Consider the following 43,358-nt stretch of genomic DNA (forward strand, 5'->3'; position numbering starts at 1 on the left):
AATCGGTTGCCGAGCCACCGGGTCAAGGCACGCTTTCCCGCCTTGACGCGGTGTCTCGGCAACCGAACAATTCAAGATCGGGTTCGGAAGGGGCTGCTTTTCATCCCGCGTAGCGAAAACCTCAGGCCCGGCGGCGCAGCGCCCGAACGTCCAGCACAGCCGCCACCAGCGAGGCCAGCGCACCGAGCATCCCCAGGTACCGGCCGATCCCGGCGTACAGCCCGATGCCGCCCTCGTCGAGCAGCTCGCGCGTGTCCTCGTCGAACTGCCAGCCCATCGCGAACCAGCCGAGGACCATCAACAACAGCGCGACCCCGGCGAAGATCAGCCACAGGTGCGGCAGCCCGGCGACGCGCACCTTGCGGAACTGTCCGAACACGACCACCGCGACACCGGCGAGGAGCAGCAGCAACGGCCCGCACCAGGCGAGGAAGCCGGTGGTCCAGGCGTCCCGCGCGACGTCGGAGGACGGCAGTTCCCGCAGGGCCTCGTCGACGACCTGGTTCGTCGCGGACAGGTTCGTCCACGGCAGGAACAGGGCGAGCGTGGCCACCACGCCCGCCCCGAACGCCGTCCACTCGCGCCAGCTGACGCGGGCGAGCGAGAACCGCTCGGGCTCTGCGGACACCTTCGACGGCATCCTCAGGCGCCCACCCGCTCGATGATCAGCTCGCGGACGCGCTTGGCGTCGGCCTGGCCCTTGGTCGCCTTCATGACCGCGCCGACGATCGCGCCCGCCGCCTGCACCTTGCCGCCACGGATCTTGTCCGCGATGTCCGGCTGCGCGGCCAGCGCCTCGTCCACCGCGGCGAGCAGCGCCGAGTCGTCCGAGACGACCTTCAGGCCCCGCTTCTCCACGACCTCGTCCGGCTCGCCCTCACCAGCCAGCACGCCCTTGACGACCTCACGCGCGAGCTTGTTGGTCAGCTCGCCGGCGTCGACCAGCGCCGCCACACGAGCGACCTGCGCCGGGGTGATCGGCAGCGCGGCAATCTCGGTCTCGCGGGCGTTGGCCTCCTGCGCCAGGAAGTTCACCCACCAGCTGCGGGCGTCGTTCGGCTTCGCGCCCTCGGCGACGGTCGCCTCGACCAGCTCGACCGCGCCCGAGTTGAACAGGTCGCGCAGCTCCTCGGCGGACAGGTTCCACTCGGTCTGGATCCGCTTGCGGCGCGCGGCCGGCATCTCCGGCAGCGTCCCGCGCAGCTGTTCGACCCACTCGCGCGACGGCGCGATCGGGACCAGGTCGGGCTCCGGGAAGTACCGGTAGTCCTCGGCGGTCTCCTTGGTGCGGCCCGGCGAGGTGGTGCCGTCGGACTCCTGGAAGTGCCGGGTCTCCTGGGTGACCGTGCCACCCGCGACCAGCACCGCGGCCTGACGCGTCATCTCGTACCGCACGGCGCGCTCGACGCTGCGGAAGGAGTTGACGTTCTTGGTCTCGGTGCGGGTGCCGAACTCGGTGGCGCCCTTCGGCATCAGCGACACGTTCGCGTCGCAGCGCAGCGAGCCCTGGTCCATCCGCACGTCGGAGACGTCCAGCGCCAGCAGCAGGTCCCGCAGCGCGGTCACGTACGCGCGGGCGACCTCGGGGGCCCGCTCGCCCATGCCGACGATCGGCTTGGTGACGATCTCGATGAGCGGCACGCCGGCGCGGTTGTAGTCCAGCAGCGAGTGCTCCGCGCCGTGAATGCGGCCGGTGGCGCCACCGACGTGCAGCGACTTGCCGGTGTCCTCCTCCATGTGCGCGCGCTCGATCTCCACGCGCACGACCTCGCCGTCGTCCAGCGTCACGTCCAGGTAGCCGTTGAACGCGATCGGCTCGTCGTACTGCGAGGTCTGGAAGTTCTTCGGCATGTCCGGGTAGAAGTAGTTCTTCCGGGCGAACCGGCACCACTCGGCGATCTCGCAGTTCAGCGCGAGGCCGATGCGGATCGCGCCCTCGACGCCCTTGCCGTTGAGCACCGGCAGCGCGCCGGGCAGGCCGAGGCAGGTCGGGCACACGTTGGTGTTGGGCTCGCCGCCGAACTCGTTGGCGCAGCCGCAGAACATCTTCGTCTTGGTGTTCAGCTCGACGTGGACCTCGAGCCCGAGCACCGGGTCGAACCGCTCGACGACCTCGGCGTAGTCCATCACTTCGGCAACGGCGGTCACGCCGAGACTCCCTTCAGCTCCGGAACCCGGTCGATGATCGACCCGCGCGCGACCTCGTAGGCGGCGCCGACCCGGTAGAGCCGGTCGTCGGCCAGCGCCGGGGCCATGATCTGCAGGCCGACCGGCAGCCCGTCCTCATCGGACAGTCCACTGGGCACGCTCATGGCGGCGTTGCCCGCCAGGTTGGCCGGGATCGTGCACAGGTCGGCGAGGTACATGGCCATCGGGTCGTCGACCCGCTCGCCGATCTTGAACGCGGTGGTCGGGGTGGTCGGCGAGACCAGCACATCCACCTTCTCGAACGCGGCCGCGAAGTCGCGGGAGATGAGCGTCCGCACCTTCTGCGCCGAGCCGTAGTAGGCGTCGTAGTAGCCGGAGGACAGCGCGTACGTGCCGAGCATGATGCGGCGCTTGACCTCGGCGCCGAAACCGGCCTCGCGGGTGGCCGACATGACCTCTTCGGCGCTGTGCGAACCGTCGTCGGCGACCCGCAGGCCGTAGCGCATGGCGTCGAACCGGGCCAGGTTCGACGACGCCTCGCTCGGCGCGATCAGGTAGTACGCCGGCAGCGCGTAGACGAAGTTCGGGCAGGACACCTCGACGACCTCGGCGCCGAGCGCCGTGAGCTGCTCGACCGCGCCCTCGAACGAGCGCTGCACGCCGGCCTGGTAGCCCTCGCCGCTGAACTCCTTGACCACGCCGACCTTGACGCCCTTGAGGTCACCGCGCAGGCCCTCGCGGGCGGCGGCGACGACCGGCGGCACCGGCGCGTTGATCGAGGTCGAGTCGAGCGGGTCCCACCCGCCGATGACCTCGTGCAGCAGCGCGGCGTCCAGCACGGTGCGGGCGCACGGCCCGGCCTGGTCGAGCGAGGACGAGAACGCCACCAGCCCGTAGCGGGACACCCCGCCGTAGGTCGGCTTCACGCCGACCGTGCCGGTGACCGCGCCCGGCTGGCGGATCGAGCCGCCGGTGTCGGTGCCGATCGCCAGCGGCGCCTCGAAGGCGGCCAGCGACGCGGCGGAGCCACCGCCGGAGCCGCCCGGGATGCGGGCGTGGTCCCACGGGTTGTGCGTCGGGCCGAACGCGGAGTTCTCGGTGGAGGAGCCCATCGCGAACTCGTCCATGTTGGTCTTGCCCAGGATCGGCACGCCCGCCTCGCGCAGCTTGCGCGTGACCGTCGAGTCGTACGGCGGGATCCAGTTCTCCAGGCTCTTCGAGCCGCAGGTGGTGGGCAGGCCCTGGGTGGTCAGCACGTCCTTGAGGGCGAGCGGGACACCGGCGATCGGCGAGGCCGGGGCCTGGCCGTCGGCCAGCGCGGCGTCGACCTCACGGGCCGCCGCGAGCGCGCCCTCGGCGTCGACGTTGAGGAACGCGTGGACGTGGTCGTCGACCTCGCCGATGCGGTCCAGGTGCGCCTGCGTGACCTCCGCGGCCGACACCTCGCGCGCATGGATCTTCTCGGCCAGCTCGGCGGCCGACAGCCGTGTTAGGTCGGTCACTGTTCCTCCCCCAGGATCCGCGGCACCCGGAAGCGGCCCTCTTCGGCGGCCGGCGCACCGGCCAGCGCCTGCTGCTGAGTGAGCCCGGGCCGGACCACGTCCTCGCGGAAGACGTTCGTGAGCGGCACGGCGTGCGAGGTCGGCGGCACGTCGTCGGCGGCGACCTCGCTGACCTTGGCGACCGCGTCCAGGATCTGGTCGAGCTGACCTGCGAAAACGTTCAGCTCGTCGTCGGTGACCGCGAGCCTGGCGAGCTTGGCCAGGTGCGCGACCTCGTCGCGGGAAATGTTGGGCACGCGGGTGACTCCCGGGGTGTGCGGATCGGTGTTTCGGTGAGTCACAAGTCTATGGCGGCGGGCCTTGCGACCTCGACCGGGTTGTGCACGGCGGGCTCGCGATCCGGTCTCGGTAGGCAGACGATGGCTCCCCGTGACGGCCTTCGTCTGTCACAATCAGCGGCCGGTTGCGCTCCCCGGCGAGGCGGGAGCGCCGGACCCGAGAGGGGTTCACGTTGTCCTTCCTGATCCGGGTGCAGCTCCCGGACACGCCAGGAACCCTCGGAGCGGTCGCGACGGCTCTCGGCATGATCGGGGCGGACATCCTCTCGGTGGACGTGGTCGAGCGCGGCGGCGGCGTCGCGATCGACGACATGGTCGTGGAACTGCCCTCCGGCAGGCTGCCGGACGCCGTGATCACCGCGGCGGAGAGCGTGGAGGGCGTCGAGGTCGACGCGGTGCGGCCGTACGCCGGCGTGCTGGACACCCATCGCGAACTGGAACTGGTCGAGGAGATCGCCGCGCAGCCGGCGTCCGGGCTGTCGGTGCTGGTCGAGGGCGTGCCGCGGATCATCCGGGCGGGCTGGGCGATCGTGGTGTCGGTCAGCGAGCCGGGCGTGGACCGGCTGGCCTCCTCCAGCGCGGCGCCCGAGGCGCCGATCACCGATCTGCCGTGGCTGCCGCTGGAGCGCGCCACGATCCTGGACTCCGAGGACTCCTGGGTGCCGGAAACCTGGCAGGAGCTGGGCACCGAGCTGGCCGCGACGCCGCTGGGCAAGCCGGACAAGGCGCTGCTCGTCGGCCGCCCCGGCGGCCCGATGTTCCGGGCCGCCGAGGTCGCGCGCCTCGCGCACCTGGCCGGGATCGTCGCCGTCGTGCTCGACGGCTGATCACGGCACCTTCGACGGCCACCAGATCCGCCGCCCGACGTCCAGCGTCAGGGCCGGCACCAGCAGCGACCGCACGATCAGGGTGTCGAGCAGGACGCCGAACGCGACGATGAACGCGATCTGGGCCAGGAACAGGATCGGGATGACCGCCAGCGCCGCAAAGGTGGCGGCGAGCACCACCCCGGCCGAGGTGATCACGCCGCCGGTGAGCGTGAGCCCGCGCAACGTGCCCTCGTGCGTGTTCGTGCGGAGGGCCTCCTCGCGCACCCGGGTCATCAGGAAGATGTTGTAGTCGATCCCGAGCGCCACCAGGAAGACGAACCCGAACAGCGGCACCGCCGGGTCCGCGCCGGGGAAGTCCAGCAGGTGGTTGAACACCACCGCGGACACGCCCATGGTGGCGGCGAAGGACAGCACGACGGTCGCGATCAGCAGCAGTGGCGCGAGCAGGGCCCGCAGCAGCAGCGCGAGCACCGCGAAGATCACCACGAGGACGATCGGGATGATCACCGCCCGGTCCCGCTCGGAGGTCTCCTGCGTGTCCAGCTGGGTGGCGGTGGTGCCGCCGACGACGGCGTCCGCGCCGGGCACCGCGTGCACGGCCTCCCGGATGCGGCCGACGGTGTCGAGCGCGGCTTCCGAGTCGGCGGCGTCGGTGAGGATCGCGACGACCTGGACGCGGCCGTCGACCACGTTGGGAACCGCGGCGACCTGCGCCACCCCGTCCACCCGCGCGGCCTGCGCGACGGCCTCGCCCTGGCCCGCGTTGGCGATGATCGTGGTCGGCGAGCCGGACCCGCCGGGGAAGTGCTTGACCAGCACCTCCTGGCCGGCGACCGAGTCGACCGGGGTGAGGAACAGGTCGGACTGCGCGACGCCGCCCGCCTTGAGCTGTGGGACGAACGCGGCGCCCGCCAGCAGCAGGACGGTGGTGCCGATCCAGATCGCCCGCGGTTTGGCCGCGACGGCCTTGGCGATCCGGCCCCAGATGCCGCGCGACTCCGGGTGCGGCGAGCCGAGCTTGGGCCGGACGGGCCAGAACGCGGCCCGGCCGAGCAGGGCGAGCGCGGCGGGCAGGAACGTGACGGAGGCTGCGAACGCGGCGGCGATGCCGATCGCGGCGACCGGGCCGAGGCCGCGGTTGGACTGCAGGTCGGAGAACAGCAGGCAGAGCACGCCGAGCACGACGGTCCCGGCCGAGGCGGCGATCGGCGGCAAGGTGGCGCGCCAGGCCAGTTTGACGGCTTCGTAGCGGCTCTCGGTGTCGCGGAGTTGTTCGCGGAACCGGGAGACCAGGAGGAGCGCGTAGTCGGTGGCCGCGCCGAAGACGAGGATGAACAGGATGCCCTGGCTCTGCCCGTTGAGGGTGAGGACGTCGTGGTCGGCGAGCAGGTAGACGACCAGGCTGGCCAGCCCGAGCGCGAAGACGGCGGAGAGCAGCACGACGACGGGCAGCAGCGGGCTGCGGTAGACCACGACGAGGATGAGCGCCACGACGATCCCGGCGACCAGCAGGAGCAGGCCGTCGATGCCGCCGAATGCGGTGACGAGGTCGGCGATCTGCGCGGCCGGTCCGGCGACGAGGACGGTCAGCCCCGGCGGCGCCTGGCGGAGTTCGGCGCGGATCTGCTCGACGACCTCGCCGGGTTCGCCGCCGACCAGGACGGAGACGGTGAGTTCGAGGGCCTGGCCGTCCTGGGACGGCTGCGGGCTCGCGACCTGCGTGACGCCGGGGACGGCCTGGATGCGGGCCGCCGCCTCGGCGAGGAAGGCGTTGTCCTGGGGCGTGACGCCGCTGGTGCGCTCGGCGACGACGATCGCCGGGAGGGTCTGGTCGGTGCTGAAGGTGCGCTGCTCGTTCAGCGCGCGGGTGGATTCGGCGGACGCCGGGAGGAAGGCGGAGTTGTCGTTGGTGGCGACGTCGCTCAGCTTGCCCGCGTAGGGGCCGCCGAAGCCCCCGAGCGCCAGCCAGGCGACGACGAGCAGGGCGGGGACGAGCCAGCGTGCGGTCCTCATGGGCTAATACAGTCCTAGGGATCGGAGAGTTGTTCAGCAGGCTGAACATTACCGGGAGGTGCGGTTGCCCGCAGAGGAAGGCCCGGCAAATCGGACATCGCTCGAGGGTGCGGAAGGGATGGCCTCCTGGCCCACCGGGCGGTTGCTGTCCGCGGCGGCGCGACTGGTCGAGCAGCGGTGGACGGCGCGGCTGGAGACGCTCGGGCTGTCGCACGCCGGGCTGATCGCGTTGCACACGCTGCGCGGCGGGCCGTTGTCGCAGCGCGCGCTGGCCCGCCGGTGCCAGGTGACGGACCAGACGATGAGCCGCACCCTGGACCGGCTGTCCAGATCCGGGTACGTCACGCGCGTGCCCGATCCGCTCGACGGCCGCCGCTCCCTGGCGCGGCTCACCCCCGCGGGCGAAGAGGTGCTGGCCACTTCGGAGCAGATCGCGCGGGAGGACTCGTCGGTGATCGGCGCCCTCGGCGACGACGCGGCCTTCCGGCGGCAGCTGATCGAACTGATCGGGCACCTGACCGGCTCATGACAAGTGTCATAGTCGCGCGCTAGTGTGCTGGGATGGAGCTGGGTTTCCTGGGGCTGGGCACGATGGGCACGCCGATGGCGCTGAACCTCGTCCGCGCGGGCGCGCCGCTCGTGGTGTGGAACCGGACCGCCGCGAAGGCCGAGGTGCTGCGCGCGGCGGGGGCGGCGGTCGCCGGGAGCGCGGCGGAGGTGTGCCGGCGGGCGGACGTGGTGTTCCTGATGCTCGCCGACGGCGCGGCGGTGGATGCCGTGCTGGGCCGCGGCGGGAGCGGGTTCGCGGCGAACGTCGGCGGGCGGATCGTCGTGCACATGGGGACGACGTCGCCGGAGTACTCGCGTGGGCTGGCGGCCGATGTCGCCGCGGCAGGTGGCCGGTACGTCGAGGCGCCGGTGTCGGGGTCGCGGAAGCCGGCCGAGGCGGGGCAGCTGGTGGCGATGCTGGCGGGCGAGCCGGGGGCGGTGGCCGAGGTGGGGCCGTTGCTGGCGCCGGTGTGCCGTCAGGTGGTGGAGTGCGGGCCGGTGCCGGGCGCGTTGCTGATGAAGCTCGCGGTGAACCTGTACCTGATCACGATGGTGACGGGCCTGGCCGAGGCGACGCACTTCGCGGAGCGGCAGGGCCTGGACTTGGCGAGGTTCGTGGAGGTGCTGAACGCGGGCCCGATGGCGAGCGACGTGTCCCGGGTGAAGGTGGCGAAGCTGGTGGCCCGGGATTTCGGGGTGCAGGCGGCGATCGCGGACGTGCTGAAGAACAACCAGCTGGTCGCGGAGGCGGCTCGCGGGGCGGAGCTGGCGTCGCCGCTGCTGGACGTGTGCCACGAGCTGTACGGGGAGACGCTGCGGCTGGGCCACGGCGCGGAGGACATGGCGGCGGTGGTGCACGCGATCGAGGACCGGACGGCCGCGATCGAGCAGCGGACCGCCGCGATTGCTGCTGGTGAGGCCCCGGCCCCAGCGGCGGCTCCCGAGCCCGCCGGCTGAGCCGAGCCGGGGGTGGAGGCGATGCGGCGGGGCTGAGTTCACCCGCCGGTGAAGGTGAACCGGCGCGTCACAGGAGCAGCCGGAAGGCGCGCAACCACAGGCCCGGCAGCGGTTCCCAACCCCGACCGCGACTGAAACCCACCGCCGCAGAGCCAGGCAGCGCCTCACCCCCGCCAGCACCACAACCCTGGTGCGAACGCCCCCGGCGTCAGTGCCCCCTCACAGGAGCAGCCGGAAAGCCGCAACCACAGGCCCGGCAATGGTCCCCAACCCCGACCGCGACTGAAACCCACCCGCTGCAGAGTCAGGCAGCGCGCCTCACCCTCGCCAGCACCACGACCCTGGTGCGAACGCCCCCGGCGTCACTGCCCCCTACAGGAGCAGCCGGAAAGCCCGCAACCACAGGCCCGGCAACGGCTCCCAATCCCGTTCCGGCAGGCGGATGAAACCGAGCCGGGTGTAGAGGCGGTGCGCTGTCTTCATGGTGTCCAGGCTGGACATCACCACGGCGCGGGCGCCGAGGGCACGCGCCCGGTCGAGCACTGCTCGCGTGAGGGCCTCGCCGACGCCGCGGCCCCGGGCGGCGGGTGCGGTGGCCAGCATGCGGAACTCCAGCTCACCGTCGCGGGCGATTTCGGCGTAGTGCGTTCCCGGGTGGACGATCGTGACCGAGCCGAGCAGGCCGTCGTCGTCCGTGGCGACCAGGAGTTCGGCGTGTTCGGCGCGGTGGGCGGCGTCGGCCAGTTCGCGGACGTAGTCGTCGTCGGCGGTGATCAGGCCGTCCGCGAGGTAGGCGGAGGCGGTCAACTCGCCGATGGCCGCGTACTCCTCGGGGCGGGCCGGTCGGACGGACACCTCGCTCATCGGCCACCTCCGGCTGAGATCACCACGGGCACAACGGCCGGCCCCGCAACGGGTTCCACCGGCCACACCACGGGCGCGCTCACCCGCGCCATCCCAGGAGCGCGCCCTGGCCGCACCGCTCGGCCGGACACTCCGCTCGCCAGCCGCACCACGCACGCCCCGGTCAGCCCCGCCACCGCAGCGGAGCCCTCCGGCCACGGCGCGCGAGCCGGCACCTCACCCATCAGCCGCACCGCGGTCGCCCTGGTCGGCGCCGCCCCGGGGGCGCGCCCTGGCCGCACCGCTCGGCCGGACACTCCGCTCGCCCGCCACACCACGCACGCGCCGGTCGGCCCCGCCACCACAGCGGCACCCTCCCGCCGCCGCGCGCGAACGGACACCTCACTCACCGGTCGGCTCCTCCGTCAGCCCCGCCACCACAGCGGACCCACCCCTCCGGCCGCGGCGCGCGAGCCGACACCTCACTCACCAGCCGGCTCCTCCGTCGGCAGTGCCACCTCGGCGGCGGCCTCGGGGCCGCGGTCCAGCAGCACCTGGAAACCGCCCTCGTCGAGGATCGGGACCTTCAGCTGCACCGCCTTGTCGTACTTGGAGCCCGGCGCGTCGCCGACCACGACGAACGCCGTCTTCTTCGACACCGAGCCCGCGGCCTTGCCGCCGCGCGACATGATCGCCTCCTTGGCCTCGTCGCGCGAGAACGTGTTCAGCGAACCGGTCACCACGATCGACAGGCCTTCCAGCGTGCGCGGCACCGACTCGTCGCGCTCCTCCGCCATCCGGACCCCGGCGCGGCGCCACTTCTCCACCACCTCGCGGTGCCAGTCGACGGCGAACCACTCCCGCAACGCCCCGGCGATCGTCGGGCCGACACCGTCCACATCGGCCATCGCGGCCTCGTCGGCGTTCTCGATCGCCTCCAGCGAGCCGAACTCCCGGGCCAGCGCCTGCGCCGCGGTCGGGCCGACGTGCCGGATCGACAACGCCACCAGCACCCGCCACAGTGGACGGTCCTTCGCGCTGTCCAGGTTGGCCAGCAGCTTGCGCCCGTTCGCGGACAGCTCCCCCGCCTTGGTGCGGAACAGCTCGACCCGCCCCAGCTTCTCCTCGTCCAGGTCGAAGATGTCGCCCTCGTCGACGACCACCCCGGACTCCAGCAGCGCCGTCGCGGCCTCGTAGCCGAGCATCTCGATGTCGAACGCGCCACGCCCGGCCAGGTGGAACAACCGCTCCCGCAGCTGCGCGGGACACGACCGCGCGTTGGGGCAGCGGATGTCGACGTCGCCCTCCTTCTGGTGCGCCAGCTTCGTGCCGCACTCCGGGCAGAACGTGGGCATGATGAACTCGCGCTCGTCGCCGGTGCGCACGTCGACCACCGGGCCGAGCACCTCGGGGATCACGTCGCCCGCCTTGCGGATCACCACGCGGTCGCCGATCAGCACGCCCTTGCGCTTGACCTCCTGCGCGTTGTGCAGCGTCGCCATCGCCACCGTCGACCCGGCCACCTTCACCGGCTCCATCACCGCGAACGGCGTGACCCGCCCGGTGCGGCCCACGTTGACCTGGATGTCCAGCAGCCGGGTGGTCGCCTCCTCCGGCGGGTACTTGTAGGCGATGGCCCAGCGCGGCGCGCGGGACGTGCTGCCCAGCCGCCGCTGCAGCGACACCTGGTCGACCTTCACCACGATGCCGTCGATCTCGTGCTCGGCGTCGTGCCGGTGCTCGCCCCAGTACCGGATGTGGTCCAGCAGCTCGGACGCCTTCTCGACGACCTTCGTGTGGCTGGACACCGGCAGCCCCCACGCCGCCAGCGCCTCGTAGGCCTCCGACTGCCGGGCAGGCTCGAAACCCTCGCGCTTGCCGAGCCCGTGGCAGATCAGCCGCAGCTTGCGGCTGCGCGTGACCTTCGGGTCCTTCTGCCGCAACGACCCGGCCGCGGTGTTGCGCGGGTTCGCGAACGGCGGCTTGCCAGCCTCGACCAGCCGGGCGTTGAGCTCCGCGAAGTCCTCGACCCGGAAGAACACCTCGCCGCGCACCTCGACCAGGTCGGGCACCGGGTACTCGTCGGTGCCGGTCAGCGTCTCCGGCACCTGCTCGAGCGTGCGGACGTTGAGCGTGACGTCCTCACCCGTCCGACCGTCGCCGCGGGTGAGCCCGCGGACCAGCCGCCCCTTCTCGTACAGCAGGTTGATGGCCAGCCCGTCGATCTTGAGCTCGCACAGGTACTGGGTGGACCCGCCGACCTCGCGCTCCACCCGGTCGACCCACGCCCGCAACTCCTCCTCGTCGAAGACGTTGTCCAGGCTCATCATGCGTTCGAGGTGGTCGACCGCGACGAAGTCGGTGGAGAACGTGCCGCCGACGTTCTGGGTCGGCGAATCCGGCGTCGCCAGGCCCGGGTACTCCGACTCCAGCCGCTCCAGCTCCTTGAGCAGCGCGTCGAACTCGCCGTCGCTGATGACCGGCGAGTCCAGCACGTAGTACCGGAACTGGTGCCCGCGCACCTCTTCCGCGAGCGCGCCGTGGCGATCGCGGACCTCGGCGGGGACCTCGGTGACGTCCTGTGCGGCTGGAGTCTCACTCACAGTCCGTCAGCTTAGTCAGCACCACCGACAGTTTCCGGGCGTTCCTCGTCCAGACCACGGACCAGGTCACGCAGTTCGAGGAGCGTGATGGCGCCGGCGGGCTCGGCCTCGGCCGTCTCCACCCTGCGTAACCGTTCCGCCGCGAGGCGTTCGCCGAGCGTTGCGTCCAGCGGCAGGAACGTCATCGCCGACCGCGCGGCCGGGTCGAGTTCACCCAGCAGCGGGTGGTGGACCGCGACGTCGACCACCCCCTCGGCCTCGTCCACCTGCGCGGCGACCCGGACGTCGGCCAGCGCGACCGACCGCGTCCCGAGGTTCACCGTCACGCCCGTCGGATCGGGCACCGGCGGCACCGAGTCGTGGTACTCCCAGATCGCGTCCTCGGGCGGCGCGGCGGCCTTCCACGCGTCGGTGAACGGCCGCAGCGCCGGGTCCTCCTGGCCGCTCACCACGAGCGCGTAGATGGCCCGCTGCCCTCGTTCGAGTGACACGTGCAGGTCCGGGTGCAGCTCGGCGACGGCAGCGGCCAGCTCGCCCTCGACGCGCTGCGGCTCGCGGTCGCCCAGCGCCGCGCTGATCTCCGGCAGCATCTCCGGCCAGCGGCGCCAGAAGCGCTCCGCGGCGGCCACCGGGTCGTCCGGCACCGCCTGCTCCGGCCACGCCGTGCGCGGGTCGGGCAGCTCGTCCTCTGGACGCCGTCGTCGAAACCATCGCATCGGGTAGGTCCTACCAGCCTTCCGGCGGCTCCACGAACGCTTTGCCCAGATCCGTGGTCAGCTTCAGGGCGCGGCGCACCCAGTCCGCGGTCGCCCCGGCGAAGCCGCACGTCGGCGTCGGCACCGCGCGCTCGGCCAGCGTCGAGCGGTTGAACCCGAGCCGGTCGGCCAGCGCCAGCGCGGGCTGCGCCAGCTCCCGCAACGCGGGTCGCCGGGCCGGTTCCAGCGCAGGCACCAGGCCGAGGAACAGCACGGTCCCGCTGTCCCAGGCCTCCCCCAGCTCGTCGAGCAGGGTCGAGGGCGCTCCGCCGAGCAGCGTCGCGTCGATCGCCAGCGCACCCGCGCCCGCGGCGTGCAGGAGGCCGACCGGCGGCCGCGCGGCGCAGCAGTGCACGACGACCGGCTGCCCGGTCAGCTCGCCGGCCCGCTCGATCACGCGGCTCAGCAGTTCCCGCGCCTCCGGTTCAGGGACCGCAGGGACGGTGCCGTAGCCCGACGGGGTCGGCAGCGAACCGGCGAGCACGGCGGGCAGGGTCGGCTCGTCGAACTGGACCACGACCTCCGCGCCGGTGCGCGCCTTGAGCTCGCCGACGTGCGCGGCGAGCCCCTCCAGCGCCGATTCGGTGAACTCGCGCACCGCGCCGCGGTCGGTGAGCACGCGGTGCCCGCGCGGCAGCTCGATGCCGGCGGCCAGCGCCCACGGCCCGGCCAGCTGCGTCTTGATCACGGGCGCGGCACCCGCCTCGGTGACCGCGTCGAGGTCCCAGCGCAGCAGGTCCACCGCGCGCCGGTGGTCGTGCCCCGGGCGCGCCGCGACCCGGTAACCGCTGGGCACGACCTCGATCGCGAGGTCCACCAGCATCGCGGCGGTCCGGCCGATCAGGTCCGCCCCGACGCCGCGGGCAGGCAGCTCCGGCAGGTGCGGGAAGTCGGGCAGCTCGCCGAAGACGACGGCGGCCGCCTCCGCCGGGTCGGCGCCGGGCATCGATCCCACCGCGGTGGCCGCACCGGGTGGCCAGACGTGTTCGCTCACACCCCGATTCTCCAAGGCCGCCCGGCCGGTCGCGCCCCCGGCCCCGCGGGCGGCCCGGAAAATGGCGCCGGGAGGAATAGCGGAAAGGTGTCGATGTCGGAAAATCCGGTCAACCGGACATTTCTCCGCAATTCCCCGGTCGTCTCCCGTTCTTGATTTCCGCTGGCTAACCTTGACGGGCATGACGAGCGGTTCGCGGCACGCGGGCGGTGGCACCCTGTTCACCGAGCCCTTCCTGGTGGTCAGCCACCGTGCCGGGGCGGCAGGGCCCGGCGTGCGGGACCAGCACGGGCGACCGCTGGGAACCGTCGCGGAAACCGATCACGGCGCGTTCCGGAAAACGTTGTGGGCGCTCACCGGATCCGCCCGCTTCCGCCCGAACTGTTTCGCCGTCCGCGACTCCGGCGGAAGTGTCGTGCTGAAAGTGCGGGCACACGACTCGCGCTTTCTGGTGACGCGCGCGGACGGCACGCCGATCGGCGGGATCGCGCCCGACGGGCCGGACCGGTTCACGCTGTCGGCCCACGGCCGCCCGGCCGGGGTGCTGGAGCACCGGCGGCCGCGTGAGTTCAGCATCACCGACGCCGCCGGCCGGGAAGTGGCGCGCTCGGCGGAGGGGGACGGCCGCGACTACGTCGTGGAGGTGTTCGCGCAGCTCACGGATCCGCTGGCGAGCCTGGTGATCGCCGCGGCGCTGACCCTGGACACCGCGCTGCGCCCGGGGTGACGTGGGTCTCAACCACGGCAGGTGGACTTTCCACCCGGGAAGTTCCAAAGTGAAATTTCCCGGTCGGAAAGGACGATGAGGTCTCGTGGAAGCAACTCCGGAAGGCAGCGCCGAGTGGAGCGAGCCCGGCCTGTACACCGTGGCACCGGGCGTGCACCGGATCCCGTTGCCGCTGCCCAACGACGGGCTGCGGGCCGTCAACGTCTACGCCCTCACCGAGGGTTCCGAGCTGGTGCTCATCGATTCCGGCTGGGCGCTGGACGAGGCGCGCGAGCAACTCGCCGCCGCGCTCAAGGGGCTGGGCGCCGAACTCGGTGACGTGAGCCAGTTCCTGGTCACCCACGTGCACCGCGACCACTACACGCAGGCGGTCGCGCTGCGGCGGGAGTTCGGCGGGCGGATCGCGCTGGGCTCGCTGGAGGAGCCGTCGTTGCGCATGACGGCGGACCCGGACGTGGTGCCGCTCATCGGGCAGATCCGGTCGCTGCGCATGTGCGGCGCGGATCCGGTGGCCGACGAACTGGTGCGGGTGTTCGAGATCCACGGCCGCAACACGGAGGCGTCGATCTGGGAGCAGCCCGACGAGTGGCTCACGCCGGGCCGCCGCGTCGTGCTTCCCGGCAGGCAGCTCGACGTCGTGCACACGCCGGGGCACACGGCCGGGCACGTCGTGTTCGACGACGGCGCGGCGGGGCTGATGTTCACCGGCGACCACGTGCTACCGCACATCACGCCGTCGATCGGTTTCCAGCCCGCGGTGGCGGAGATGCCGTTGCGCGACTTCCTGGACTCGCTGCGCCTGGTGCGGGGCATGCCGGACCGGCGGATGCTGCCCGCGCACGGCCCGGTGTCCGACAGCGTGCACGCCAGGGTCGACGAACTGCTGGACCACCACGCCCAGCGGCTCGACGTCATCGCGACGACCATTGTGGACGGTGCCGCGACCGCGTACGAGTCGGCGCTGCGGCTGGGCTGGACGCGGCGGCAGCGCAAGCTGGACGAGCTGGACGTGTTCAACCGGATGCTGGCCGTCCTGGAGACCGCCGCGCACCTCGACCTGCTGGTCCACCAGGGCAAGCTGGCCCTGCTCGTCGAGGACGGGGTGCGCCGCTACTCGGTGGCCTGAGCGGGTCGCAGGGGCGCCCGGGCGCGACTTCGCGTAGGGTGGGTGGCAGCGGGCGGGTTCGGTCGCCGTCGACGCCGGTTGCGAGGAGCACCGGAACGGTGAACCTGCCGCGATGCTGACGCTCGCCCCCCGCTGCCATCGACTCCGCCGGTCACGGGCTGTTTCCCGGGCCGGACGTCCTCACCACCTGGCTGCCGCGCCAGACGGCGCCGGCCACCCCTTTTCAGGAGCTCACCTTGATGCAGACCACCCGTCAGACCCGTACCCCGGACGCGGCCGCGCCCGTCCTGTTCAGCCACCCCCTGGCCGAGGAACCCACCCGGACCGCGGGCGAGGTCGACGTGACCCCCGCGCGGCACGTCCGCTTCGCGGCGCCGTCGTCCACCCCGGCCCGCCGCCGCTGACCGGCGCCACGGCGCCCACTTCGTCCGGAACCGGCAGCGACTACGCCGCCCTGTCGCGCGAGATCCGCGCCGCGGGCGCCCGGACCGCCTTCGCCTCCTCGGCGACAACTGGTGGCAGTTGCTGAGATCTTCCGGACGCGCCGCCCCGACGACACGCTGGGGACGCTGCGCGGCGGCCTGATCGGCATGCACGAGGAACCTGCACGCCTCCGGCATTCGTTCGGTGTGGCGGGGTGAGACCAGGGCCCGGCGCCTCGAAGGCGCGCTGCTGGTCGCCCACACCGTGGGGTACCTCGCCGCTGTGTTCCTCGTCCTGTCGCCCGGCATCGCCGTGTTGTTCGTCGTGGTGCACCAGGCGCTGTGGGGTGTCTACATGGGATGCTCGTTCGCCCCGAACCACAAGGGCATGCCGACGATGACCGGCGAGTCGCCGGACTTCCTGCGCAAGCAGGTGCTGACGTCGCGCAACGTCCGCGGCGGCTGGTTCACCGACTTCCTGCTCGGCGGGCTGAACTACCAGATCGAGCACCACCTGTTCCCCAGCATGCCCCGGCCGCACCTGCGGCACGCGCAGCCCATCGTGCGGCGGTTCTGCGCCGCGCACGGGATCTCCTACAGCGAGACCGGTCTGGTGCGGTCCTACCGCGAAGTGTTGCGGCACCTGCACGAAACGGGCGCGCCGCTGCGGGCCGGGACCGTGTAGTGTCGGTGGTGCCGGGACTTCCCGGCACCACACCGGCCGCTCTTCCGGCCGGGGACGGGAGCGCCGACATGACGTCGGGTTCACCCACATCCACCACCACCCCCCAGCAATCCGGGCCGGGTCTGCGCATGACGCTCAAGCCGGAGGCGCCTGCCACCGGGCAGGTCGACGGCGCGTGGTGGCCCAGGTCCCGCGACCTGTCCGCCGAGTTGCCCGCGCTGCTCGCCGCGCTGACGGCCCGGCTCGGCGCCGTCGAGCGGTCGACCTACCACTTGGACGGCTGGAACCCCGCAGGCCCCAAGCTCGCCACCGGCGGGCGCACGGTGCGGCTGGACGGGTTCCGGTCGCAGCGCCCCGGCACCGTCACCCTCGTCGGCCCGGGCATGCGCCGCCTGACGCTGCTGGTCGTGCCGCCGGAGACCACCGACGCCGCCGCCGCGAAGGCGATGCGCGACGCGTCCCTTCCCGGCGGCGACGACAGCGTGGACAGCCTGATCGGCGACGAGTTCAGGAGAACTGCTCCCGCAGCTCGCGCTTGAGGATCTTGCCCGAGGCGTTGCGCGGGAGGTCCGGGACGAACCGGATCGCCTTCGGCACCTTGAACGCGGACAGCCGTTCCCGGACGTGGGCGATCAGTTCCTCCGGCGCGACGTCCTCTTTGGACACCACGACCGCGGTGATCGCTTCGATCCACTTCTCGTCGGGGACGCCGATCACCGCGGCTTCGGCCACCGCCGGGTGCGTGTAGAGCGCGTCCTCGACCTCGCGGGACGCCACCAGCACACCGCCGGTGTTGATCACGTCCTTGATGCGGTCGACGACGTAGATGTAGCCCTCCTCGTCGATCCGCACCAGGTCGCCGGAGTGGAACCAGCCGCCGTGGAAGGCTTCCGCCGTCTCCTCGGGCTTGTCCCAGTACCCCTCGCAAAGCTGCGGGCTCCGGTAGACGCATTCCCCGGACTCGCCCGGCGCCACGTCGTTGCCCTCGGCGTCGACCACGCGCAGTTCGACGAACAGCACCGGGCGGCCGGCCGAGTCGGGGCGCTCGGCGTGATCCTCGGGGCGCAGGATCGTCGCCAGCGGGCCGATCTCGGACTGCCCGAAGCAGTTGTAGAAACCCAGCTCCGGCATGGCTTCCCGGAGGCGGTCGAGCACCGGCCCCGGCATGATCGACGCGCCGTAGTACGCCTTGCGCAGCGCACTCAGGTCCCGGGAGCCGAAGTCGGGGTGGTTGGCCAGCGCGACCCACAGCGTCGGCGCGGCGAAGAACGCGCCGTGCCGGTCCTCGGCCAGGCGGCGCAGGATGTCCGTCGGATCCGGCGTTTCCAGGAGCGTGTTCGTCGCGCCGACGGCCAGCCACGGGACGAGGAACACGTGCATCTGCGCCGAGTGGTAGAGCGGCATGACGTGCAGCGGGTCGTCGTCCGCGGTGAGGTCGAGGCCGGTGATGCACGAGAGGTACTCGTGCACCAGCGCGCGGTGGGTCATCATCGCACCCTTGGGCCGGGACGTCGTGCCGGACGTGTACAGCAGCTGCACGAGGTCGCCGTCGGCCACGTCGACGTCCAGCGCGGGCGCCTCGCCGGACAGCGCGACCAGCGCACCCTCGGCGTCGCGCAGCGGCACCACCTGCTCCAGCGGCGGCAGGTTGCCCGCCAGCGCGGGGTCGGCGAGCGCGACGCGGCTGCCGGACTGCTCGACCAGGTAGGCCAGCTCGTCGCCGGTCAGGTTGTAGTTGACGGGCACGTGCACGAGCCCGGCGCGGGCGCACGCGAGGAAGCCGATCAGGTAGGCGTCGGAGTTCTTGCCGTACGCGGCGACCCGGTCGCCCTTGGCCAGCCCGAGGCCGAGCAGGTGCGCGGCGGCGCGGGTGACGGCGGCGTCGAGTTCGGCGTAGGTCCAGGTACGGTCGGCGAACTTCAGCGCGACGCGAGCGGGCCAGCGCGCCGCGCTGCGCCGGAGGATGTCCGCGACGGTGCTGGAGCGGAGCGTGGTCAAGGGGACTCCTCCTTCGGCGCCGGTGCCATACTCGACTGTCGTGAGTGAGATCCACATTAGACGTGCCCGGCGCTCCGATGTCGAGGAGATCGTGGCGATGCTGGCCGACGACGACCTCGGCGCGCGGCGGGAGGCGCCCGGCGACCCGGCCTACCTGCGGGCGTTCGAGGCGATCGACGCCGACCCCGGCCAGCTGCTGGCGGTCGCGGAGCGGGACGGCGACGTGGTGGGCACGCTGCAGCTGACGTTCATCCCGGGCCTGTCCCGCCGCGGCGCGACGCGGGCGCTGGTCGAGGGCGTGCGGGTGCGGTCCGACCAGCGCGGCGGTGGGCTCGGGGCCAGGCTGATGGAGTGGGCGGTCGAGGAGTCCCGGCGGCGGGGCTGCGCGCTGGTGCAGTTCACCTCCGACGCCTCCCGCACCCGCGCGCACCGCTTCTACGAGCGGCTCGGCTTCGAGGCCACCCACCTCGGGTTCAAGCTGATGCTGTAGGCGGTTCCCAGTTCCGCACCAGGTCGAGCAGGCCCGGGAACCGCGCGTCGAGGTCGGCGACGCGCACCTCGCTGCGGCGCTCCAGCCCGTACTGCCGCTGGGTCGTCACCCCGGCCTCGCGGAGCAGCTTGAAGTGGTGCGTCAGCGTCGACTTCGGGCGGTCGATCCCGAACCAGCCGCACGAGCGCGGCACGCCCGGCGACTCCAGCAGCAGCTTCCGCACCATCCCAAGCCGCAGCGGGTCGCTGAGCGCGGACAGCACCACCTCCAGGCGCAGGTCCTCCCGGGCCGGCTGCGGCAACGTCTCCTCCGTCACAGTTCGAATAATATCGTACTAGCGTCTAGTTCGACTATCTTCCAACTAGTACGACAAAACTCGAACTAGGAGGAGATCGTGAAACGCACCGCCTGGCTCGCCGCCTGGCCGGTCCTCGCCGTGTTCGTCCTGTCCAACGCGCCGACCCCGCTCTACGTGCTGTGGCAGCGCGAACTCGGCTTCTCCGCAGGCGTCCTGACGGTCGTCTTCGCCTGCTACATCGCGGGCCTGCTCGCCGCGCTCCTGATCGCGGGTGTGGTCTCGGACCGGATCGGGCGCAAACCGGTCCTGCTGCCCGCGCTCGCGCTGGGCATCGTGGCGTGCGTCCTCTTCGCGACGGCCGGTTCGGTGCTCGTGCTGGCGGTCGCGCGGTTCCTCACCGGGGTCGCGGTGGGCGCCGCCGTCTCCGCGGGCATGGCCGTGGTGCACGACGTCGCCCCGGGACAGGGCAAGACCGCGGCGCTGGCGTCGTCGACCGCGATGGTCCTCGGCGCGGGTCTCGGGCCACTGCTGGCCGGTGTCGCGTCGGAAACGCTGCCGGGGCCGACCGTGACGATCTTCCTCGCCGAGATCGTCCTGCTCGTCTCCGCCGCGGTCGTCGTCGCCCGGCTGCCGCTGCCCCGCCCGGTGAGCACGACCCGCACCTGGATCCGGATCCCGCAGGTCCACCCCGGCGGGCGGAGCGCGGTCCTGCGCGGCATCGCCGTGTTCGCGCCGGGCATCACGGCCACGTCGTTCGTGCTCTCGCTGGGCCCGTCCGTCCTCACCGAGCTGCTGGGCACCACCAACCGGATCGTCGCCGGCGCACTCGCGTTCGTCATGTTCCTCGGCGCGACGGGCGTCCAGTTCGCGGTGCGAGGCCTGCCGGTGCGGGCGATCCTGCTCGCCGGCGCCGCCTCCACCACGGCAGGCATGGTCGCGCTGGTCGTCTCACTGCAGACGTCGTCGCCTGCCCTGCTCGCGGTCGCCGCGGTGCTCGCCGGGGCCGGTCAGGGCATGGGCCAGTTCGGCGGCCTCACCCTGATCAACGCGAGCGTCCCGGCGAACCGGCTCGCCGAGGCGACCGCGGCGCAGAACGTCGGCGGCTACGTGCCCGCGGCGGTCCTGCCGCTCGCCGCCGGGTTCCTCAGCGACGCCACCGGTCTCGCCACCGGCGCGACCGCGTTCGGCGCCGTCGTGACCGCCGCCGCGGTGGCGGGCGGCCTCCTCGCGGGACGAGGCCGCCCTGCCCGTCAGGTCGCCGCCTCCACCGGGCTGCGGAACTGCGCCGAGTACAGCCGGTTGTAGGCGCCGCCCGCGGCGAGCAGCTCCTCGTGCGTGCCCTGCTCCACGATCCGCCCCGACTCCATCACCAGGATGAGGTCGGCGTCGCGGATCGTGGACAGGCGGTGCGCGATCACGAACGACGTGCGGTCCGTGCGCAGCGCCGCCATCGCCTGCTGCAGCAGCGCCTCGGTGCGGGTGTCGACCGAACTGGTGGCCTCGTCGAGGATCAGCAGCGACGGGTCGGCGAGGAACGCCCGCGCGATCGTCACCAGCTGCTTCTCCCCCGCGCTGAGGTTGGTGCCCTCGTCGTCGATCACCGTGTCGTAGCCGTCGGGCAGGCTGCGCACGAACCGGTCGACGAACGTGGCCCGCGCGGCCGCCTCCACCTGCTCCGGTGTCGCCGACGGGTTGCCGTAGGCGATGTTGTCCCGGATGGTGCCGTTGAACAGCCAGGTGTCCTGCAGCACCATGCCGGTCTGACCGCGCAGGTCGTCGCGGGTCATCGCGGTGATGTCCACGCCGTCGAGCGTGATCCGCCCGGCGTCCAGCTCGTAGAACCGCATGATCAGGTTCACCAGCGTGGTCTTGCCGGCCCCGGTCGGCCCGACGATCGCCACCGTCTGGCCCGGCTCGGCGACCAGCGACAGGTCCTCGATGAGCGGCCGTTCCGGGTCGTAGGAGAAGAACACGTGCTCGAACTCCACCCGGCCCCGGCGCCGCTCCGGCACCGCCGGGGACGCGGTGTCCGGCTCCTGCTCGGCCGCGTCGAGCAGCTCGAAGACCCGCTCGGCGGAGGCGACGCCGGACTGCAGCAGGTTCGCCAGCGACGCCGCCTGGGTCAGCGGCTGCGTGAACTGGCGCGAGTACTGCAGGAACGCCTGCACGTCGCCGAGCGTCATCGTCCCCGTCGCGACCCGCAGCCCGCCGACGACCGCCAGCACGACGTAGCTGACGTTCGACAGGAACATCATCGCGGGCATGATGATCCCGGAGATGAACTGCGCGCCCATGCCCGCCCGGTAGAGGTCGGCGTTGCGGCGCCCGAACTCCTGCTCCACCTCGCGGCGGCGGCCGAACACCGTGACCAGCTCGTGCCCGCTGAACGCCTCCTCGATGTGCGCGTTGAGAGCGCCGGTGTGCTTCCACTGCGCCACGAACAGCTTCTGCGAACGCTTCCCGATCACCCTGGTCAGCACGATCGACGCGGGCACCACCAGCAACGCGATCACCGCGAGCAGCGGCGACACCACGAACATCATCACCAGCACGCCGATCAGCGACAGCAGCGACGTGAGCAGCTGGCTCAGGGTCTGCTGCAGCGTCAGCGCGATGTTGTCGATGTCGTTGGTGACGCGGGACAGCAGCTCCCCGCGCGGCTGCCCGTCGAAGTAGCGCAACGGCAACCGGTGCAGCTTCGCCTCGACGTCCTCGCGCAGCCGGTACACCACGCGCTGCACGGCGCCGTTGAGCAGGTGGCCCTGCAGCCAGCCGAACACCGACGCGGCCACGTACAGCACCAGCACCCAGGTCAGCACGCGGCCGAGTGCGGCGAAGTCGATGCCGGCGCCCGGCACCACGTCCATCCTGGCGAGCATGTCGGCGAGGTTGGTGTTGCCCTCCGCCCGCGCCGCCGCGATCGCCTGCTCGGCGGTGGTGCCGGCGGGCAGGCGGCTGGAGACGAAACCGCCGAAGATGATGTCGGTGGCGTGACCGAGAATCTTCGGCCCCACCACGGTGAACGCGACGCTCGCGACGCCGCACGCGACCACGAACGCGAGCGTGAGCCGCTCCGGGCGCAGCCTGCCCATCAGGCGCCGGGCGCCCTCGCCGAAGCTCTTCGGCTTCTGCACCGGCCCGGCGGGAGCGCCGGGAAAACCTGGTCTGGTCACGCCGCTTCCTCCGCGGTGAGCTGGGACTCCACGATTTCGAGGTAGGTGGGGCAGTCGCGCAGCAGCTCCGCGTGCGTGCCCAGCCCGACGATCTCCCCGTTCTCCAGCACCACGATCTGGTCGGCGCCGACGATCGTGGAAACCCGTTGCGCCACCACGATCACCGCCGCCTCCGCGGTGTGCGGGGCCAGCGCGGCGCGCAGCCGGGCGTCGGTGGCGAGGTCGAGCGCCGAGAACGAGTCGTCGAACAGGTACACCTCGGGTTTGCGCACCAGCGCCCGCGCGATCGCGAGCCGCTGCCGCTGCCCGCCGGAGACGTTCGTGCCGCCCTGCGCGATCGGGGCGTCCAGTCCGCCGGGCATCTCCGACACGAACTCCCGCGCCTGCGCGATCTCCAGCGCCTCCCACAGTTCTTCGTCGGTGGCGTCCGGTTTCCCGTAGCGCAGGTTGCTCGCCACGGTGCCGGTGAACAGGTACGGCCGCTGCGGCACCAGCCCGATCCGGCTCCACAGCACGTCCGGGTCGAGTTCCCGCACGTCGACGCCGTCGACCAGGACGCGGCCTGCCGTCGCGTCGAACAGCCGCGGCACCAGCGACAGCAGCGTGGTCTTGCCGGCGCCGGTGCTGCCGATGATCGCGGTGGTCTTCCCGGCCTCGGCACGGAACGCGATGTCCCGCAGCACCGGGGCGTCCGCGCCCGGGTAGCGGAATTCGACCCCCTGGAACTCGACGGCGCCGCGCTCGGTGACCTCCCGCACCGGGCGCAGCGGCGGCCGCACCGACGACTCGGTGTCCAGCACCTCGGCGATGCGCTCGGCGCACACGGACGCGCGCGGGACCAGCGTCGCGATGAAAGTGGCCATGGTGACCGACATGAGGATCTGGATCAGGTAGTTCAGGAACGCCGTCAGCGCCCCGATCTGCATCTCGCCGCTCGCCACGCGGTGCGCGCCGAACCACAGCACGGCGACGCTGCTGGCGTTCATCACCAGCAGCACCGTCGGGAAGATGACCGCCTGCAGGCGGCCGACGCGCAGCGCGGTGACGGTCAGCTCGTCGTTGGCGACGGCGAACCGGCGCACCTCGTCCCGCTCGCGCACGAACGCCCGCACCACGCGGATGCCGGAAAGCTGTTCCCGCAGCACGCGGTTGACGCGGTCGATGCGGGTCTGCATGAGCCGGAACTGCGGCACCATGCGCCACACCACGAGCCCGATGGCGGCCAGCAGCACCGGCACCGCGACCAGCAGCAGCCAGGACAGCCCGACGTCCTGCCGCAGCGCGAGCACGATGCCGCCGACGCACATGATCGGCGCCACTATCAGGATCGTGCAGCCCAGCACCACGATCAGCTGCACCTGCTGCACGTCGTTGGTGGTGCGCGTGATCAGCGACGGCGCCCCGAACTGCGCCACCTCGCGCGCGGAAAACCCGCCGACGCGGTGGAAAACGGCGGCGCGCACGTCGCGCCCGAAACCGGCCGCGCTGCGCGCGCCGAAGTACACCGCCGCGACGGAACAGGCGATCTGCAGCAGCGTCACCGCCAGCATCCACCCGCCCGCGGAGAGGATGTAACCGGTGTCGCCGGTGGCGACACCGTGGTCGATGATGTCCGCGTTGAGGCTCGGCAGGTACAACGACGCGATGGTGCCCGCGAGCTGCAGCACCACCACCGCGGCGAGCGCTCGCCAGTACGGACGCAGGAATGTCCGCAATATCCGGTTGAGCACGATTCCCCCTAGGAACGGTCGGTATCCACTGTGTAGGCTACGCCCGTAAGAAACGCAACGTTTTTTAGGAGGGTGAGTGCCGGAGCCCAAGTCGAGGCGCCACGGGGCCGAACTGGAGGCCGCGATCCTGGACGCCGCGTGGGCCGAACTCGTCGAGGTCGGGTACGCCAAGCTGACGATGGAAGGCGTCGCGGCCCGCGCGGGCACCAGCAAACCGGTGGTCTACCGGCGCTGGCCCGGACGTCCCGAATTGGTCCTCGCCGCGTGGCGCCGTCACATCCCGGACGCCGACAACCCGCCCGACCTCGGCGACCTCCGCTCGGATTTGCTGGCATTCCTGCATCGATTGTTGCACCGATTTCAGGACACGCCGCGCGATGTGCTGGTCGGACTGATGAGCGAAACGGTTCGCGACCCCGACGTTTTCGCTTTGCTGCTGAAGCAGATAGCGGCCGCGAAACACCGCCCCACCTTCGAAACCATCGTGCGCAGGGCCGTGGCGCGCGGCGAACTCCCGCCCGTCGAGATCACCCCGCGCGTCGCACGCGTCCCCCTCGACCTCGTCCGCGCCGAGGCCATCTTCCACCACGGGGAAATCGATGAGAAAACGATTACCGAGATCGTCGACGAAGTCTTCCTGCCCCTGTTGCGCGGATTGGCGCACAAGGAGTTCCATGTAGAGGAATGACCGGCCCCCGGCGGGGTACCACCCCGCTGACACAACCGACGAGAAGCGTGGAGGCGGTGTCGGCACAATGAGCACCGCTGGACGGGTCCTCATCCGGCAACGGGACGTCGCCGGATGCACGGTCGTCGATCTCGCCGGCCGGCTCAACGCCCAGACCTACGGTGAGCTCCGGGACAACCTGATCAAGCTGACCCTGGACCAGCCGCGGGCGTTGATCGTCCAGGTCGACGAACTGGACGTGGTCAGCGAGCCCGCGCTGACCGTCTTCTCTTCGGTGCGGATGCGCACCGACGCATGGCCGACCGTGCCGGTGCTGCTCGTCGTGCACGATCCGCAGCGGCACCGGATGATCGCCGGCAGCGCCATTCGCCGCTTCGTCCCGGTCCACTCCTCGCTCGACGCGGCGGTCGACGCAGTGGCCGAACCGCCGCCCCGGCGACGGCGGAGGGCCGTCTTCCTCCCGCTTCCCAGCAGCTCGCACGGCGCCCGGGCGTTCGTCCAGGAGACCTGTCGCGAGTGGAACGTCAAGCACCGGCTGGAGGACGCGCTCGGCGTCACCACCGAACTGGTCGAGAACGCGATCACGCACGCGGGCACGGCGCTCGAGGTCCGGCTCGAGCTGCACGCGGGTTACCTGACCGTCGCCGTCCGCGACGAGGACCCGCACCCGGCCGTCCTGCGGCAACGGCCGAGCGGACGCCTGCAGGGCTACGGCCTGCAGGTCATCTCCGCCCTGTCCCGGGCATGGGGCTGCTCCCCCGCCCAGGACGGCGGGAAGATCGTCTGGGCCGTGCTCAGCGTCGGTCCCCGTCGCCTCGCGCCGTTCCCTGTTTGACGTCCGGCAGCGAGTCCGAGATTCCGTCGAGGGTTTCCATCACCAGGATCGCGCCCGCCGACTCGCCACCGCGGTTGCGCAACGCGCCACAAGCGATCCGCACCGTCACCGGGCGCCCACGCCGGTTGATCGCCTTCAGCACGATCCGCTCGGTGAAGGACGCGTCGGCGAGGGCGGGCCGCACCACCGGGCGAAGCCCGGCGACCGGCAGCCCGATGTCGAGGTTCAGCAGGTGCTCGCCCTCGGCCTCTTCCGAGCGAAGCCCCCACAGGTCCTCCGCGCCCGCGTTCCAGGCGACCACGCGCATCTCCTGGTCGACGACCACGACACCGGCCTGCAGCGAGGTCAGGACCGACTCCAGGAACTCGTTCACGTCGTCCAGTTCGCTGGTGCGGTCCCGCAACGTGTTGTTGATCGACTGCAGCTCGTCGTTGGTGGACTGGAGTTCTTCGTTCGTGGTCTCCAGTTCCTCGTTCGTCGATTGGAGTTCCTCGTTCGTCGTCTCCAGCTCCTCCACCGTGGACTGGAGTTCCTCGTTCGTGGTCTCCAGCTCCTCGGTCGTGGACTGCAGCTCCTCGTAGGCGCTCTCGCGCTGCCGGTTCGCACTCGCCAGCTCGGCGAGCAGGCGGTGATTCGTCGTCACGTCGTGGAACACCACGGACACTCCGACGACGTCGTCGGACAGCGAGATCAGCGGGTTGATGTGCAGTTCCAGCGCCAGCATCTCACCGGGCCCGCGCTGCCACTCGACGTCCTTGACCCGCACGGCCCGCCGCTCGGCGCGAACCTGCTCGATGTAGGCGCGGAGCTCGACCGGCCGGTAGGAGATCTCCAGGTCCCGCAGCGGGCGGCCGATGTCGCGGTCGGTCAGGCCGAACACCTGCTGCGCCTGCCGATTGGCCAGTGCGACGACGTCATCGGCCGTCACCACGATCTGCGCGACCGGGTTCGAGTCGAACGTGAGCGCGCGCAGTTCGTCGATCTGGTCCAGCGAGTTCCGGCGTTCCGGCATCAGAGGGTGGCTGAACGGCGAGGAGCCGCCGATCCCCGTCGGTACCTTCCGGAAGATCCGGTACCGCAGGTTCACCGGCTCGAAGATGCGGCTGTGCGACAGCAGCATTTCCGCCTTGCCCATGAACAACACCCCGCGCGGCACGAGCGCGAAGTGCAGCTTCCGCAGGATGTTCGTCTGCGTGTCGGCGGTGAAGTACATCAGGGTGTTGCGGCAGACGAGCAGGTCGATGCGGGAGATGGGCGCGTCCTGGACCAGGTCGTTGCGGCCGAAGATCACCGACCGGCGCAGGTCCTTGTGGAAGACGTACCGGCCCGCGGAGTGCTCGAAGTAGCGCTGCACGTACTCCGACGGGAGGGCTTCCACGTCCTTCGCGGTGTAGGCGGCCTGCCGGGCCTGGACCAGCGCCTCCTCGTCGACGTCGGTCGCGTAGATCTTGACCCGCTGCCGGAACTGCTCCAGTCCCAGAACCTCGGCCAGCACCATGGCCAGGCTGTAGGCCTCCTCGCCGGAGGCGCAGCCCGCGCTCCACACCCGGATCTGGTCGTCGGGCGAGCGCTCGGCGAGGATCATCGGCACGATGTCCGACTGCAGGTAGTCCCAGGCGTCGGGGTCGCGGAAGAAGTTCGTGACGTTGATCAGGATGGTGTTGAACAGCGCGCCGAACTCGTCGCTGTTGGCCTGCAGGTGGTCGAGGTAGCTGGCGTAGTCCTCGCAGCCGACGATGCTCAGCCGCCGTGCGACCCGGCGCATGAGGCTGCTGCGCTTGTACCCGGTGAAGTCGAAACCGCGCGTTTCCTTCAGGTAGTCGAGGATGGCCTCGAAACCCTCGTCCGTCGCGGGCTCGATCTGCTCGTTCACGGTGCGGACCTTACAAGGTCAGGCGGTTTCGTCCGAGGCACCGTCCGGCAGGTCCGTCACGGTGGGCAGCTCCTCGAACAGGAACTTCCGCAACACCGTCGCCGCGTGGCCGGCTTCGTCGCGGTGCCGGGAGTAACGGCCGGCGACCAGCGGATAGCCCCGGCGTTCGGCGTCCCTGGTCATCCGGCCGGCCAGGTCCCGCTTCTCCTCGAGCGCGCGCAGAGCCGCCCACAGCGCCTGCTCGATGTCGCGGGACTGCTGCTGGAACAGGGCTTTCGCCGTCCAGGCGTGGCCGACGCGGCAGCGGTACCGGGTGCCCTCCTTGTCGAGCGAGAACAGCACGCCCTGGCAGTCCGGGCAAGCGAGGCCCGATGGCTCGGACACGTCGAGCACCTCCAGTGACACCGCGTTGGCCGGACCGTCGGACCGGGCGATGCGTGCTTCCATCTCCTGGATCAGGGGCACGGGTTCGTCGTCGCGCACCTCGACCGGCTCCCGCACCCGGTCGGCCAGCACGCGGCCGATCTCCACGGCTGGGACGACGTGGTCCGGGGACACCCTGGCCATCGCGTTCTCGGGCATCGCCGGGTAGATCGCGTCCTCCGGGTCCTGCACGATCGCGAGCCCGCCGCGGGACTTGATGGTGTCCAGCCCGGCGGAGCCGTCGTCGAGCGAGCCGGAGAGCACGACGCCGATCACCGCGGGACCGTGCGCGAGGACCGCGGACCGGAACAAGGCGTCGATCGCCGGCCGGTACCCGTTCTCCGTCGGTCCGCGGGACAGCTCACAACTGCCGTCCTCGACCAGCAGGTGGTGATCCGGCGGCGCGACGTAGATCCGCCCGTGCCGCAGCGGCTCGCCTGGCTTGGCCGCCATCGCGGGCAGGGCGCCGGACCGGCTGAGGATCGCCGGCAGCGCGCTGGCGCCGCCGGGCGGCAGGTGCAGCACGACCAGGACCGCCGCGGACAGGTCAGCGGGAAGGCCGCCGACGAAGGCGCGCAGCGCCTCGACGCCGCCTGCCGAAGCGCCGACGACGACGATGTCCCTGAACCGTTCGGCCATCAGAACACGCCTTCCACCCGGATCCGTCGCCCCCTCGACGGTATCGCTTTTCGGCGCGATCAGCCGATCATGGTCACCGCGTCGCACACGGACTCGTACCGCGGCAGGATCGAGGTCAGCCCGGAGAGGTCGAGGACGCGGTTCGCGCGGCAGCTGGGCGGCGCGACCAGCCGCAGCTCCCGGCCGCGTGCGCGCACGTCGAGCATCGCCTGAACGCCGGCGGCGCTGAGGAACGCGACCCCGGTCAGGTCGAGCACGACCGTGCCGGGCTGTTCGGCGAGTGTCTCGGCGAGCCGCGGCGCGGTGGAGAGATCGATCTCGCCGGTCGCGCGGACGACGGCCGCCCCGGACCGGTACTCGACCGCGAGGTCCAGCAGCCGCTCGGTGAGCGGTGTGCGCGGCTCGTCGGACACCAGGTTCGCCCCCTCGGCAACGTGGTCGTGTCTCCGGCCGGAACCGGACCACGATGCTAGCGCCGCCGGGTTAAACCGAACAGCCACTCAGTTCACCGCATCGGGGGTTACCCGTCGGTTGCCGCGATCTTCGCGCTGCCCAGCACGACGTCGCCTGCCGCGTCCGGCCGGTAGAGCACGGCGACCTGGCCGGGGGCGACGCCGGTGAGCGGTTCACGCAACTGGATCCGCACCTGGTCGCCGTCCACCTCGGCGACGGCCTCGCCGAGGCCGCCGTGCGCGCGGACCTGGACCACGCATTCGGTGGGGCCGTCGAGCGGCCCCGCGGGCCACACCGGGCGGTCGGCGCGGATCTCGCGGACGGTGAGCGCGTCGGCCGAGCCGACCTTGACCGTGCCGGAGACCGGCTCCAGCGCCAGCACGTACCGCGGCTTGCCGTCCAGCACCGAGCGGTCGATGCCGAGGCCCTTGCGCTGCCCGATGGTGAAGCCGTGCACACCGGTGTGGCGGCCCAGCACGGCGCCGGTCTCGGCGTCCACGAGGTCGCCTGGCCGCTGGCCGAGGCGCTTCTCCAGGAACTTCTTCGTGTCGCCGTCGGGGATGAAGCAGATGTCGTGGCTGTCCGGCTTGCGGGCGACGGCGAGGCCGCGGCGTTCGGCCTCCGCGCGGATGTCCGGCTTGCGAGTGTCGCCGACCGGGAACATCGAGTGGCGCAGCTGCTCCGGCGTCAGCGAGGCCAGCACGTAGGACTGGTCCTTGTCCGGGTCGACCGCCCTGCGCAGCTCCGGCACACCGTCCACAACGGACAGCCGGGCGTAGTGGCCGGTGGCGACTGCGTCGAAGCCGAGCGCGATCGCCTTCTCCAGCAGCGCCTCGAACTTGATCTTCTCGTTGCAGGTGACGCACGGGTTGGGGGTGCGGCCCGCGGCGTACTCGCCGACGAAGGTCTCGATGACCTCCTCGGTGAACCGCTCGGCGAAGTCCCAGACGTAGAACGGGATGCCGAGGATGTCCGCGGCGCGGCGCGCGTCGTGCGAGTCCTCGATCGTGCAGCACCCGCGCGAGCCGGTGCGCAGGGTGCCCGGCTTGGCCGACAGCGCCAGGTGCACCCCGACCACGTCGTGCCCGGCCTCCACCGCGCGGGCCGCCGCCACGGCCGAATCCACTCCCCCGCTCATCGCGGCCAGTACCCGCATCACACCTCCTGCTTGTTCTTGCGCAGCCCGGACAGCCCGGCCTGCCGCGCCCGCGCGACCACCGCCGCGATCTCCCGGGCCACCGCGTCCACGTCGTCCGGAGTGGACGTGTGCCCGAGGGAGAACCGCAGCGAGCCGCGGGCCGACGCGGCGTCGGCGCCCATCGCCAGCAGCACGTGGCTGGGCTGCGCGACCCCCGCGGTGCACGCCGAGCCGGTCGAGCACTCGATGCCCTTGGCGTCCAGCAACATCAGCAGGCTGTCGCCCGCGCAGCCGGGGAACGTGAAGTGTGCGATGCCGGGCAGTCTGCCCTCGCCCGTCGGCATGCCGTTGAGGATCACGTCCGGCACCTCGCGCCGGACGGCCTCGATGAGGGCGTCCCGCAGACCGCCGACCCGCTCGGCGTAGCGGGGCTGCTCGCGCACCGCTTCCTCGACGGCCGTCGCGAACGCGCGGATGGCGGGCACGTCGAGCGTGCCGGAGCGGACGTCGCGCTCCTGGCCGCCGCCGTGCAGCAGCGGCACGCACTCGGTGTCGCGGGACAGCACGAGCGCGCCGACGCCGTAGGGGCCGCCGAGCTTGTGCCCGGTGAGCGTGAGCGCGCTGACTCCGCTGTCCGCGAAGTGCACCGGGACAGCGCCGACGGCCTGCACGGCGTCGGTGTGCAGCGGGATTTCGTGCTCCGCGCAGATCGCCGCGAGCTCGGCCATCGGGTTGACCGTGCCGACCTCGTTGTTCGCCCACATGACGGTGACCAGCGCCACGTCGTCCGGGTCGGCCTCGATGGCCTTGCGCACGGTCTCCGGCAGCACGCGGCCGTGTTCGTCCACGTCGAGCCAGGTGACCTCGGCCTGGGCGTGGTCGGCGAGCCACTGCACCGCGTCCAGCACGGCGTGGTGCTCGACCGCGCTCGCCAGGACGCGGCGGCGCTTCGGGTCGGCGGCCTGGCGCGCCCAGTAGATGCCCTTGACCGCGAGGTTGTCGCTTTCCGTGCCGCCCGCGGTGAAGATGACTTCGGACGGACGGGCGCCCAGCGCCTCGCCGATGACCTCCCGCGCCTCCTCGACGGCCCGCCGCGCGCGGCGGCCGGAGGAATGCAGCGAGCTGGCGTTGCCCACCGTGGACAGCGCCTCGCTCATCGCCGCAATGGCGGACGGCGACATGGGGGTGGTCGCCGCGTGGTCGAGATAGGTCATCGCACTACCAGGGTAGACCGTGCGGTATCACTCGCGTGTGGGCCACCGCCGGGTGATGACGACGCCCACGGCGGCGAGCGCGGCGAGCGTGAGCGCGAGCACACCCAGGGCGGGCGCGGGCTCGTGCGCCGAGGCGAGCAGGCCGAGCAGGACCCCGCCGAAGCCGACGGTCAGCGCCGAGGTGACCCAGTCGCCCAGCTGCATGGCCGAGGTGTTGAACCCGCGCTCGTGCTCGGGTGAGAACCGCAGCAACAGCAGGGAGATCGACGGGTAGGCGATGCCCATGCCCGCCCCGCCGAGCAGGCACGCGGCGAACGCGAGCCAGCCGGGGAACCACGGCTGCGCGACGAACCCGAACAGCAGCACGGCGACGGCGACCATCCCGAAGCCGGCGCGCAGCAGCTTCTCGCGGGACCAGTCCGGGTGGCGGCCCTGCACGGCGGAGGCGGCGGACCAGGTGAGTGCGGAGGCGGTCAGCGGGAGCCCGGCCAGTGCCGGGCTGTAGCCGTGGACGGTGGCCATGGCCAGCGGGAGGTAGGCCTCCATCCCGGCGAAGGCGCCGCCGAGCAGCGCTCGCGAGGCGACGACCGTCGGCAGGCCGGGCCGCGCGGTGACCGTCCCCGGCGGCACGAGGCGGCGGACGGCGATGGTGAGCGCGAGGAGGCCGGCCGCGCCGTAGCCGAGCGCGGCGGGGCTGGGGTGCTGGGCGGCCCAGGTCAGCGCGGCGACCCCGGCCGCGGCGGCGAGGGCCACCAGGACCCCGGCGCGGCGTTGTCCGGCGCCCGCGGTGTGGGTGAGCCGTCGCGCGACCGGGATCAGCATCAGCAGGCCGACCAGGGCCAGCGGCACGAGGCCGAGGTACACCCAGCGCCAGCCGAGGTGCTCGGTGATGAGGCCGGCGACGGTCGGCCCGACGACGGCGGGCAGCACCCAGGCCGCCGCGTTGGCCGCGTACATGACGGGTCGTTCCCGGTCGGTGTAGACGAGCGCGATCAGCAGCGAGACGGCGACCAGGACGATGCCCGAGCCGAGCCCCTGGAGGACGCGACCGGCGAGCAGGAACGCCATGTCGGTGGCGGTCCCGGCGACGACCAGCCCGGCGAGGAACAGCCCGGGCCCGGCGATCATGGGAATCGCTGGCCCACGGCGGTCGCAGACCCGCCCGGACAACACGGTCGCCACGACGCTGGCGACGAGGAACGCGGTGAACGGCCAGGAGTAGAGCCGCTGCCCCTCCAGGTCGGCGACCACGGTGGGCATCGCGGTGGCGACGCCCATGCTCTCGAACGCGATGAGGGTGACGACGAGCAGGCTGGCCACGGTGGTCGTCCGGTGCTCGGCCGTCCACAGCACCCCCCGCGACCGGGCTTCGACGATCATGACCTCAGGCTGCAACCTCCACCACACTGGAGGTCAAGAACCAGCCACAAAACCGCCACCCGGCAACGGAACGCACCAAACCCCCCGAACCACTCCCCTCCCGCAACCCGATCCCCAGCCGAATCGGTTGCCGAGCCACCGAGTCAAGGCACGCTTTCCCGCCTTGACGCGGGGTCTCGGCAACCGAACAATTCAAGATCGGGTTCGGAAGGGGCTTCTTCTCATCCGGGCGTAGCGAAGCGAAGCCCGGCGCCCTCAACACCCGCGTAGCGCCGCCCAATGGAGCCCCGCTGCGAAGGCAAAGCCACATTCCCCAACGCAGCCTGCACCGACGCCTCAGCCAGCGCAGCCAACTCCCGCCGATCCGAAGCACGCCCCGGCGCGATCTCCCCGCACACGATCACCTCGAGCACCAGCCCACGCAACGCCGCGACCCGCTTCAGCGAATCGATCAGCGACTCCGGCCCGATGAACGCGGGCTGGGTCGTCTCACGGCCGTCGGCCATCCGGTAGCGCAGCGCGAGCGGCCGCACCGGGACACCGGCGTCGATCGCGGCCTGGAAGGTCGCCGGGCGGAACCGGCCGGACGCCAGGCCGCACCACGTGGTGCCCTCGGGTGTGACGTTCACCAGCGAACCGGCCCGCAGGGCGGCGGCCAGCTGGTCGATCGTGGACGGCAGTGTCGACAGCCGTTCGCGGTCCAGGAAGATGCTGCCGCCGCGCGCGACCAGCGTACCCAGCACCGGCCAGCCCGCGATCTCCCGCTTCGCCAGCGCGCGCATCGGGCGCACCGCGTTGACCGCCACGATGTCCAGCCACGAGATGTGGTTGTTCACCACCAGCGCCCCGCGGCCGCCGCTGTCCAGCGGCTCGCCCCGGACCACCAGCCGCACCCCGAACGCCCGCAGCACACCGCGGAACACCAGCCGTGCCACCGAATTCCGGCACCGCGGCACGAACATCACCGGCAGGGCCCCGAATGCCAGCAGCACCACGCCGACAGCGGCGGTGAACCGCAGCGCGCGCCGCACCCCGCCGACCGACGGCGCGCCCGGCGTCAGGCACCCGTCGCCGCACGGCGAAGCGGGCATCCAGGGGTGGCTCATGCCTGGTTCCCGAGGAAGAACTTGAGGTAGCGCTCGTCCATCTGCTGCAGGTCGAGCAGGGTGAAGAAGTCGGCGACGGCGAAGTCCGGGTCGTGCGCGGGCGGGCCGCACACCTTCGCGCCGAGGCGGGTGTAGCCCTTGATCAGCGGCGGCAGCAAGGCTCGGGCCGGGCGCGCGATGTCCGCGTCCTGCCACGGGTTCAGCGGCGTCACGCGCTGCGACTCGGGCGCGTAGTGCTTGGCGCGGAGGAGGTCCCACACGCCCGCCGCGTAGGAGCCGCCGTCGGTGAGCGGGACCGACGCGCAGCCGCCCAGGTAGCGGTGGCCGGACAGCAGCATGTACCGCCCGATCCCGGCCCACACCAGGCTCACCACGGCGCCGGTGCGGTGGTCGGGGTGCACGCACGAGCGGCCGGTCTCGACGAGGGAGCCCCGCAGGCCGGCGAGGTTCGACAGGTCGAACTCGGTTTCGGAGTACAGGCCGCCGGCCCGCTCGGCGCGTCCCGGCGGGAGCATCCGGTAGGTGCCGACGATCTCGCCGGTGTTGTCGTCGCGCACCACGAGGTGGTCGCAGAACTCGTCGAACCGGTCGGCGTCCACGCCGGGCGCGGAGTGCAGGGTGGCCCCCATCTCCTCGGCGAAGACCTGGTAGCGGAGCCGTTGTGCGGCAACCACTTCGTCGTTGTCGTAGGCGACGAGGAGGGAGTAGCGGGCAGCGCCATCGGGGAGCTGGCCGTCCTGGCTGTCGGTGCTGACGAGCAACTGGGACCGCGTCATGTCTGTAGGTGTACCGGCGGGAAGGAAACCGCCAGGAGGTTCATCGCGTGACCACCTCGTGCACGTTGGATGAACCACGGGTTCTCAGGGTTCTCTCAGGAAGCCTGCGTGATCAGGCTCAAGTCATGAGATCGACACGATCGGGGTATGGCCTCACGGAACGTGGTGCCGACCGGAAGTGAGAGGGATGTCCGGCAGCTGGTTGCGGATCGTGGTGGCGCTCGGCGTGGCGGCGGTGGTGTTCGGCCTGTTCCTGGCCGTCGAGTACGTGCTGCGGCGGGTCCTGCGGCGGCTCGGTCAGCGCGCGACCGTGCTCGGTGAGCTCGCCGAGCACATCCACGCGCCGCTGCGGTGGTTCGGCGCGATGATCGTCCTGCGCATCACCGTGCTCGTCGCGTTGCCCACCGGGTCCTGGCGCAACGCCACCTCGCACGTGCTGACGCTGGCGCTGATCGGGACCGGCGCGTGGCTGCTGGCCGGCGTGCTGACCGCGATCGAGCAGACGATGCTCGGACGCTGGCGCGTCGACGTCGCCGACAACCGGCACGCGCGGCGCATGCAGACGCAGATCCGGCTGGTGCGGCGGGTGATCGTGGCCGCGATCGCGGTGCTCGCGCTCGGCGCGATGCTGATGACGTTCCCCGGGCTGCGCACGGCGGGCACCAGCCTGCTGGCCTCGGCCGGCGTCATCGGCGCGATCGCCGCGCTGGCCGCGCAGTCGTTGCTTGGCAACGTGTTCGCCGGGCTGCAGATCGCGTTCAGCGACGCCATCCGGCTGGACGACGTGGTGATCGTGGAGAACGAGTGGGGCCGCGTCGAGGACATCACGCTGACCTACCTGGTGGTGCACCTGTGGGACGACCGGCGGCTGGTCATCCCGACCGCGCAGTTCATGTCGCAGCCGTTCGAGAACTGGACCCGCCGCGACGCCGCGCTGCTCGGGACGGTGGAGCTGGACGTCGACTGGACGATGCCGGTCGACGAGATGCGCGACGAGCTGCGGCGGATCCTGGAGTCGACCGACCTGTGGGACGGCCGGGTGAGCGTGCTGCAGGTGACCGACGCGACGCACACCCTGGTGCGCGTGCGGGCGCTGGTGAGCGCGGTGGACGCCGGCACGCTGTGGGACCTGCGCTGCCTGGTGCGGGAGCAGCTGGTGCAGTGGCTGCGGAGCAAGCACCCATACGCCGTGCCGCGCGTGCGGACCGAGCGCGTCCCCGAGACCCCGTCGCGCCGCACCGAGGAGGAACCGCCCGAGCAGGACGCGCGCGTGTTCGGCGGCAGCGTCGACGGCATGGTGCGGGAGCACGCCTTCCACGGGCCTGGCCGGTCGTGAAAAAAGGGCCACCGCCGGAAAATCCGGCGGTGGCCCCTCAGGCTTCAGGCGAACGTCAGCTCTTGCGCTTGGTGACCTCTTCGGTCAGCTGCGGCGCGACGTTGAACAGGTCGCCCACCACACCGAAGTCGGCGATCTCGAAGATCGGCGCCTCCGGGTCCTTGTTGACCGCGACGATGGTCTTCGAGGTCTGCATGCCGGCCCGGTGCTGGATCGCGCCGGAGATGCCCAGCGCGACGTACAGCTGCGGCGACACCGTCTTACCGGTCTGCCCAACCTGGAACTGCGCCGGGTAGTAGCCGGAGTCGACCGCGGCGCGCGAGGCGCCGACGGCCGCGCCGAGCGAGTCGGCCAGCTTCTCCACGACCTCGAACTTCTCGGCCGAACCGACACCGCGGCCACCGGACACCACGATCGTGGCCTCGGTCAGCTCGGGGCGGTCACCGCCGACGACCGGCTCCACGCCGGTGATCTTCGCCGACTTGGCGGCGTCCACCGCGGGCAGCTCGACGGCCTCCTCGGCCGCCGCGCCCTCGGCCTGCGCGGCCTCGACCGCACCCGGGCGCACCGAGATGATCGGCAGGCCCTGGGCCTTCGACTTCACCGAGTACGCGCCACCGAAGATGGACTGCTCCACGGTGCCGTCGGAGTTGACACCCACGGCGTCGTAGATCAGGCCGCCGCCGACGCGGATCGCCAGACGGCCGGAGACCTCCTTGCCCTCGGCGGACGCGGTGACGATCACCGCCGCCGGGGAGGCCTGCTCGACCAGCTTGGCCAGCGCGTCGACCTTCGGGGTCACCAGGTAGTTCGCGGCGTCCTCGGACTCGGCCACGTACACCTTCTGGGCACCGTAAGCGCCCAGCTGCTCCTTGAACTTGCCGGCGGTGCCCGGGGCGCCGACGACGACGGCCGACGGCTCGCCCAGCTCGCGGGCGGCGGTCAGCGCCTCGAACGTGGTCTTCTTCAGCTCGCCGTTGAGGTGGTCGACGAGAACCAGAACTTCAGCCATTGCTCCGTTGCTCCTGCCTCAGATGATCTTCTGGCCGACCAGGTACTCGGCGATCTTGCTGCCGCCGTCACCCTCGTCCTCGACGCGCTCACCCGCGGTGCGCGGGGGCTTCGGGGCCGCTTCGACCACAGTGGACAGCGCGCTGCCGAGGCCGACGGCGCCCGCGTCGACGCCGAGGTCGGCGATCGTCAGGGTCTCCACCGGCTTCTTCTTCGCGGCCATGATGCCCTTGAAAGACGGGTAACGCGGCTCGTTGATCTTCTCGGTGACGCTCACCAGCGCGGGCAGGTTCGCCTCGAGGTGGGTCAGGCCGTCGTCGGTCTCCCGGTCGGCCTTGACGGTGCTGCCCTCGACGGTCAGCGACCGGACCTGGGTCAGCTGCGGCAGCCCGAGCAGCTCGGCCAGCATCGCGGGAACGGCGCCGGCGCGGCCGTCCGAGGCCTCGTTGCCGGCGATGACCAGGTCGAAGCCCTCGACCTTGCCGACGGCGGCGGCGAGCACCTTGGCGGTGGCCACGGCGTCGGAGCCGTGCAGGGCCTCGTCCGAGACGTGGATGGCCTTGTCCGCGCCCATCGAGAGGGCCTTGCGGATGGCGTCGGTCGCGCGGTCCGGGCCCACCGAGATCACGGTGACCTCGCCCTCGCCGGCTTCCTTGATCTTCAGCGCTTCTTCGACCGCCTTCTCGTTGATCTCGTCGAGAACGGCGTCGGCGGACTCGCGGTCGAGCGTGTGGTCACCATCGGAGAGCTTGCGCTCCGAATAGGTGTCCGGCACCTGCTTGACCAGGACAACAATGTTCGTCATTGGTCCCCTTCGACCTCCCTGAACCAGCCTTACTGGTCGGTAGCGTAGGGAGATTTCAGCCCCGACGCGCCCCGAGGTGACGGCATTCACCCGGAATCCCGATTTATCGGGACGATCGTTCAGCTTTATCTCCGATGCGCCCAGGCTACTCCGAGTGGACGCTTGCGCGGATGGGTTACCCCGGATGGTGCGATCGGTCTAACCTGACTTCCCGTGCCCAACCACGTCGCCGTAGTGACCGACTCGACCGCGTCCCTGCCGGAGCAGCTGCGCAAGCAGTGGGACATCTCGGTCATCCAGCTCCAGCTGCAGGTGGGCGACCAGGTCGACGAGGAGAACCGGTTCGACCGCGGCGAGCTGACCGAGGCACTGAAGGCCGGGCAGCGGGTGAGCACGAACCCGCCCGATCCCGGCGCCTTCTTCTGGACCTACCAGGACGCCGCCGCGGCCGGCGCGAGCGCGATCGTGAGCGTACACATCTCGGAGCGCATGTCGGCGACGCTGGCGTCCGCACGGGAGGCGGCGCGCCAGGTGCAGATCCCGGTGTACCCGCTGGACAGCGGCACGACCGGGATGAGCCTCGGCTTCGCCGTGCTGTCCGCGGCCAGGGCCGCCGCGGCGGGCGGACGGGTCGAGCGCGTGATCGAGGCGGCGCAGCGGCGGTTCGCGACCAGCAGCGAACTGCTCTACGTGGACACTCTGGAGTACCTGCGCCGCGGCGGCCGGATCGGCGGCGCGGCCGCGCTCCTGGGCACCGCGCTGTCGATCAAGCCGCTGCTCACCGTGCGTGACGGCGAAGTGGCGCCGCTCGCGCGGGCCGCCGGCAGCAGGCGCGCGCTGGCGAAGCTCGTCGACCTGGCCGCCGCACGGGCCGGCAATCTGCCCACCGACCTGGCGATTTCCTGCTTCCGCCCCAGCGAGCGCGAGCTGATGCTGGTCCAGCAGCTGCGCGAGCGGATCCCGAACGTGACCGAGCTGAGCATCGTCGAGGCCAGCACCGTGATCGGCGCGCACGTCGGCCCCGGTGCGCTGAGCATCACGGTCTCCCCCGGGTAGCCGTGGAACCAGCGGGGTAACCCATCCGTTGACCCGGTGACGAAACCGGCATACCGCCCCGGAGGACGGACATGGCTTCGCTGTTCAGCAAGATCGCCCGATTCGCCAACTCCCCGCAGGGCAAGCGCGCCATCCGGCAGGCGCAGCAGTTCGCCAACGACCCCCGCCGCCGCGCACAGGCCAAGTCGGCCATCGCCAAGCTCAAGGCACGCGTGAGCGGGCACGGTCGCCGGCCGTACTGACCTTTCCCGGCAACACCACGACCGCCAGCGCCAGCAGGGCCAGCCCGGGCAACGCGACCGCGTTGATCACCTGGTCCAGCGGCTGGAACACGTGCAGGTGCATCAGGTGGTAGATCGCGTGCGGCACCGAGAAGACCAGCCACGCGACACCGGCCAGGCGCGCGGCGGTCGTGGTCCGCACGACGATCGCCCCGATCGTCACCGCGCCGAGCGCGAGGAACATCGAGCCGACGTCGCGGATGAGGTGTTCGTTGTAGGGGCCGTCCAGCGAGACCCAGCTCGGCCGGATCACCGGGAAGTCGCCGTAGAAGCTCTCCGGCAGGACCGCTGCCCAGAAGCCCACTACGAGGCCGGTCAGCGCGAGCAGTGTGAGAATTCCGAGTCGCATGCCATGAGGACTGCGCAGCCCTCGGGAACGTGACAGCCGGCCGTTGTTGGATCGTTTCCACCGGAACCGTAACGGAGTAGCTTGCTCACCCGATAGGGTTACGCCTCAGCTCGCACTGCTGCTACTGAGGGGAGCCGTCACGGTGCACACGGCTACGAGCGTCCGGGACGACCAGCACATCCAGCCCGACCTCCGCCGCTTCGCCGCGGCGCCCTTCGACAGCAGACCGGTGGCGACCGCGACCGAGGCCGACCTGGACGTGCGCCTGTTCCGCACCACCTACCTGCCGTCGTTCGTGGCGAGCGAGGCGCTGGAGGAAAATTCCCGTCCCGTCGAGAAGGACCTCGCGTGGCTGCGGCTGACGACGCCGGGCGGGGTGCCGACCGCGCTCGGCGTGCTGACCATCGGGCGGGACCCGAGCGCTCACGTGCCCGGCGCCTACGTCCAGTTCGTCCGCTACCAGGGCCTGGACCCGGACGCGCCGGTCGCCGACCAGCAGGAGCTGCGCGGCAACCTGGTGGAGACCGCGGTGCGGCTGAGCGCGCTGCTCAGCGGCCACCTGCGGACGCGGCTGGCCGACGGCGAGGGCTTCCGCGAGGAGCAGCTGCCGGACTACCCGCTGGAGGCGCTGCGGGAGACGTGCATGAACGCGGTGATGCACCGCAACTACGAGACCTCGCACGCGCCGGTGCGGATCAGCTGGTTCGACGACCGCATCGAGGTGACCAACCCCGGCGGCCCGTACGGGCAGGTCCGGCCGGACAACTTCGACCGCGTGCACGACTACCGCAACCCGAACCTGGCGCGTGCGATGAAGGCGCTGGGGTACGTGAACCGCTTCGGCCGCGGCATCTTCCGGATCCGTTCGGCGATGGCGAAGGCGGGCAACCCGGTGCCCGAGTTCCGCGTCGACGCCTCGTCGTGGTCGGTCGTGCTGCGGAAGTGGCCCTGACTCACCCAGTAGTGTCCCCGGGGTGAGTACGTCGCGCGCCGAAGCACTGCACCTGACCGGGGAACGCACGGTCCCGGGCATCGCCGAGGAGAACTACTGGTTCCGTCGGCACGAGGCGGCTTACCACGCGCTGCTGCCGTGGTGCGCCGGCGCCGTGGTGCTGGAGGCGGGCTGCGGTGAGGGCTACGGCGCCGGGCTGATCGCCTCGACGGCGAAGTCGGTGCTCGCGCTCGACTACGACCAGCCGACCACGGAGCACGTCGCCCGGCGTTATCCGCAGGTGTGGACAGCACGTGGGAACCTGGTGCAGCTGCCGCTGCGCGACGGCTCCGTCGACGTCGTCGCCAATTTCCAGGTGATCGAGCACCTGTGGGACCAGGGCGCGTTCCTGGCGGAGTGCCTGCGCGTGCTGCGGCCGGGCGGGCGGCTGCTGGTCACGACGCCGAACCGGATCACGTTCACCCCGGACAGCGACACGCCGCTGAACCCGTTCCACACCAGGGAACTCGCGGCGGACGAGCTGGATTCGCTGTTGCGCGAGGCGGGTTTCGCGGTCGAGCTGATGCACGGCCTGCACCACGGCCCGGGCGTGCGGGAGCTGGACGCCCGGTACGGCGGGTCGATCATCGACGCGCAGCTGGAAGTCGTGATGGGACACCTGCCGGGGCAGGCGCCGTGGCCGCCGGAGCTGCTGGCGGACGTCGCGGCGATCCGCGCCTCGGACTTCGAGATTCACGGCGAGCGGGTGGACGAGAGCCTGGACCTGGTCGCGGTGGCGGTGCGGCCGTGACCGGGGAGGGGACGTTCTGCCTGGTGCTGCACAGCCACCTGCCGTGGCTGCCGCACCACGGGTCGTGGCCGGTCGGCGAGGAGTGGCTGTACCAGGCGTGGGCGCACTCGTACCTGCCGGTGGTGGACCTGCTGCGGCGGTTCGCGGCGGAGGGCAGGCGGGACGTGCTGACGCTCGGGGTGACGCCGGTGCTCGCGGCGCAGCTGGACGACCCGTACGCGTTGCGGGCGTTCCACGAGTGGCTCGGGCACTGGCAGTTGCGGACGGTGCAGGCCGGGACGCTGTGGCGGGAGGACCCGTTGCTGCGGGAGCTGGCGGCGGCGGAGTACCGCACGGCGACGCGGTCGCTGGAGGACTTCGAAACACGGTGGCACCACGGGTTTTCGCCGGTGCTGCGGTCCCTTGTGGACTCCGGGGTGATGGAGTTGCTCGGCGGGCCGTACGCGCACCCGTTCCAGCCGTTGCTGCAGCCGCGGGTCCGGCAGTTCATGTTGCGGGGCGGCCTGGCGGACACCGAGTTGCGGATCGGGCACCGGCCGGACGGGATCTGGGCGCCGGAGTGCGGTTACGCGCCGGGCATGGAGGAGGACTACGCGGCGGCCGGCGTGCGGCGGTTCCTGGTGGACGGTCCGGCGTTGCACGGGGACACGGCGTTCGCGCGGCCGGTGGGTTCGACGGACGTGTTGTGCTTCGGGCGGGATCTGGAGGTCACGTACCGGGTGTGGTCGCCGCGGGCGGGTTACCCGGGGCACGCGAACTACCGGGATTTCCACACGTGGGCGCACGAGGTGGGGTTGAAGCCGTCGCGGGTGACGGGCAAGCAGGTGGAGCCCGCGGAGAAGGCGCCGTACGACCCGGCGCTGGCCGCGGACACCCTGCGGACGCACGTGAAGGACTTCGTGGAGACGGTGGTGTCGCGGCTGCGTGCGTTGCGTTCCGTGCACGGCCGGGAAGCTCTGGTCGTGGCGGCGTACGACACCGAGTTGTTCGGCCACTGGTGGCACGAGGGTCCCGCGTGGCTGGAGGGCGTGCTGCGGGCGCTGCCGGAGGCGGGCGTGCGGGTGACGACGCTGCAGGGCGCGGTCTCGGCGGGGCTCGTCGGTGCGCCCGTGGAGTTGCCCGCATCGTCGTGGGGTTCGGGCAAGGACTGGCGCGTCTGGGACGGTGAGCAGGTGGCCGACATGGTGGCGGACAACGCGGCTTTGCAGGAGCGCTTGCTGGCCCTCCCCCGCACGGAGATGCGCGACCGGGTGGCGGACTGGGCAGTGGGCGAGGCGACGATGGCCCTGTCGAGCGACTGGGCGTTCATGGTGACGAAGGACTCGGCCGCGGACTACGCCCGCCGCCGCGCGGCCGTGCACACCGCGCGTTTCGATGAACTGGCGGGCTGGATCGGCCGGGGTCCGCTTCCGGCGGCGGTGGAGCGCTGGGCGCGGGAGGACAATCCGTTTGGACAGCTGGATGCGCGGCAGCTCTGAGGCTAGCCAACCTGAACCTGGCGCCGCCGCGCGATGTCGCCTCCCCGCCGTCCGACAACCCGAAGCACTGGCCGCCCACCGGCGCCGCCGCCGGGCCGCCCACCGTCCTGTCGCGCCTCCGCGCACCCGGCCCGGCCGCCCACCGCCGTCCTGTAGCGCCTCCGCACTGCCCGACCGCCCACGCCATCCGATAGCGCCTCCGCGCCTCCCGGCAACCTGAACCACCCACCGACCGGCATCGCCTCGCCACCGCCCGGCTACCCACCTACCGTCTGGCAACGCCTCCGCGCTACACGGCAACCCGAACCGCCCCGGCGCCGCCACCCGGCGACGCCCCAGTCCACACGGTCGAGGCAATCCCCGCCCACCACCCGGAAATTCACTCCGCCCCGGCTGCCGGCCCAGGCCGCACCACGTCCCCGGTCGCCGCCGGGCCACTCACCACCCCGCCTTCCCGCAGCCTGACAACCCGAACCACCCACCGTCCGGCAGCACCTCCCCGCCGCCCGGCCACTCACCGCCGCCCGGCAGCACCTCCCCCCGGCCCGGCCACCCACCGCCGCCCGGCAGCACCATCGTAAGAGAACACCTCTG

Annotated in this window: 42 protein-coding genes; 18 read left to right on the plus strand and 24 right to left on the minus strand. The window is 71.7% G+C overall.

What is annotated here, in order from left to right; genetic code table 11:
* Positions 1 to 121 precede the first annotated feature (121 nt).
* Genes ABZ193_RS31110 through gatC form a run of 4 tightly spaced genes read right to left on the minus strand, consistent with a single transcriptional unit; the run spans position 122 to position 3,946 of the window.
* Positions 122 to 640, minus strand: coding sequence for a hypothetical protein (locus ABZ193_RS31110; RefSeq protein WP_354712458.1), 519 nt, complete (start codon positions 638 to 640; stop codon positions 122 to 124).
* Positions 641 to 642: 2 nt separating this feature from the next.
* Positions 643 to 2,148 carry an Asp-tRNA(Asn)/Glu-tRNA(Gln) amidotransferase subunit GatB gene (gene gatB, locus ABZ193_RS31115; RefSeq protein ID WP_020421942.1) on the minus strand — a complete coding sequence of 502 codons (1,506 nt, stop codon included), beginning with the start codon at positions 2,146 to 2,148 and terminating at the stop codon, positions 643 to 645.
* Positions 2,145 to 3,650: an Asp-tRNA(Asn)/Glu-tRNA(Gln) amidotransferase subunit GatA gene (gatA, locus tag ABZ193_RS31120; RefSeq protein WP_354712459.1), complete on the minus strand. Its 1,506-nt coding sequence runs from the start codon at positions 3,648 to 3,650 to the stop codon at positions 2,145 to 2,147. Before gatA ends, gatB begins: the two co-directional genes overlap by 4 nt.
* Complete coding sequence (gatC, locus tag ABZ193_RS31125) at positions 3,647 to 3,946, minus strand: Asp-tRNA(Asn)/Glu-tRNA(Gln) amidotransferase subunit GatC (protein ID WP_017987443.1); 300 nt, start codon at positions 3,944 to 3,946, stop codon at positions 3,647 to 3,649. Before gatC ends, gatA begins: the two co-directional genes overlap by 4 nt.
* A gap of 215 nt (positions 3,947 to 4,161) precedes the next feature.
* On the opposite strand from gatC, the gene ABZ193_RS31130 reads away from it, so the two are divergent.
* Positions 4,162 to 4,815 carry an amino acid-binding protein gene (locus tag ABZ193_RS31130; RefSeq protein ID WP_027931924.1) on the plus strand — a complete coding sequence of 218 codons (654 nt, stop codon included), beginning with the start codon at positions 4,162 to 4,164 and terminating at the stop codon, positions 4,813 to 4,815.
* Here ABZ193_RS31130 and ABZ193_RS31135 read toward each other — a convergent pair whose 3' ends face one another.
* On the minus strand, positions 4,816 to 6,831 hold the full coding sequence (locus tag ABZ193_RS31135; protein ID WP_354712460.1) for an MMPL family transporter: 2,016 nt from the start codon (positions 6,829 to 6,831) through the stop codon (positions 4,816 to 4,818). It lies immediately after the preceding gene.
* Positions 6,832 to 6,949: 118 nt separating this feature from the next.
* Between ABZ193_RS31135 and ABZ193_RS31140 the strand changes: the two genes are divergently transcribed.
* Both ABZ193_RS31140 and ABZ193_RS31145 read left to right on the plus strand, forming a co-directional pair.
* Entirely contained in the window at positions 6,950 to 7,360 is a 411-nt protein-coding gene (locus ABZ193_RS31140) for a MarR family transcriptional regulator (RefSeq protein WP_020421938.1), read from the plus strand.
* A 32-nt stretch (positions 7,361 to 7,392) separates the two neighbouring features.
* Complete coding sequence (locus tag ABZ193_RS31145; protein ID WP_354712461.1) at positions 7,393 to 8,337, plus strand: NAD(P)-dependent oxidoreductase; 945 nt, start codon at positions 7,393 to 7,395, stop codon at positions 8,335 to 8,337.
* A 372-nt stretch (positions 8,338 to 8,709) separates the two neighbouring features.
* Here ABZ193_RS31145 and ABZ193_RS31150 read toward each other — a convergent pair whose 3' ends face one another.
* From ABZ193_RS31150 to ABZ193_RS31165, 4 genes are all read right to left on the minus strand, one after another.
* Positions 8,710 to 9,201: a GNAT family N-acetyltransferase gene (locus ABZ193_RS31150; protein ID WP_020421936.1), complete on the minus strand. Its 492-nt coding sequence runs from the start codon at positions 9,199 to 9,201 to the stop codon at positions 8,710 to 8,712.
* A 461-nt stretch (positions 9,202 to 9,662) separates the two neighbouring features.
* Entirely contained in the window at positions 9,663 to 11,783 is a 2,121-nt protein-coding gene (gene ligA / locus ABZ193_RS31155) for an NAD-dependent DNA ligase LigA (protein WP_354712462.1), read from the minus strand.
* Positions 11,784 to 11,794: 11 nt separating this feature from the next.
* Positions 11,795 to 12,499 carry a hypothetical protein gene (locus ABZ193_RS31160; protein WP_027936576.1) on the minus strand — a complete coding sequence of 235 codons (705 nt, stop codon included), beginning with the start codon at positions 12,497 to 12,499 and terminating at the stop codon, positions 11,795 to 11,797.
* A 10-nt stretch (positions 12,500 to 12,509) separates the two neighbouring features.
* Positions 12,510 to 13,532: a methionine synthase gene (locus ABZ193_RS31165; protein WP_020422756.1), complete on the minus strand. Its 1,023-nt coding sequence runs from the start codon at positions 13,530 to 13,532 to the stop codon at positions 12,510 to 12,512.
* A gap of 181 nt (positions 13,533 to 13,713) precedes the next feature.
* Here ABZ193_RS31165 and ABZ193_RS31170 point away from each other — a divergent pair, with 181 nt between their 5' ends.
* The 5 genes from ABZ193_RS31170 to ABZ193_RS31190 all read left to right on the plus strand — a co-directional run bounded on the left by ABZ193_RS31170 (position 13,714) and on the right by ABZ193_RS31190 (position 17,031).
* Positions 13,714 to 14,259, plus strand: coding sequence for a hypothetical protein (locus ABZ193_RS31170; RefSeq protein WP_020422755.1), 546 nt, complete (start codon positions 13,714 to 13,716; stop codon positions 14,257 to 14,259).
* 85 nt (positions 14,260 to 14,344) lie between these two features.
* On the plus strand, positions 14,345 to 15,385 hold the full coding sequence (locus ABZ193_RS31175; RefSeq protein ID WP_020422754.1) for an MBL fold metallo-hydrolase: 1,041 nt from the start codon (positions 14,345 to 14,347) through the stop codon (positions 15,383 to 15,385).
* A gap of 239 nt (positions 15,386 to 15,624) precedes the next feature.
* Positions 15,625 to 15,789: a hypothetical protein gene (locus ABZ193_RS31180; protein WP_020422753.1), complete on the plus strand. Its 165-nt coding sequence runs from the start codon at positions 15,625 to 15,627 to the stop codon at positions 15,787 to 15,789.
* A 223-nt stretch (positions 15,790 to 16,012) separates the two neighbouring features.
* A complete protein-coding gene (locus ABZ193_RS31185) occupies positions 16,013 to 16,492 on the plus strand; it encodes an acyl-CoA desaturase (RefSeq protein WP_354712463.1) in 480 nt (159 codons plus the stop codon).
* Between the two features lie 128 nt (positions 16,493 to 16,620).
* Positions 16,621 to 17,031 carry a DUF5994 family protein gene (locus ABZ193_RS31190; RefSeq protein WP_354712464.1) on the plus strand — a complete coding sequence of 137 codons (411 nt, stop codon included), beginning with the start codon at positions 16,621 to 16,623 and terminating at the stop codon, positions 17,029 to 17,031.
* Here the strand turns inward: ABZ193_RS31190 and ABZ193_RS31195 are convergent.
* Complete coding sequence (locus ABZ193_RS31195) at positions 17,000 to 18,490, minus strand: acyl-CoA synthetase (RefSeq protein ID WP_354712465.1); 1,491 nt, start codon at positions 18,488 to 18,490, stop codon at positions 17,000 to 17,002. The genes ABZ193_RS31190 and ABZ193_RS31195 overlap by 32 nt on opposite strands.
* A gap of 49 nt (positions 18,491 to 18,539) precedes the next feature.
* On the opposite strand from ABZ193_RS31195, the gene ABZ193_RS31200 reads away from it, so the two are divergent.
* Positions 18,540 to 18,980 carry a GNAT family N-acetyltransferase gene (locus tag ABZ193_RS31200; protein WP_304413092.1) on the plus strand — a complete coding sequence of 147 codons (441 nt, stop codon included), beginning with the start codon at positions 18,540 to 18,542 and terminating at the stop codon, positions 18,978 to 18,980.
* On the opposite strand, the gene ABZ193_RS31205 is transcribed toward ABZ193_RS31200, so the two are convergent.
* A complete protein-coding gene (locus tag ABZ193_RS31205) occupies positions 18,964 to 19,296 on the minus strand; it encodes a helix-turn-helix domain-containing protein (RefSeq protein WP_354712466.1) in 333 nt (110 codons plus the stop codon). The two genes, ABZ193_RS31200 and ABZ193_RS31205, sit on opposite strands and share 17 nt — an antisense overlap.
* A 78-nt stretch (positions 19,297 to 19,374) precedes the next feature.
* On the opposite strand from ABZ193_RS31205, the gene ABZ193_RS31210 reads away from it, so the two are divergent.
* Positions 19,375 to 20,583 (plus strand): MFS transporter, encoded by a 1,209-nt coding sequence (locus ABZ193_RS31210; RefSeq protein WP_354712467.1) that lies wholly within the window; start codon positions 19,375 to 19,377, stop codon positions 20,581 to 20,583.
* Here ABZ193_RS31210 and ABZ193_RS31215 read toward each other — a convergent pair.
* Both ABZ193_RS31215 and ABZ193_RS31220 read right to left on the minus strand, forming a co-directional pair.
* Positions 20,529 to 22,370, minus strand: a complete 1,842-nt coding sequence (locus ABZ193_RS31215) for an ABC transporter ATP-binding protein (RefSeq protein WP_354712479.1) — start codon at positions 22,368 to 22,370, stop codon at positions 20,529 to 20,531. The genes ABZ193_RS31210 and ABZ193_RS31215 overlap by 55 nt on opposite strands.
* Before the next feature lie 77 nt (positions 22,371 to 22,447).
* On the minus strand, positions 22,448 to 24,181 hold the full coding sequence (locus ABZ193_RS31220; protein ID WP_354712468.1) for an ABC transporter ATP-binding protein: 1,734 nt from the start codon (positions 24,179 to 24,181) through the stop codon (positions 22,448 to 22,450).
* 76 nt (positions 24,182 to 24,257) lie between these two features.
* Here ABZ193_RS31220 and ABZ193_RS31225 point away from each other — a divergent pair, with 76 nt between their 5' ends.
* Complete coding sequence (locus ABZ193_RS31225; protein WP_354712469.1) at positions 24,258 to 24,869, plus strand: TetR/AcrR family transcriptional regulator; 612 nt, start codon at positions 24,258 to 24,260, stop codon at positions 24,867 to 24,869.
* A 67-nt stretch (positions 24,870 to 24,936) separates the two neighbouring features.
* Positions 24,937 to 25,704, plus strand: coding sequence for an ATP-binding protein (locus ABZ193_RS31230; RefSeq protein ID WP_354712470.1), 768 nt, complete (start codon positions 24,937 to 24,939; stop codon positions 25,702 to 25,704).
* On the opposite strand, the gene ABZ193_RS31235 is transcribed toward ABZ193_RS31230, so the two are convergent.
* The 8 genes from ABZ193_RS31235 to ABZ193_RS31270 form a co-directional block, all read right to left on the minus strand.
* The gene (locus ABZ193_RS31235; RefSeq protein WP_354712471.1) at positions 25,664 to 27,577 is read right to left on the minus strand and encodes a CheR family methyltransferase; all 1,914 of its coding nucleotides are present in this window, start codon (positions 27,575 to 27,577) and stop codon (positions 25,664 to 25,666) included. The two genes, ABZ193_RS31230 and ABZ193_RS31235, sit on opposite strands and share 41 nt — an antisense overlap.
* An 18-nt stretch (positions 27,578 to 27,595) precedes the next feature.
* Positions 27,596 to 28,639, minus strand: coding sequence for a chemotaxis protein CheB (locus tag ABZ193_RS31240; RefSeq protein ID WP_354712472.1), 1,044 nt, complete (start codon positions 28,637 to 28,639; stop codon positions 27,596 to 27,598).
* A gap of 59 nt (positions 28,640 to 28,698) precedes the next feature.
* Positions 28,699 to 29,052, minus strand: coding sequence for an STAS domain-containing protein (locus ABZ193_RS31245; RefSeq protein ID WP_354712473.1), 354 nt, complete (start codon positions 29,050 to 29,052; stop codon positions 28,699 to 28,701).
* A 107-nt stretch (positions 29,053 to 29,159) separates the two neighbouring features.
* The gene (gene mnmA / locus ABZ193_RS31250; RefSeq protein WP_027931947.1) at positions 29,160 to 30,248 is read right to left on the minus strand and encodes a tRNA 2-thiouridine(34) synthase MnmA; all 1,089 of its coding nucleotides are present in this window, start codon (positions 30,246 to 30,248) and stop codon (positions 29,160 to 29,162) included.
* Positions 30,248 to 31,444 (minus strand): cysteine desulfurase family protein, encoded by a 1,197-nt coding sequence (locus tag ABZ193_RS31255; protein WP_020422737.1) that lies wholly within the window; start codon positions 31,442 to 31,444, stop codon positions 30,248 to 30,250. Before ABZ193_RS31255 ends, mnmA begins: the two co-directional genes overlap by 1 nt.
* A 27-nt stretch (positions 31,445 to 31,471) precedes the next feature.
* Positions 31,472 to 32,824, minus strand: coding sequence for an MFS transporter (locus ABZ193_RS31260; protein ID WP_354712474.1), 1,353 nt, complete (start codon positions 32,822 to 32,824; stop codon positions 31,472 to 31,474).
* A gap of 221 nt (positions 32,825 to 33,045) precedes the next feature.
* Positions 33,046 to 33,930 carry a lysophospholipid acyltransferase family protein gene (locus ABZ193_RS31265; protein ID WP_354712475.1) on the minus strand — a complete coding sequence of 295 codons (885 nt, stop codon included), beginning with the start codon at positions 33,928 to 33,930 and terminating at the stop codon, positions 33,046 to 33,048.
* Positions 33,927 to 34,706: a GNAT family N-acyltransferase gene (locus ABZ193_RS31270; RefSeq protein WP_020422734.1), complete on the minus strand. Its 780-nt coding sequence runs from the start codon at positions 34,704 to 34,706 to the stop codon at positions 33,927 to 33,929. Before ABZ193_RS31270 ends, ABZ193_RS31265 begins: the two co-directional genes overlap by 4 nt.
* Positions 34,707 to 34,893: 187 nt before the next feature.
* Between ABZ193_RS31270 and ABZ193_RS31275 the strand changes: the two genes are divergently transcribed.
* The gene (locus ABZ193_RS31275) at positions 34,894 to 36,042 is read left to right on the plus strand and encodes a mechanosensitive ion channel family protein (protein ID WP_020422733.1); all 1,149 of its coding nucleotides are present in this window, start codon (positions 34,894 to 34,896) and stop codon (positions 36,040 to 36,042) included.
* Between the two features lie 55 nt (positions 36,043 to 36,097).
* Here ABZ193_RS31275 and ABZ193_RS31280 read toward each other — a convergent pair whose 3' ends face one another.
* On the minus strand, positions 36,098 to 37,054 hold the full coding sequence (locus ABZ193_RS31280; protein ID WP_020422732.1) for an electron transfer flavoprotein subunit alpha/FixB family protein: 957 nt from the start codon (positions 37,052 to 37,054) through the stop codon (positions 36,098 to 36,100).
* An 18-nt stretch (positions 37,055 to 37,072) separates the two neighbouring features.
* On the minus strand, positions 37,073 to 37,858 hold the full coding sequence (locus tag ABZ193_RS31285) for an electron transfer flavoprotein subunit beta/FixA family protein (RefSeq protein ID WP_237338443.1): 786 nt from the start codon (positions 37,856 to 37,858) through the stop codon (positions 37,073 to 37,075).
* Between the two features lie 213 nt (positions 37,859 to 38,071).
* Here ABZ193_RS31285 and ABZ193_RS31290 point away from each other — a divergent pair, with 213 nt between their 5' ends.
* Both ABZ193_RS31290 and ABZ193_RS31295 read left to right on the plus strand, forming a co-directional pair.
* A complete protein-coding gene (locus tag ABZ193_RS31290; protein ID WP_020422730.1) occupies positions 38,072 to 38,914 on the plus strand; it encodes a DegV family protein in 843 nt (280 codons plus the stop codon).
* Between the two features lie 71 nt (positions 38,915 to 38,985).
* Positions 38,986 to 39,156, plus strand: a complete 171-nt coding sequence (locus ABZ193_RS31295; RefSeq protein WP_354712476.1) for a hypothetical protein — start codon at positions 38,986 to 38,988, stop codon at positions 39,154 to 39,156.
* On the opposite strand, the gene ABZ193_RS31300 is transcribed toward ABZ193_RS31295, so the two are convergent.
* Complete coding sequence (locus tag ABZ193_RS31300) at positions 39,116 to 39,544, minus strand: hypothetical protein (RefSeq protein WP_020422729.1); 429 nt, start codon at positions 39,542 to 39,544, stop codon at positions 39,116 to 39,118. The two genes, ABZ193_RS31295 and ABZ193_RS31300, sit on opposite strands and share 41 nt — an antisense overlap.
* Before the next feature lie 142 nt (positions 39,545 to 39,686).
* Here ABZ193_RS31300 and ABZ193_RS31305 point away from each other — a divergent pair, with 142 nt between their 5' ends.
* Genes ABZ193_RS31305 through ABZ193_RS31315 form a run of 3 tightly spaced genes read left to right on the plus strand, consistent with a single transcriptional unit; the run spans position 39,687 to position 42,764 of the window.
* The gene (locus ABZ193_RS31305; protein ID WP_020422728.1) at positions 39,687 to 40,496 is read left to right on the plus strand and encodes an ATP-binding protein; all 810 of its coding nucleotides are present in this window, start codon (positions 39,687 to 39,689) and stop codon (positions 40,494 to 40,496) included.
* A 22-nt stretch (positions 40,497 to 40,518) separates the two neighbouring features.
* Positions 40,519 to 41,286, plus strand: a complete 768-nt coding sequence (locus ABZ193_RS31310) for a class I SAM-dependent methyltransferase (RefSeq protein WP_354712477.1) — start codon at positions 40,519 to 40,521, stop codon at positions 41,284 to 41,286.
* Positions 41,283 to 42,764 (plus strand): glycoside hydrolase family 57 protein, encoded by a 1,482-nt coding sequence (locus ABZ193_RS31315; RefSeq protein ID WP_354712478.1) that lies wholly within the window; start codon positions 41,283 to 41,285, stop codon positions 42,762 to 42,764. Before ABZ193_RS31310 ends, ABZ193_RS31315 begins: the two co-directional genes overlap by 4 nt.
* The last annotated feature ends 594 nt before the right edge of the window (positions 42,765 to 43,358 follow it).

This window comes from Amycolatopsis sp. NPDC006125 (assembly GCF_040614195.1).
GTDB classification, from domain to species: Bacteria; Actinomycetota; Actinomycetes; order Mycobacteriales; family Pseudonocardiaceae; genus Amycolatopsis_E; species Amycolatopsis_E tucumanensis.

Bases quoted from the DNA above. Each gene is read 5' to 3' on its own strand.
- ABZ193_RS31265 (WP_354712475.1), bottom strand. From the start codon at position 33,930: ATGAGCCACCCCTGGATGCCCGCTTCGCCGTGCGGCGACGGGTGCCTG.
- ABZ193_RS31255 (WP_020422737.1), bottom strand. From the start codon at position 31,444: ATGACCTATCTCGACCACGCGGCGACCACCCCCATGTCGCCGTCCGCC.
- ABZ193_RS31215 (WP_354712479.1), bottom strand. From the start codon at position 22,370: ATGGGCAGGCTGCGCCCGGAGCGGCTCACGCTCGCGTTCGTGGTCGCG.
- ABZ193_RS31170 (WP_020422755.1), top strand. From the start codon at position 13,714: ATGACGAGCGGTTCGCGGCACGCGGGCGGTGGCACCCTGTTCACCGAG.
- ABZ193_RS31230 (WP_354712470.1), top strand. From the start codon at position 24,937: ATGAGCACCGCTGGACGGGTCCTCATCCGGCAACGGGACGTCGCCGGA.
- ABZ193_RS31300 (WP_020422729.1), bottom strand. From the start codon at position 39,544: ATGCGACTCGGAATTCTCACACTGCTCGCGCTGACCGGCCTCGTAGTG.
- ABZ193_RS31240 (WP_354712472.1), bottom strand. From the start codon at position 28,639: ATGGCCGAACGGTTCAGGGACATCGTCGTCGTCGGCGCTTCGGCAGGC.
- ABZ193_RS31110 (WP_354712458.1), bottom strand. From the start codon at position 640: ATGCCGTCGAAGGTGTCCGCAGAGCCCGAGCGGTTCTCGCTCGCCCGC.
- ABZ193_RS31180 (WP_020422753.1), top strand. From the start codon at position 15,625: ATGCAGACCACCCGTCAGACCCGTACCCCGGACGCGGCCGCGCCCGTC.
- ABZ193_RS31140 (WP_020421938.1), top strand. From the start codon at position 6,950: ATGGCCTCCTGGCCCACCGGGCGGTTGCTGTCCGCGGCGGCGCGACTG.
- ABZ193_RS31150 (WP_020421936.1), bottom strand. From the start codon at position 9,201: ATGAGCGAGGTGTCCGTCCGACCGGCCCGCCCCGAGGAGTACGCGGCC.
- ABZ193_RS31160 (WP_027936576.1), bottom strand. From the start codon at position 12,499: ATGCGATGGTTTCGACGACGGCGTCCAGAGGACGAGCTGCCCGACCCG.
- ABZ193_RS31260 (WP_354712474.1), bottom strand. From the start codon at position 32,824: ATGATCGTCGAAGCCCGGTCGCGGGGGGTGCTGTGGACGGCCGAGCAC.
- ABZ193_RS31190 (WP_354712464.1), top strand. From the start codon at position 16,621: ATGACGCTCAAGCCGGAGGCGCCTGCCACCGGGCAGGTCGACGGCGCG.
- ABZ193_RS31280 (WP_020422732.1), bottom strand. From the start codon at position 37,054: ATGGCTGAAGTTCTGGTTCTCGTCGACCACCTCAACGGCGAGCTGAAG.
- ABZ193_RS31270 (WP_020422734.1), bottom strand. From the start codon at position 34,706: ATGACGCGGTCCCAGTTGCTCGTCAGCACCGACAGCCAGGACGGCCAG.
- ABZ193_RS31145 (WP_354712461.1), top strand. From the start codon at position 7,393: ATGGAGCTGGGTTTCCTGGGGCTGGGCACGATGGGCACGCCGATGGCG.
- mnmA (WP_027931947.1), bottom strand. From the start codon at position 30,248: ATGCGGGTACTGGCCGCGATGAGCGGGGGAGTGGATTCGGCCGTGGCG.
- ABZ193_RS31295 (WP_354712476.1), top strand. From the start codon at position 38,986: ATGGCTTCGCTGTTCAGCAAGATCGCCCGATTCGCCAACTCCCCGCAG.
- ABZ193_RS31275 (WP_020422733.1), top strand. From the start codon at position 34,894: ATGTCCGGCAGCTGGTTGCGGATCGTGGTGGCGCTCGGCGTGGCGGCG.
- ABZ193_RS31285 (WP_237338443.1), bottom strand. From the start codon at position 37,858: ATGACGAACATTGTTGTCCTGGTCAAGCAGGTGCCGGACACCTATTCG.
- ABZ193_RS31135 (WP_354712460.1), bottom strand. From the start codon at position 6,831: ATGAGGACCGCACGCTGGCTCGTCCCCGCCCTGCTCGTCGTCGCCTGG.